The sequence below is a fragment of the Citrobacter sedlakii genome, from assembly GCF_018128425.1.
Lineage (GTDB): Bacteria > Pseudomonadota > Gammaproteobacteria > Enterobacterales > Enterobacteriaceae > Citrobacter_A > Citrobacter_A sedlakii.
Map to the genome: position 1 here is coordinate 3,791,384 of NZ_CP071070.1, position 57,671 is coordinate 3,849,054.

Annotated in this window: 51 protein-coding genes, 1 pseudogene and 1 other annotated feature (2 of these 53 running past the window's edge); of the genes and pseudogenes, 17 read left to right on the top strand and 35 right to left on the bottom strand. The window is 54.8% G+C overall.

The annotated features are described in order from the left end of the window. Positions 1 to 422 carry the end of a bis(5'-nucleosyl)-tetraphosphatase (symmetrical) ApaH gene (apaH, locus tag JY391_RS18080; protein ID WP_042290143.1) on the top strand. Its footprint begins 427 nt before the window's first position, so the window shows 422 of its 849 coding nt (coding positions 428-849); its start codon lies beyond the left edge, outside the window; the stop codon is at positions 420 to 422. Positions 423 to 503: 81 nt separating this feature from the next. On the opposite strand, the gene folA is transcribed toward apaH, so the two are convergent. The 3 genes from folA to kefF all read right to left on the bottom strand — a co-directional run bounded on the left by folA (position 504) and on the right by kefF (position 3,565). Beyond that, positions 504 to 983, bottom strand: coding sequence for a type 3 dihydrofolate reductase (gene folA, locus JY391_RS18085; protein ID WP_181821993.1), 480 nt, complete (start codon positions 981 to 983; stop codon positions 504 to 506). Positions 984 to 1,167: 184 nt separating this feature from the next. Continuing rightward, the gene (kefC, locus tag JY391_RS18090) at positions 1,168 to 3,042 is read right to left on the bottom strand and encodes a glutathione-regulated potassium-efflux system protein KefC (protein WP_042290148.1); all 1,875 of its coding nucleotides are present in this window, start codon (positions 3,040 to 3,042) and stop codon (positions 1,168 to 1,170) included. Then, a complete protein-coding gene (gene kefF, locus JY391_RS18095) occupies positions 3,035 to 3,565 on the bottom strand; it encodes a glutathione-regulated potassium-efflux system oxidoreductase KefF (RefSeq protein ID WP_060570749.1) in 531 nt (176 codons plus the stop codon). The genes kefC and kefF overlap by 8 nt, the downstream gene beginning before the upstream one ends. Before the next feature lie 389 nt (positions 3,566 to 3,954). Here kefF and JY391_RS18100 point away from each other — a divergent pair, with 389 nt between their 5' ends. Then, entirely contained in the window at positions 3,955 to 6,897 is a 2,943-nt protein-coding gene (locus tag JY391_RS18100) for an autotransporter family protein (RefSeq protein ID WP_211934776.1), read from the top strand. Positions 6,898 to 6,949: 52 nt separating this feature from the next. Here the strand turns inward: JY391_RS18100 and JY391_RS18105 are convergent, their stop codons facing one another. From JY391_RS18105 to JY391_RS18130, 6 genes are all read right to left on the bottom strand, one after another. Next, the gene (locus tag JY391_RS18105; RefSeq protein ID WP_042290152.1) at positions 6,950 to 7,183 is read right to left on the bottom strand and encodes a YgdI/YgdR family lipoprotein; all 234 of its coding nucleotides are present in this window, start codon (positions 7,181 to 7,183) and stop codon (positions 6,950 to 6,952) included. A gap of 102 nt (positions 7,184 to 7,285) precedes the next feature. Beyond that, positions 7,286 to 8,617, bottom strand: coding sequence for an MFS transporter (locus JY391_RS18110; RefSeq protein WP_181821996.1), 1,332 nt, complete (start codon positions 8,615 to 8,617; stop codon positions 7,286 to 7,288). A 61-nt stretch (positions 8,618 to 8,678) separates the two neighbouring features. Further along, complete coding sequence (gene fixX / locus JY391_RS18115; RefSeq protein WP_042290155.1) at positions 8,679 to 8,966, bottom strand: ferredoxin-like protein FixX; 288 nt, start codon at positions 8,964 to 8,966, stop codon at positions 8,679 to 8,681. Then, the gene (gene fixC / locus JY391_RS18120; protein WP_042290158.1) at positions 8,963 to 10,249 is read right to left on the bottom strand and encodes an FAD-dependent oxidoreductase FixC; all 1,287 of its coding nucleotides are present in this window, start codon (positions 10,247 to 10,249) and stop codon (positions 8,963 to 8,965) included. Before fixC ends, fixX begins: the two co-directional genes overlap by 4 nt. 22 nt (positions 10,250 to 10,271) lie before the next feature. Then, positions 10,272 to 11,213, bottom strand: a complete 942-nt coding sequence (locus tag JY391_RS18125) for an electron transfer flavoprotein subunit alpha/FixB family protein (RefSeq protein ID WP_211934777.1) — start codon at positions 11,211 to 11,213, stop codon at positions 10,272 to 10,274. A gap of 11 nt (positions 11,214 to 11,224) precedes the next feature. After that, on the bottom strand, positions 11,225 to 11,998 hold the full coding sequence (locus tag JY391_RS18130; RefSeq protein ID WP_211934778.1) for an electron transfer flavoprotein FixA: 774 nt from the start codon (positions 11,996 to 11,998) through the stop codon (positions 11,225 to 11,227). A 455-nt stretch (positions 11,999 to 12,453) separates the two neighbouring features. Here JY391_RS18130 and caiT point away from each other — a divergent pair, with 455 nt between their 5' ends. The 5 genes from caiT (at position 12,454) to caiD (ending at position 18,897) form a co-directional block, all read left to right on the top strand. After that, on the top strand, positions 12,454 to 13,998 hold the full coding sequence (caiT, locus tag JY391_RS18135; protein ID WP_042290166.1) for an L-carnitine/gamma-butyrobetaine antiporter: 1,545 nt from the start codon (positions 12,454 to 12,456) through the stop codon (positions 13,996 to 13,998). Positions 13,999 to 14,001: 3 nt separating this feature from the next. Further along, positions 14,002 to 15,144 carry a crotonobetainyl-CoA dehydrogenase gene (gene caiA, locus JY391_RS18140; RefSeq protein WP_042290168.1) on the top strand — a complete coding sequence of 381 codons (1,143 nt, stop codon included), beginning with the start codon at positions 14,002 to 14,004 and terminating at the stop codon, positions 15,142 to 15,144. Positions 15,145 to 15,231: 87 nt separating this feature from the next. Beyond that, positions 15,232 to 16,449, top strand: a complete 1,218-nt coding sequence (caiB, locus tag JY391_RS18145) for an L-carnitine CoA-transferase (protein ID WP_042290171.1) — start codon at positions 15,232 to 15,234, stop codon at positions 16,447 to 16,449. Between the two features lie 57 nt (positions 16,450 to 16,506). Next, positions 16,507 to 18,060, top strand: a complete 1,554-nt coding sequence (gene caiC, locus JY391_RS18150) for a crotonobetaine/carnitine-CoA ligase (RefSeq protein WP_211934779.1) — start codon at positions 16,507 to 16,509, stop codon at positions 18,058 to 18,060. Between the two features lie 51 nt (positions 18,061 to 18,111). Next, on the top strand, positions 18,112 to 18,897 hold the full coding sequence (gene caiD, locus JY391_RS18155; protein ID WP_211934780.1) for a crotonobetainyl-CoA hydratase: 786 nt from the start codon (positions 18,112 to 18,114) through the stop codon (positions 18,895 to 18,897). Between the two features lie 96 nt (positions 18,898 to 18,993). Here caiD and caiF read toward each other — a convergent pair whose 3' ends face one another. The 5 genes from caiF to JY391_RS18180 all read right to left on the bottom strand — a co-directional run bounded on the left by caiF (position 18,994) and on the right by JY391_RS18180 (position 26,440). After that, positions 18,994 to 19,383 carry a carnitine metabolism transcriptional regulator CaiF gene (caiF, locus tag JY391_RS18160; protein ID WP_042290179.1) on the bottom strand — a complete coding sequence of 130 codons (390 nt, stop codon included), beginning with the start codon at positions 19,381 to 19,383 and terminating at the stop codon, positions 18,994 to 18,996. Between the two features lie 247 nt (positions 19,384 to 19,630). Then, a complete protein-coding gene (gene carB, locus JY391_RS18165) occupies positions 19,631 to 22,855 on the bottom strand; it encodes a carbamoyl-phosphate synthase large subunit (protein WP_042290184.1) in 3,225 nt (1,074 codons plus the stop codon). A gap of 18 nt (positions 22,856 to 22,873) precedes the next feature. After that, positions 22,874 to 24,022 (bottom strand): glutamine-hydrolyzing carbamoyl-phosphate synthase small subunit, encoded by a 1,149-nt coding sequence (gene carA / locus JY391_RS18170; protein ID WP_060570759.1) that lies wholly within the window; start codon positions 24,020 to 24,022, stop codon positions 22,874 to 22,876. Between the two features lie 455 nt (positions 24,023 to 24,477). Further along, positions 24,478 to 25,299, bottom strand: a complete 822-nt coding sequence (gene dapB, locus JY391_RS18175) for a 4-hydroxy-tetrahydrodipicolinate reductase (protein WP_211934781.1) — start codon at positions 25,297 to 25,299, stop codon at positions 24,478 to 24,480. Positions 25,300 to 25,432: 133 nt separating this feature from the next. Beyond that, positions 25,433 to 26,440, bottom strand: a complete 1,008-nt coding sequence (locus tag JY391_RS18180) for a LacI family DNA-binding transcriptional regulator (RefSeq protein WP_042290191.1) — start codon at positions 26,438 to 26,440, stop codon at positions 25,433 to 25,435. 187 nt (positions 26,441 to 26,627) lie between these two features. Here JY391_RS18180 and JY391_RS18185 point away from each other — a divergent pair, with 187 nt between their 5' ends. Genes JY391_RS18185 through JY391_RS18205 form a run of 5 tightly spaced genes read left to right on the top strand, consistent with a single transcriptional unit; the run spans position 26,628 to position 30,941 of the window. Beyond that, a complete protein-coding gene (locus tag JY391_RS18185) occupies positions 26,628 to 28,373 on the top strand; it encodes a class I mannose-6-phosphate isomerase (protein WP_211934782.1) in 1,746 nt (581 codons plus the stop codon). A gap of 4 nt (positions 28,374 to 28,377) precedes the next feature. Next, on the top strand, positions 28,378 to 28,806 hold the full coding sequence (locus JY391_RS18190) for a PTS sugar transporter subunit IIA (protein WP_199956946.1): 429 nt from the start codon (positions 28,378 to 28,380) through the stop codon (positions 28,804 to 28,806). A gap of 11 nt (positions 28,807 to 28,817) precedes the next feature. Further along, positions 28,818 to 29,312, top strand: a complete 495-nt coding sequence (locus JY391_RS18195; RefSeq protein WP_042290197.1) for a PTS sugar transporter subunit IIB — start codon at positions 28,818 to 28,820, stop codon at positions 29,310 to 29,312. Positions 29,313 to 29,322: 10 nt separating this feature from the next. Further along, positions 29,323 to 30,123: a PTS mannose/fructose/sorbose/N-acetylgalactosamine transporter subunit IIC gene (locus tag JY391_RS18200; RefSeq protein WP_042290199.1), complete on the top strand. Its 801-nt coding sequence runs from the start codon at positions 29,323 to 29,325 to the stop codon at positions 30,121 to 30,123. Beyond that, complete coding sequence (locus tag JY391_RS18205; RefSeq protein WP_211934783.1) at positions 30,123 to 30,941, top strand: PTS system mannose/fructose/sorbose family transporter subunit IID; 819 nt, start codon at positions 30,123 to 30,125, stop codon at positions 30,939 to 30,941. The genes JY391_RS18200 and JY391_RS18205 overlap by 1 nt, the downstream gene beginning before the upstream one ends. A gap of 63 nt (positions 30,942 to 31,004) precedes the next feature. On the opposite strand, the gene JY391_RS18210 is transcribed toward JY391_RS18205, so the two are convergent. The 8 genes and pseudogenes from JY391_RS18210 to JY391_RS23830 all read right to left on the bottom strand — a co-directional run. Then, positions 31,005 to 31,787, bottom strand: coding sequence for a glucose-6-phosphate isomerase family protein (locus JY391_RS18210; protein WP_042290204.1), 783 nt, complete (start codon positions 31,785 to 31,787; stop codon positions 31,005 to 31,007). Further along, on the bottom strand, positions 31,780 to 32,343 hold the full coding sequence (locus JY391_RS18215; RefSeq protein ID WP_042290206.1) for a glucose-6-phosphate isomerase family protein: 564 nt from the start codon (positions 32,341 to 32,343) through the stop codon (positions 31,780 to 31,782). The genes JY391_RS18210 and JY391_RS18215 overlap by 8 nt, the downstream gene beginning before the upstream one ends. A gap of 127 nt (positions 32,344 to 32,470) precedes the next feature. Beyond that, the gene (ispH, locus tag JY391_RS18220) at positions 32,471 to 33,421 is read right to left on the bottom strand and encodes a 4-hydroxy-3-methylbut-2-enyl diphosphate reductase (protein ID WP_042290209.1); all 951 of its coding nucleotides are present in this window, start codon (positions 33,419 to 33,421) and stop codon (positions 32,471 to 32,473) included. Position 33,422: 1 nt separating this feature from the next. Beyond that, positions 33,423 to 33,872 carry an FKBP-type peptidyl-prolyl cis-trans isomerase gene (fkpB, locus tag JY391_RS18225; RefSeq protein WP_042290212.1) on the bottom strand — a complete coding sequence of 150 codons (450 nt, stop codon included), beginning with the start codon at positions 33,870 to 33,872 and terminating at the stop codon, positions 33,423 to 33,425. A 96-nt stretch (positions 33,873 to 33,968) separates the two neighbouring features. Continuing rightward, positions 33,969 to 34,466, bottom strand: a complete 498-nt coding sequence (gene lspA / locus JY391_RS18230) for a signal peptidase II (RefSeq protein WP_042290214.1) — start codon at positions 34,464 to 34,466, stop codon at positions 33,969 to 33,971. Continuing rightward, on the bottom strand, positions 34,466 to 37,282 hold the full coding sequence (gene ileS / locus JY391_RS18235; protein WP_042290217.1) for an isoleucine--tRNA ligase: 2,817 nt from the start codon (positions 37,280 to 37,282) through the stop codon (positions 34,466 to 34,468). The genes lspA and ileS overlap by 1 nt, the downstream gene beginning before the upstream one ends. 34 nt (positions 37,283 to 37,316) lie before the next feature. Then, the gene (gene ribF / locus JY391_RS18240) at positions 37,317 to 38,252 is read right to left on the bottom strand and encodes a bifunctional riboflavin kinase/FAD synthetase (RefSeq protein WP_042290220.1); all 936 of its coding nucleotides are present in this window, start codon (positions 38,250 to 38,252) and stop codon (positions 37,317 to 37,319) included. A gap of 7 nt (positions 38,253 to 38,259) precedes the next feature. After that, a pseudogene (locus JY391_RS23830) lies at positions 38,260 to 38,472 on the bottom strand (DUF2575 domain-containing protein); the annotation flags it as partial. Positions 38,473 to 38,580: 108 nt separating this feature from the next. Here JY391_RS23830 and rpsT point away from each other — a divergent pair. Then, a complete protein-coding gene (rpsT, locus tag JY391_RS18245; protein ID WP_002887965.1) occupies positions 38,581 to 38,844 on the top strand; it encodes a 30S ribosomal protein S20 in 264 nt (87 codons plus the stop codon). Positions 38,845 to 38,958: 114 nt separating this feature from the next. Here the strand turns inward: rpsT and nhaR are convergent, their stop codons facing one another. The 4 genes from nhaR to dnaK all read right to left on the bottom strand — a co-directional run bounded on the left by nhaR (position 38,959) and on the right by dnaK (position 44,399). Further along, the gene (gene nhaR, locus JY391_RS18250) at positions 38,959 to 39,858 is read right to left on the bottom strand and encodes a transcriptional activator NhaR (RefSeq protein ID WP_042290226.1); all 900 of its coding nucleotides are present in this window, start codon (positions 39,856 to 39,858) and stop codon (positions 38,959 to 38,961) included. Positions 39,859 to 39,922: 64 nt separating this feature from the next. Further along, entirely contained in the window at positions 39,923 to 41,089 is a 1,167-nt protein-coding gene (gene nhaA / locus JY391_RS18255) for a Na+/H+ antiporter NhaA (RefSeq protein ID WP_211934784.1), read from the bottom strand. Between the two features lie 174 nt (positions 41,090 to 41,263). Next, positions 41,264 to 42,397, bottom strand: a complete 1,134-nt coding sequence (dnaJ, locus tag JY391_RS18260; protein WP_211934785.1) for a molecular chaperone DnaJ — start codon at positions 42,395 to 42,397, stop codon at positions 41,264 to 41,266. A gap of 85 nt (positions 42,398 to 42,482) precedes the next feature. Next, positions 42,483 to 44,399, bottom strand: a complete 1,917-nt coding sequence (gene dnaK, locus JY391_RS18265; protein WP_042290234.1) for a molecular chaperone DnaK — start codon at positions 44,397 to 44,399, stop codon at positions 42,483 to 42,485. Between the two features lie 356 nt (positions 44,400 to 44,755). Here dnaK and satP point away from each other — a divergent pair, with 356 nt between their 5' ends. Next, entirely contained in the window at positions 44,756 to 45,322 is a 567-nt protein-coding gene (gene satP, locus JY391_RS18270) for an acetate uptake transporter (RefSeq protein ID WP_060570764.1), read from the top strand. A gap of 30 nt (positions 45,323 to 45,352) precedes the next feature. On the opposite strand, the gene JY391_RS18275 is transcribed toward satP, so the two are convergent. The 3 genes from JY391_RS18275 to tal all read right to left on the bottom strand — a co-directional run bounded on the left by JY391_RS18275 (position 45,353) and on the right by tal (position 48,432). Beyond that, a complete protein-coding gene (locus JY391_RS18275; protein WP_181822008.1) occupies positions 45,353 to 46,660 on the bottom strand; it encodes an MFS transporter in 1,308 nt (435 codons plus the stop codon). Between the two features lie 123 nt (positions 46,661 to 46,783). Further along, positions 46,784 to 47,371 (bottom strand): molybdopterin adenylyltransferase, encoded by a 588-nt coding sequence (gene mog, locus JY391_RS18280; protein WP_211934786.1) that lies wholly within the window; start codon positions 47,369 to 47,371, stop codon positions 46,784 to 46,786. Between the two features lie 107 nt (positions 47,372 to 47,478). Continuing rightward, a complete protein-coding gene (tal, locus tag JY391_RS18285) occupies positions 47,479 to 48,432 on the bottom strand; it encodes a transaldolase (protein ID WP_042290242.1) in 954 nt (317 codons plus the stop codon). Between the two features lie 283 nt (positions 48,433 to 48,715). Here tal and JY391_RS18290 point away from each other — a divergent pair, with 283 nt between their 5' ends. Both JY391_RS18290 and yaaA read left to right on the top strand, forming a co-directional pair. After that, the gene (locus tag JY391_RS18290; protein ID WP_060570767.1) at positions 48,716 to 50,146 is read left to right on the top strand and encodes an alanine/glycine:cation symporter family protein; all 1,431 of its coding nucleotides are present in this window, start codon (positions 48,716 to 48,718) and stop codon (positions 50,144 to 50,146) included. Between the two features lie 69 nt (positions 50,147 to 50,215). Further along, positions 50,216 to 50,989 carry a peroxide stress protein YaaA gene (yaaA, locus tag JY391_RS18295; protein WP_060570768.1) on the top strand — a complete coding sequence of 258 codons (774 nt, stop codon included), beginning with the start codon at positions 50,216 to 50,218 and terminating at the stop codon, positions 50,987 to 50,989. Between the two features lie 56 nt (positions 50,990 to 51,045). On the opposite strand, the gene thrC is transcribed toward yaaA, so the two are convergent. The 6 genes from thrC to yjjY all read right to left on the bottom strand — a co-directional run bounded on the left by thrC (position 51,046) and on the right by yjjY (position 57,433). After that, a complete protein-coding gene (gene thrC, locus JY391_RS18300; RefSeq protein ID WP_211934787.1) occupies positions 51,046 to 52,332 on the bottom strand; it encodes a threonine synthase in 1,287 nt (428 codons plus the stop codon). A 3-nt stretch (positions 52,333 to 52,335) separates the two neighbouring features. Then, on the bottom strand, positions 52,336 to 53,265 hold the full coding sequence (gene thrB, locus JY391_RS18305) for a homoserine kinase (RefSeq protein ID WP_211934788.1): 930 nt from the start codon (positions 53,263 to 53,265) through the stop codon (positions 52,336 to 52,338). Between the two features lies 1 nt (position 53,266). Beyond that, positions 53,267 to 55,729 (bottom strand): bifunctional aspartate kinase/homoserine dehydrogenase I, encoded by a 2,463-nt coding sequence (gene thrA, locus JY391_RS18310; protein ID WP_042290336.1) that lies wholly within the window; start codon positions 55,727 to 55,729, stop codon positions 53,267 to 53,269. Between the two features lie 25 nt (positions 55,730 to 55,754). Continuing rightward, positions 55,755 to 55,875, bottom strand: a sequence feature (Thr leader region). Beyond that, positions 55,811 to 55,876, bottom strand: a complete 66-nt coding sequence (gene thrL / locus JY391_RS18315) for a thr operon leader peptide (RefSeq protein ID WP_001386572.1) — start codon at positions 55,874 to 55,876, stop codon at positions 55,811 to 55,813. (Overlaps the previous feature by 65 nt.) 331 nt (positions 55,877 to 56,207) lie before the next feature. Further along, complete coding sequence (locus JY391_RS18320; RefSeq protein ID WP_042290255.1) at positions 56,208 to 56,894, bottom strand: tRNA/rRNA methyltransferase; 687 nt, start codon at positions 56,892 to 56,894, stop codon at positions 56,208 to 56,210. 398 nt (positions 56,895 to 57,292) lie between these two features. After that, positions 57,293 to 57,433 carry a YjjY family protein gene (gene yjjY / locus JY391_RS18325; protein ID WP_001541509.1) on the bottom strand — a complete coding sequence of 47 codons (141 nt, stop codon included), beginning with the start codon at positions 57,431 to 57,433 and terminating at the stop codon, positions 57,293 to 57,295. A gap of 95 nt (positions 57,434 to 57,528) precedes the next feature. Here yjjY and arcA point away from each other — a divergent pair, with 95 nt between their 5' ends. After that, positions 57,529 to 57,671, top strand: partial view of a two-component system response regulator ArcA gene (gene arcA / locus JY391_RS18330; RefSeq protein ID WP_001194359.1) — the 5' portion only. It continues 574 nt past the right edge of the window; the window shows 143 of its 717 coding nt (coding positions 1-143); the start codon lies at positions 57,529 to 57,531; the stop codon falls past the right edge of the window.

Consider the following 57,671-nt stretch of genomic DNA (forward strand, 5'->3'; position numbering starts at 1 on the left):
TGTCGAGCGACTCTTATCCTTTCTTCCTTGATGCGATGTACGGCGACATGCCGAATAACTGGTCGCCAGCGCTAACAGGACTGGCGCGTCTGCGTTTTATCACTAACGCCTTTACCCGTATGCGGTATTGCTTCCCGAACGGTCAACTGGACATGTACAGCAAAGAGTCACCCGAAGACGCGCCCGCGCCGCTAAAGCCGTGGTTCGCCATTCCCGGTCCGGTAAGTGAGGAATACAGCATCGCCTTTGGGCATTGGGCCTCGCTGGAAGGCAAAGGTACGCCGGAAGGGATTTATGCGCTGGATACCGGCTGCTGCTGGGGCGGAGAGTTGACCTGTCTGCGCTGGGAAGACAAGCGTTATTTTGTCCAGCCGTCGAATCGTCAGATGGATATGGGCGAAGGCGAAGCGGTCAACGCCTGACGATGCGTGCCGGATGGCGTTGCGCTTATCCGGCCCACACGAGATTGACCGGTCGCAGACAACCCTCCGGCATAAAGCGGATTAACGACGCTCCAGGATCTCGAAGCAATAGCTGTGAGAGTTCTGTGCATCGGCATCGTGAAATTCGCTGAACACCGATTCCCAGTCGTCCGGATCGTAATCCGGGAAGTGCGTGTCCCCTTCCACCTCCGCGTCGATATGCGTCAGGTACAGCTTGTCCGCTTTCGGCAGGAACTGCTCATACACGCGTCCACCGCCAATCACCATAATCTCTGGCGCATCGCCGCAGGCAACCAGCGCGTCATCAACGGATTTTACCCACTGAACGCGGTCGTCTGTTCCCGGCTGGCTGCTGATGACTATATTTTTACGTCCCGGCAGCGGACGTCCGATGGATTCCCAGGTATGGCGTCCCATCACAACAGGCTTATTTAAGGTATTGCGTTTAAACCAGGCGAGATCGGCAGGCAGATTCCACGGCATGGCGTTCTCCATGCCAATAACGCGATCTACCGCTAACGCAGCAATCAGACTGATCATTTATTCATTCCCGGATACAAAAAAATTGTCGCCACTATACGTAAAGAGCAATCTTTCGTCGACTGACGAAAAGAGGAAGAACACGAAAATTTTCCGTTCTGCTGGCGAGTCCACGTCTTGCGGGTGGACTCGCTGCATTACAGTAATTTAAAAACAGCGACTTAGTAGTAAAGTTTGCGATACATCACACTTTTACCCCGGTTGGCGGTTTAACGTCCGGCTCATCGGCGATGTCGCCGGTGTGCTTGCCTTCCTCCGTTCCCTGCCAGCCGTGACGCTGTACCAGCGACAAATGTTCACGGTCCTCGGTGATGATTTCGCTGAGCATCGCGCTGGTACGTTTATACACTGCCGCACGAGAAGTGGTATCGTTTTCGCCCTTCGCCATCTCCTCAACCATTCGAGTGTTATAGCGGCGGAACAGATCGGCGCGCTCGCGTGCCTCGTAGCGTCCCAGCCCGAGATTTTCCAGCGCCAGCCGTCCGGTTTTCAACGCACCTTCAAAGGTTTCACGCTCAGGTTGCTCCACCCCGGCCTGACGCAGACGAATGTAGTGATCGACATCACGCGCGCGGGCGATAATCTGCAAATTCGGGAAATGCGCTTTGACCATTTCCGTCAGCGCCAGGCTGGTTTGCGGATCGTCAATGGCGTTGATTAGCACTTCCGCTTTCGCCGCCCCGGCGGATTCCAGCAGATCCATTCGCGTTGCGTCGCCGTAAAACACCTTCATGCCGAATTTGCGCAGCGTTTCAATATGATCTGGGTCATGGTCGAGGACCACCATTTTTACCCCGCTGGAGAGCAGCAAACGGCCGGTAATCTGCCCGAAGCGCCCAAAGCCGGCAATAATCACCCGCGGCTGTTCCTCATCGATTTCATCCGCTTCGCGTTCTTCCCCGGCGGCATTTTTCTCCAGACGGGTAAGGATGACGAGGAAGATCGGCGTCGCGGCCATTGAGAGCGCCACCGCCAGCGTCAGCGCTTTCGCCCATTCCGGATCCAACACGCCCGCCATCTGCGCCGCGCCAAACACCACAAACGCGAACTCGCTGCCCTGTCCCAGCAGCACCGCGAACCAGCGACGCTGTTTATTCGGCACCTTCAGCGGGCGGGCAATCAGCCATAACATGCCGGTCTTAATAACCAGAAAGCCCACCAGCAGAATGATAATGCGCAAAGGATTATCAATAAGCGTGCCGAAGTCTATCGACATGCCGACGCCGATAAAGAACAGCCCAAGCAGCAGGCCTTTAAACGGTTCAATATCGCTTTCCAGAGCGTGACGATACTCCGAGCTTGCCAGCAGTACACCTGCCAGAAACGCGCCCATCGCCATTGACAGCCCCACTTCTTCCAGCAACAGACCGAAGCCGAACACCAGAAACAACGCCACGGCGCTGAACACTTCGCGCAAACCAGAACGCGCGACAAAGCGCAACGCCGGACGCGTGACATAGCGCCCGAGCAAAATCACCAGCGCCAGCGCGCCGACCACCTTCAGCGCTGACAGCGCAAATGCGCCCAGCGTTGTTGACGCGCCGCTGGCTGCCAGCAGGGGGATCATCGCCACCAGCGGTATAGCCGCAATATCCTGAAACAACAGCACCGCAAAGGCGCTGCGCCCCATCTGCGAGACGGTAAGATTTCGCTCATTCATTGCCTGCATCGCTATCGCCGTGGAGGAGAGCGCCAGGGTCAGGCCGATCAGCTCCGCCACCTGCCAACGCAGGCCGAGGAACATACAGAACAGGCCGATCAGCCCGCCGCACACGACCATCTGTAGCGCGCCGCCGCCAAACACCGAGGCCCGGAGCTTCCAGAGACGCTGGGGATCCAGCTCAAGGCCAATGACAAACAGCATCAGCACCACGCCGATTTCCGCAAAGTGCAGTATCGACTCTGCGTCAGTGACCAACCGAAGCCCCCAGGGACCAATGATGCACCCGGCAATCAGATAGCCGAGCACCGACCCCAGACCGAGCCGCACAGCAATCGGGACAATCAGTGCCGCGGAACCGAGATAAATCAGCGCCTGTATCAGCGTATGGCTATCCATTGTGCGCCTCCTGCCACTCCAGCAAACGTTGTTTATAACGCCGTGCCTGCGCTTGCAGGGTTTCATCATCGCAGATAAACGTGCAGTGCATCGCAAACGGCGGGAGCCAGTTGAGACCACAATAAAGCGCCGTTGCCTGGAGAGGTTGTGAAAGCACCGCAAATCCCGGATGCGAGCCGATCTCGAAATGATTCTCGCCCCCGCCGGTCGTAACCGCCCACATTAACTGTTTCCCCTGCAACGCCGTGCCGCCGTGACCGTAGGCCCAGCCGTGAGAGAGCACCTTATCCATCCAAAGTTTGAGTAAAGGCGGCACGCTGTACCACTGCATCGGATGCTGCCAGATAATCAGATCGGCACGGGAAAGCGCCTCCTGTTCAGCGGCGATGTCGATATTGAAGTCGGGATAAAGTTGATACAGCGAACGTACTTCAACCCCTTCCAGGGTCCTTGCCTGTTCAAGCATCCGTCTATTCGCATGCGAATGCTGCGGATAAGGATGCGCGTAAATAATGAGGATCATGTTTAGCCTGTTATCGTTTCTGTTTACATCTCGTTACCAAGAGTGTAGACATTTAACGAGCCGACTAAAAGCATTCAAACATTCATTCACAAAAAAGTGTTTCCCCCTCAAATGGGTTCGCCTTTTTCTAAAGCTAAACATGCTATTTTTAAAATATGCATCCAACACATGAATGCATGATCATCAATCAATAAAAATTCATTACCTATTAAAATTATTTAATTACGCCCCCAAGAAAACTAAAAACACCCAACCCAATGAAAAGACAGGTAATTTATTCCCAAAAAGAAACTTGGCGTAATTACACATTAAAAACTAACTTTTATTAAAACACCTGCGCCGCTAATATATCTTTTTTTGCCGAATGCCAAATCTAAATGAGTGCAATCATGATTAACAATTATTTTTCATTAAATAACGTCACCAGAACGCTTAAGCAACTTTTTCCTGCGATAATATTATTCACACCAATTATATCTTCTGCTCAGATAACAATTGATAAATCCACATCCTCCCCACAAATTTTCTCTAACGACAGTGAATACATTATTAATCAGGATGTCACTATTTCCTCACCGGGAGATGAAGCTGCGGCAACCTTAAGTGGCACCATTGTTAATACGCTGACAAACAACGGAAATATCTCCGGCAAAAGTGATGGATTGTATGTGAATACGGGAGCACAAAAAGTCCAAATCATCAATGGAGATAAGTCTGCAATATCATCCACAACGGCAAATGCTATTAACATTGAGTCAATGCTGGGAGATATCATTAATAATGGTGTGATTACCGCGGCTAAAGTGGGCATTTATATTGCTCCGGATTTAGCGGCGCTTACTATATCCAACACTGAAACTGGGACTATTACAGGCAGAACAGGAGTCTACACCTGGTCAGGCCTAGGACTGGAAAATAAAGGCATCATAACCGGTCTTGATGGCGACGGTGTTCTTGCTAATGATGGCACCGCAAAAATCACCAACGCAAATACCATAGAGGGAACGCGCTACGGTATTTTTGCCGACAATACAGCCAAAGTAGACATTATCAATTCAGGCGTCATATCTGGAAAGGAAGCGGCTATTTATTTTGCCAGCGGGAAAAAGAACACCCTCGTCCTCAATACCGGTTCTGAACTTATTGGCGACGTTATATCCAGCAATTCTAAAAATAATACCGTCACGTTAATGGGGTCAGGCACGGAAGACAGTCATTTTATCGGACTGAATGAAGGGGATGGTTTTGCTACACTCACCATGAACGGGGAAGACTGGACCCTTTCCGGTGATATCGACCTGACAGGCACCAGCGATTCGCTGCTGGTCAACACCGGTAAACTGACTCTCGCCGGAAACGTGGCAAACAGTGGTTCCACACTCATCGCGCAGAAGGCGGTACTGCAACTTGGCGACGGTGCAAAAACCGCCACGTTAACCGGAACAGTAACTAATGACGGGATCCTTATTTTTAATCAGGGTGGCAATACGACGTTTGCCAGCGATATTACCGGAAGCGGCAACCTCGTAAAAAATGACGCCAGCGTGCTGACCCTTACAGGGAATAATACCTATACCGGAAATACCCAGTTGAATGCCGGCACTACGCTGGTGGCGGAAGGCGCAACGCTAGGAGTAGAGGGCAGCAATGCCACGATGACCGTCGACAATGGCGCCACATTTGCCAGCGCAGGGCGCGTGTATAACAACCTTGATATCCTGGCAGGCGGTACGTTGGCAGCCTGGAATGCCGTTTCCGGTAATTCGATATCCACCTCCGCAACCGTGGATACCCTTAACGGTAATGTCACCAACAGCGGAACCTTATTAATTAGCGGTCAGAACAACGCGATCGGCAATGATTTCATCATCAACGGGGATTACACCGGCGCGGCGGGAAGCCAGATCGTGATGAACAGCGAGCCTGGCGACGACACCGCGCCCACAGACCATCTGAGCATTACCGGCAGCAGTTATGGTACGTCCGATGTCGCTGTCCGCAATGTCGGCGGACTGGGCGACCAAACCGTTAACGGAATGAAGGTGATTAGCGTGGGAGGAAACTCCAACGCTGAATTCACGCTTTCCCGTCCTGTTGTTGCCGGCGCGTGGGAATATAACCTCTTCCAACACGATGACGGTAACTGGTATCTGGAGTCTAAAGCAACCTCTTCCGAGGATGATGGAGACAGCGATGGTAACGGCGGCGACAACGGTAACGGCGGCGACAACGGTAACAGCGACGACAATGGTAATGGCGGCGACAATAGTAACGGCGGCGACAATAGTAACGGCGGCGACAATAGTAACGGCGGCGACAACGGTAACAGCGGCGACAATGGCAATGACGGCGACAGCGGCAATGGCGGCGATAATGGTAATGGCGGCGATAATGTCCCGGAAATCATGGCGCCTGAAGTTGGCGCTTATCTTGGCAACTATCAGGCGGCACAGGGTATGTTCCTGCACAAACGTGACGATCGCGATCAGTTGACGTTGCGCAATGAAGATGATCTTAACACCTGGATGTATGTTAAAGGTCGTTATCATGAAAACGACGTTGCCGGCGATAAGCTGAACTATGACACCACCACCACCGTGCTTCAAATCGGTACCGACTTCCTGAGTAAACCACTCGATAAGGGTGTCCTGCATGCCGGTGGCATGGTCGGCGCAGGCCATGCCAAAACCGATTCAGACAGTAAAAACAATGCCCGCAACGCACAGGGTAAAGTTGACGGTTTTAACGTGGGTATTTATGCCACCTGGCAGGAAGATCAAAAATACCGCCTCGGCAGCTATGTCGACTCATGGGCAATGTACAGCTGGTATGACAACAACGTAAGCAGCAACCGCAATGATGAAGATTACAGCAGCAAAGGTTTCGCCGCCTCTTTTGAAGTCGGCCATGCCTGGGTTGTCGATTCAGAAAATCAACGCACCTGGAAAATTGAACCCCAGGCTCAGGTGATCTATAGCTATCTGGATCAGGATAATCATACGGACCGCGACGGGGTCAGGGTGACGCAACTGGACGACGACAGCGTATTTGGCCGTCTCGGGGTGAAGAGCAGCTATTTTGATCGTAACGACGTACAGGCATGCCAGCCCTACGTTTCGATCAACTGGTTAAAAGGCGCCGGCCAAAACGACCTGGCCTTTAACGGTGAACGCATCAGCAACGATATGCCAGAGGATCGCGGACAGCTTGAACTGGGTGTCACGGGCAATCTGAATGAAACCACTACCCTTTCACTTCGGGTAAGCGGCGAATGGGGAGAAAACAGCTATAACGCTTACGGTGGCCATATCCTCCTCAACCACCGTTGGTAATCGCTGATTACTTCATGTTTCGCGCAGCGGCCCATACCGCTGCGCCTCTTTATTAGTTATCCAGCTCGCTCATGTTTTTCACCTGGTCACGGTTAATCTGTTCCGTCTGACCGGTTTCGGCGTTTTTGTAAGATACCAGCCCGGTGTCGTCATCCACCTGTGGTTTGCCGTCGGTGACAATGGTTCTGCCGTCGGTGGTGCGTACCGCCTGGTTTGAGGAACAGCCCACGACGGTGAAGACGGTTGCTGCGGCCAAAATAGACGCGATCAGTCGATGCTTTTGCATGGTGTTCTCCCTGCTTTTCAGTCATTTTCTGTTACTTACCCGTTAACTGTAGCCTAAGGGGTTGACGCTGAACGCAAATGCAGAACACTCTGAATGGCGTCGTTAGCGCAGCGGCGACCTGCGGAGGGTCATGGTGCTGGTTTCAGCCAACGTCAGGCCACGGGTTTCAGGGGCGAAGGCAATGGAGATTAACAGCCCAACCAGCGAAATTCCGGCGCCCATCAACATGACGTGACTGATGCCGTATTTTGTAATGAAGATCGGCAGCGCCCAGGTCGAAAGGATAGTGCCAATACGGCTCAACGACATGATGACGCCGACCGCCGAGGCGCGAATATCGGTAGGAAACAGCTCATTCGGATATAACCACTGAAGGTTTCCCGGCCCGCCGGAAAAAAAGGCGTAAACCGCAAACGCCGTGACCACCAGCCCAATCCCCATTTCCGGTATCAGCCCCAACACCGCTAACGCCAGCGTCATCATTACAAAACTGCCGATCAGCAGGGGTCGTCGACCCGCGCTGTTGAGCCAGAACATGGGAGGAATGCAGCCCAGCATAAAGAACAGACTGATGACCACGTTGCCCAGCGCGGCGCTTTTCCCGGCCCCCAGTCCCAACAACCCCACAATCTGCGGACCAAAGGTGTAAATGGCAAACATCGGGATCACCTGACAGGTCCAGATAGCCGCGACAAACAGCACAAACGGGAAGTGACGACGATTAAAAAGCTGTAAAAAGCGCGTTTCCTGCGGCGGTTCTTCTTCAAACGCTACCGGCTCGCCAAACAGCTTAATCATCATCGCTTCACACTCTTTCACCCGCCCCTTGCGCAGCAACCAGCGCGGCGACTCAGGCAGATCGAAGCGTCCGACCAGGATCAAAATACAGGGTATGGCCGCGCTACCCAGCATCCAGCGCCAGCCGCCCTCCACGTCATACAGCCAGTAACCAACCAGATCGGCACAGGTCGCGCCGACATACCACATGGCGGCAATAAAACTGATGGAGAACGCCCGCTGACGGGTGTTGGAAAACTCGGTAATCATGGAGGTGGCAATCGGATAATCCGCGCCGATCACCACACCGATCAACACCCGCATCACCAGCAGTTCCGCTGGGGTGGAAACAAACATGGTCGCCAGCGATATCACCCCAATCGCGATGATATCGATAAGGAACATTTTTCGGCGCCCGACCTTGTCAGAGATATAGCCAAACAGCGAGGTTCCGACGAACAGCCCGGCCAGGGTGCCAGCGCCGAGCAGCCCCAGCCACCCGGCGTCAAGTTTGAGCGCTGGCGTAAGTTGCTCAAGCGCAACGCCAATTATCACCAGCACATACCCGTCGAGGAAGGGACCTCCGCTTCCCCACAGCATGATCCTGCGGTGAATGGATGAAAATTTTATGTCCTCAAAATTCCGTGGCTGTTGCATGAGCATATCCTGTGTAAACATCCTGCCTGATGACCCTTCGCATCGCCATCCGGCGCCCGGTTTAGCCGTAGCGAAATTCCACACCAAAGGTGCCGCGCGGGTATTCCCATTTCTCCAGCGCCGTCCCCAGCCCGAGGATGCGGCAGGTACCGCATTCCAGGCATCCCGCATAGTCAAAACGCACGCTGCCGTCATCCTGTTTTTTGTACAGCCCGGCAGGGCACGCCTTGACCAGTACATCCAGCACCTGCTGATTCGCATCGCTTTTCACGATGATGTGCGGATGCTCCTCATCGACATTGAATTTATTGACGCCCAGTTTGACGTCCACATTGACGGGAGAAGTCATAATGCGGTCACTCCTTTCAGACCATCTTTCATCAGATTGATGAAGCCCACGTTTTTCGCGTGACGCAGGATTTTCTTACGCAGCGGCACCGGCGCGCTGCCGTCGACGGTGAACAGGTCGCGGGCGATCCCCACCGCCATTTCCGGGTAGCGGGTAAACATCCGGGGATTATCCAGCAGCGCGGGCAAACGCTGATACATCCGCATATCCCGTAGCGGGCCGTCTTCAAGGTACTGGCGATACGTTGCCAGCCCCTGACGGCTAAAATCATTGCGCAGCCTCGCCGAGAGCACCGCTTTTGCCGCCGCTTCGCCAGCGGCAACGGCTAAATCCATACCGCGAATGGTGAATCCCAGGTTCAGGCACATTCCTGCGGCATCGCCGGCAATCAGCACACCGTCGCCTACCAGTTCAGGCTGCATGTTCATCCCGGCTTCCGGTACGACATGCGCCGCATATTCAACCAGCTTGCCCCCGGCTATCAGCGGCGCGACGGCCGGATGCTGTTTAAAATCTTCCAGCATTTGCGGAACCGATTTTTTCGCCTCCTGTAAATGATGAAGGCCACATACCAGCCCCAGCGAAAGCGTACTTTCATTGGTATAGAGGAAGCCGCCGCCCATCAGGCCATCGGTAGGCGAACCGGCGAACAGGCAGGCCGCGCCTTCGTTGCCCTGGAGCTGAAAACGATCCTCAATAACCGCTTTCGGCAGTTCGATCAGCTCTTTCACCCCCACCGCGACGTGCGCAGCGTCGACCCGTTTCGCCATACCCAGCTTTTCCGCGAGCAGGGAGTTCACCCCGTCGGCGAGGATCACCACATTTCCTTCAATGATCTCGCCGTCGGCTTCAACGCCCACCACTTTGCCATCGCGCTGTACCACGTTATCCACGCGGATCCCGGCAATCAGCTGTGCGCCCGCCGCTTCGGCCTGATCCATCAGCCAGCCGTCAAACCGGCTGCGCAGCACCGAATAAGAAACCTCTGCTGGCGAAGCGCTTTCCGCGTTGAGATAGTCCACCGTCATCGCACCGCGTTCGGTCATAAAGGACAGTTTTTCGTGAGTGATGACGCGCTCAACGGGAGCCTGCTGCGCAAACCCCGGGATAATGCGCTCGAGACTGTGCGCGTAAATGCGCCCGCCGGTGACATTCTTCGCGCCCGCCGAATTCCCACGTTCGATAACCAGCACTTGCGCCCCTTCCCGGGCAAGCACCAATGCCGCAACGGACCCGGCGAGCCCTGCCCCTACGATAATGGCGTCAAAGATATCTTCAGACATACATCCTCCCTGCTGGTGTGGATTAGCGCGCCAGAGCGGCGGTCAGCGCAGGAAGGATCTTCAGCGCATCGCCGACAATGCCGTAGTCCGCGTACTGAAAGATCGGCGCATTTTTGTCTTTGTTAATGGCAAAGATGGTCTGCGCGCCGTTCGCCCCAACCATGTGCTGGATCTGCCCGGAGATCCCCACCGCCAGATACAGCTCGGGTTTCAGCATCAGATTAGAGATCCCGACATAGCGCTCATGCGCCATCCACTTCTCGTTTTCCGCAACCGGACGAGAGCAGGCCAGTTCGGCGCCGATGGCCTGACATAGCGCTTGTGCCAGCGCGATATTCTCCTGGCTGCCGATGCCGCGCCCCACGCTGACCACCAGCCGCGCTTTGTCGAGGTCGACGCGCTGGCTCTGACGCGCCTCGATGGCGGTACGGGTTACGCTTGTCTCCGGCGCCTGCCATGCCACAACATGCGTCTCGCCGCTGCGTGACGCGTCCGGCTGCGGCGCGTCAAACGTCCCGCTATTGAGCGTGATCACCGCGAAAGGCGATGTCACGGTCTCGTTCCCTATCGCCAGGCCGCCATACACCATATGTTTGACCTGTGCATGACCGTCCTGGCAGAGTACGTCGCTGGCGTCGTTTGAGACCGCCGCGGCGAGACGATGGCCCAGCTTAGCCGCCAGTAGCTTGCCGCGACGGGTATTGGGCAGCAAAACCAGTCCGGCGTCGCCCTGCTGACGGATGGTCTGCGCAATGACGTCCGCATAATCCTCCACCATGCGGTCGTCCGGTTTCCCCTGCAACAGCCACACGCGCTCCGCACCGCACTGCAACGCCGTTGTCTCCTCGTCGGCGTGCTGCACAAACGCATTCACTTGTTCACCTAAAATCCGCGCGCCGCCGATCAGTTCCGGCAGGCGTGAAGCCATATCGCTGAAAACCCAGACGCTGGAAAACTTGCTCATAACATCCCCTTTTAATTAATCATTTTGCGCAAACTGTCGGCAAATGCGGCGATCTGCTCTTCACCATCGCCTTCAATCACTTCGCGCAGGCGTTCTCGCTGCTTCGGCGCGGCTACTGTTTGTGAGGAACGCGCTTCCCCTGCGTTAAACCCAATATCCGCCGCAGACCAGACCTGAACCGGTTTTTTCGCCGCGCCCAGAATGGCCTTCATAGACGGGATTTGCGGAGAGTTAATGTCAGTGGATACCGCCACCACGGCAGGAAGCGGGATGCAGAGGGTTTCGATTTCGTCTTCCAGCTCACGCTCAACGTTCAGCGTGCTGTCGCTCAGCGAGAGGATCTTGCTGACGCCGTTAACCGCCGGAATGTTGAGGATTTCGCCGACCAACAGACCAACCTGCTGCGCGTACAGATCGGACGATCCGTCGCCGCAAATCAGCAGATCGAACCCCCGCTTTTGCGCTGCGGACGCCAGAGCGCTGGCCGTCTGCTGCGGGAGCGCCTGTTCAAACGGGTCGTCAATGACCACTACCAGCTCATCCGGACCGCGCGACAGCACGTCTTTGCGTCCCTTCGCATTGGTTAGCGCTTTGCCGCCCACGCTCAGGGCGATAACCTGCGCGTCGCTGACCTGCTGTTTAAGCTGGCAGGCGGCTTCAATCGCATTCAAATCGTACTGGCTGATTTTGCTTTCGGCTTTGCTGATATCCAGGGAACCGTCAGCATTATTAATCGAAATATCCTGTTCATCAGGTACGCTTTTATAGCAAGTCAATATCTTCATTGCATCTCCAGAAGTCATGAATATCGGCGGTGTTAATTACTGATAGCACGCACGTTAATTCCGAAATAAAACCTTAATCACCATTATTGAAAATGTCACACACTGATGATTTCAACTTTCAATATTGTTAACCGCTTCACCAATATTGAACACAAGCGAATACAACAGCTAATTTTCAATATTGTTTTACGGATCACCAATATTGAACGCCGACGGGTATAAAAAGCGCCAAACACACCATTAACTTATTGATTAAAAATAAAAATATCAATATCAACACCCCAGGACAGCCCGTCTGAAAAGTGTGATGAGGGTAACAGAACACAGCCACACGAATACCCATTATGAGTTATTCGCTCACGCGCCCCGAGGTTAAATGACCATCAACAACTATGTAATAAAAATAGAACAATTGGGAACGAATAATACATTCATTTTTAAACTGGAATTAGCGCATGAAAAATGAAAAGAGAAAGTCCGGCATTGAGCCAAAGGTTTTCTTTCCACCATTAATCATTGTCGGAATACTTTGCTGGCTAACGGTTCGCGATTTAGACGCAGCGAATATTGTTATTAATGCCGTCTTCAGTTATGTCACCAATATCTGGGGATGGGCCTTCGAATGGTATATGGTCGTCATGCTTATCGGCTGGTTCTGGCTGGTATTTGGCCCCTACGCCAAAAAGAAACTTGGCGATGAGAAACCGGAGTTCAGCACTGCCAGCTGGATCTTTATGATGTTCGCCTCCTGTACCTCTGCCGCTGTGCTGTTCTGGGGCTCGATTGAGATTTACTACTATATCTCGACCCCGCCGTTTGGCTTTGCCGCTCACTCAACCAGCGCGAAAGAACTGGGCCTCGCATACAGCCTGTTCCACTGGGGACCGCTGCCGTGGGCGACCTACAGCTTCCTTTCTGTCGCCTTCGCCTACTTCTTTTTTGTCCGCAAAATGGATGTGATCCGTCCCAGCTCCACGCTGGCGCCGCTGGTGGGGGAAAAACATGCCAAAGGGCTGCTCGGCACCATCATTGATAACTTCTATCTCGTCGCGCTGATTTTCGCGATGGGCACCAGCCTGGGCCTTGCGACGCCGCTGGTCACGGAATGTATGCAATACCTGTTCGGGATCCCGCATACCCTGGAGCTGGACGCCATTATTATCACCTGCTGGATCATCCTCAACGCGATTTGCGTGGCCTGCGGCCTGCAAAAAGGGGTGCGTATCGCCAGCGACGTGCGCAGCTATCTGAGCTTCCTGATGCTCGGCTGGGTGTTTATCGTCAGCGGCGCCAGCTTCATCATGAACTACTTCACCGATTCGGTGGGCACGCTGCTGATGTATCTGCCGCGCATGTTGTTCTATACCGATCCTATCGCCAAAGGTGGCTTCCCTCAGGGCTGGACCGTTTTTTACTGGGCGTGGTGGGTGATTTACGCCATTCAGATGAGCATCTTCCTGGCGCGCATTTCCCGTGGACGCACCGTGCGCGAACTGTGTTTTGGGATGGTGTTAGGGCTGACCGCCTCCACCTGGATCCTGTGGACCGTGCTGGGCAGCAACACCCTGTTATTGATGGATAAAAACATCATCAACATTCCGCAGTTGATAGAGCAGCACGGCGTGGCGCGCGCCATTATCGAAACCTGGGCCGCGCTGCCGTTCAGTACCGCCACCATGTGGGGATTCTTCATCCTCTGCTTTATTGCCACCGTGACGCTGATTAACGCCTGTTCGTATACCCTGGCGATGTCGACCTGTCGCGAAGTGCGCGACGGCGACGAGCCGCCGCTGCTGGTGCGGATCGGCTGGTCGGTGCTGGTGGGCGTCATCGGTATTGTGTTGCTGGCGCTTGGCGGCCTGAAGCCGATTCAAACCGCCATCATTGCCGGCGGCTGCCCGCTGTTCTTCGTCAACATTATGGTGACCCTCTCCTTTATTAAAGACGCCAAAGCGCACTGGAAAGACAACTCAATTACCCCTAACAGATCAAGAGGTTGAAAGATGGATTTTAACTTGAATGACGAGCAGGAACTGTTTGTCGCCGGTATTCGCGAACTGATGGCCAGTGAGAACTGGGAAGCCTATTTTGCCGAGTGCGACCGTGACAGCGTGTATCCGGAGCGCTTTGTTAAAGCGCTGGCGGAGATGGGTATCGACAGCCTGTTGATCCCGGAAGAACATGGCGGGCTGGAAGCGGGGTTCGTCACCGTTGCCGCTGTCTGGATGGAACTGGGACGTCTCGGCGCGCCAACCTATGTGCTGTACCAGTTGCCGGGCGGTTTTAACACTTTCCTGCGCGAAGGCACGCAAGAGCAGATCGATAAGATCATGGCCTTCCGGGGGACAGGCAAACAGATGTGGAACTCGGCAATCACCGAACCGGGAGCGGGATCGGATGTGGGCAGCCTCAAAACCACCTATACCCGTAAAAATGGTAAGGTTTATCTCAACGGCAGTAAGTGTTTTATCACCAGCAGCGCCTACACGCCCTATATCGTGGTGATGGCCCGGGACGCCGCGTCGCCTGACAAACCCGTTTATACCGAATGGTTTGTCGATATGACGAAACCCGGCATCCAGGTGAATAAACTCGATAAGCTCGGCCTGCGGATGGACAGTTGCTGCGAAATTAACTTCGATGACGTCGAACTGGATGAAAAAGACAGGTTCGGGCGGGAAGGCAACGGTTTTAACCGCGTGAAAGAAGAGTTCGATCATGAACGGTTCCTGGTGGCGCTCACCAACTACGGTACGGCGATGTGCGCCTTTGAAGATGCAGCGCGCTACGCTAACCAGCGCGTACAGTTTGGCGAAACCATCGGTCGCTTCCAACTGATTCAGGAAAAATTTGCTCACATGGCCATCAAACTCAATTCGATGAAAAACATGCTGCTGGAAGCCGCGTGGAAGGCCGATAACGGCACGATTACTTCGGGAGATGCGGCGATGTGCAAATACTTCTGCGCCAACGCGGCGTTCGAGGTGGTGGACAGCGCAATGCAGGTACTGGGCGGCGTTGGAATTGCCGGTAATCACCGTATCAGCCGCTTCTGGCGGGATCTGCGCGTGGACCGCGTTTCCGGTGGGTCTGACGAAATGCAGATCCTGACCCTCGGTCGCGCGGTGCTGAAGCAATACCGTTAATCATTATCGGGTGTTTTTCCTGGCCGGAGAAGGCGTTCACGCTGTTATCCGGCCTACGGGACATCTACAACTGCCAGGAGCATAGGTATGAATCGTCTCCCCATGCCCACCTTTGGCCCGCTTGCCGGGCTGCGGGTGGTTTTTTCCGGCATCGAAATCGCCGGACCGTTCGCCGGACAATTGTTTGCTGAATGGGGCGCGGAGGTTATCTGGATTGAAAACGTGGCCTGGGCCGATACCATTCGCGTCCAGCCCCACTATCCGCAGCTTTCGCGCCGTAATCTCCACGCGCTGTCGCTGAATATTTTCAAAGATGAGGGGCGGGAAGCGTTTCTCAAATTAATGGAAACCACCGATATCTTTATTGAAGCCAGCAAAGGCCCGGCATTTGCCCGCCGCGGTATTACCGATGACGTCCTGTGGCGGCATAACCCGAAGCTGGTTATCGCCCATTTATCCGGTTTTGGTCAGTACGGCAGCGAAGAGTACACCCACCTGCCAGCCTATAACACCATTGCCCAGGCGTTCAGCGGCTACCTGATCCAGAACGGCGACGTCGACCAGCCGATGCCCGCCTTCCCGTACACCGCCGACTATTTCTCCGGCATGACCGCCACCACCGCGGCGCTGGCGGCGTTGCATAAAGCGCGTGAAACCGGTAAAGGCGAAAGTATTGATGTCGCAATGTACGAAGTCATGCTGCGTATGGGTCAATATTTCATGATGGATTATTTCAACGGCGGCGAGATATGCCCGCGAATGACCAAAGGTAAAGATCCCTACTACGCTGGCTGCGGACTGTATAAGTGCGCCGACGGCTACATCGTGATGGAGCTGGTCGGTATTACGCAAATCGCCGAATGCTTTAAGGATATTGGTCTGGCGCACATTCTGGGCACACCGGAGGTTCCGGAAGGCACACAGTTGATTCACCGGATCGAATGCCCTTACGGACCGCTGGTAGAGGAAAAACTCGATGCCTGGCTGGCGACACGCACCCTCGCCGAGGCTCAGGCACGCTTCGCCGAGCTGAATATCGCCTGCGCCAAAGTGCTGACGATTCCGGAACTGGAAGGTAACCCACAGTACATTGCCCGGGAATCCATTACCCAATGGCAAACGCTGGATGGCCGCAGTTGCAAAGGGCCAAACGTGATGCCGAAATTCAAAAATAACCCTGGAAAAATCTGGCGCGGCATGCCGTCACACGGCATGGATACCGCCGCCATTCTGCATAACATCGGCTACAGCGACGCTGAAATTCAGTCACTGGTCAGTAAAGGTCTGGCCAAAGTAGAGGATTAACCCGAACGCGCTAACCGGCATTTCCGGTTAGCGCCTGAATAAATGGACAGAGGTGCTATGGATATCGTTGGCGGACAACACTTACGCCAGATGTGGGACGATTTGGCCGAACGGCATGGCAGTAAAACGGCGCTGATTTGTGAATCCAGCGACGGGGAGATACGACAGTACAGCTACGCGTCGCTCAATGAGGAGATCAATCGCACAGCGAATCTGTTCCACGCCTCAGGCATTCGCAAAGGGGATAAGGTTGCCCTGCATCTGGATAACTGCCCGGAATTTATCTTTTGCTGGTTTGGACTGGCAAAAATCGGCGCTATCATGGTGCCGATCAACGCCCGCCTGCTGCGTGACGAAAGCGCGTGGATCCTGCAAAACAGCCAGGCCAGGCAGATCGTCACCAGCCCCGCGTTTTTGCCGATGTACCGCGAGATCCAGCGTGAAGGCGAAACGCAGTTAACCCTTATCTGGGTGGTTGGCGAAAACGTCGGGACTGAACCCGGCGTGAGTCACTTTTCTCTGCAAAAAGATCGCCAGCCGGGCGCCTTGCAGGAAACGGTACCGCTGTCTACCGACGACACCGCAGAGATCTTATTTACCTCCGGCACCACGTCACGACCAAAGGGGGTGGTGATCACCCATTACAACCTGCGCTTTGCCGGATACTACTCCTCCTGGCAGTGCGCCCTGCGTGAAGACGATATTTACCTGACGGTGATGCCTGCGTTTCATATCGACTGTCAATGCACCGCCGCCATGGCAGCATTCTCGGCAGGCGCGACGTTTGTGCTGATTGAAAAATACAGCGTCCGCGCCTTCTGGCAGCAGATCCGAAAATACCGCGCGACCGTCACAGAATGCATCCCAATGATGATCCGCACGCTCATGGCGCAACCCGTCACACCGCAGGACAACCAACATTGTCTGCGGGAAGTCATGTTCTACCTTAACCTTTCGGAACAGGAGAAAGACGCCTTTGTCACCCGTTTCGGCGTGCGCCTGCTGACCTCCTATGGCATGACGGAAACCATCGTCGGCATCATTGGCGACCGCCCCGGCGATAAGCGACGCTGGCCGTCGATAGGCCGTCCGGGATTTTGCTACGAAGCGGAAATTCGCGACGAGCAGAACCGTGCGCTGCCCGCTGGCGAGATTGGCGAAATCTGCATCAAGGGGGTGCCGGGCAAAACACTCTTTAAAGCCTATTACGCCAGGCCCGACGCCACGGCGAAAGCGTTCGACTCCACCGGCTGGTTACACACCGGCGATTCCGGATATTGCGACGAAGACGGCTTTTTCTATTTTGTCGACCGGCGCTGCAACATGATTAAACGCGGCGGTGAAAACGTCTCCTGCGTTGAGCTGGAAAATATCATTTCCGCACATCCTAAAATTCAGGACATCGTGGTGATTGGTATTCAGGATGCGATTCGCGACGAAGCCATTAAAGCCTTCGTCGTACTTAATGAAGGCGAAACGCTGACGGAAGAAGAATTCTTCCATTTCTGCGAACAAAATATGGCGAAATTCAAAGTGCCCTCTTTTATGGAAATAAGAACTGACCTGCCCCGTAACTGTTCAGGAAAAATAATCAAAAAGAATCTGAAATAACCCTGCTGGCGGGAAATGCCCGCCAGTTACTTTATTTTCTGGAGATGAACCATGAGTGAATCTTTACGTTTGACCCGTAACGGACCTGTTCTGGAAATCATTCTGGATCGACCTAAAGCCAATGCGATCGATGCCAAAACCAGCTTTCAGATGGGGGAGGCTTTTCTGCAATTTCGTGACGATCCCGAACTGCGCGTCGCGATCGTCACCGGCGCGGGGGAGAAATTCTTTTCCGCAGGCTGGGACTTAAAAGCCGCCGCAGAAGGTGAAGCGCCGGACGCCGACTTTGGCCCCGGAGGTTTTGCCGGACTAACGGAATGCTTTGATCTCGATAAACCGGTGATTGCCGCTGTGAACGGCTATGCCTTTGGCGGCGGTTTCGAACTGGCGCTGGCGGCGGATTTTATCGTCTGCGCCGAAAACGCCAGCTTTGCGCTGCCGGAAGCGAAACTGGGCATTGTGCCAGACAGCGGCGGCGTGTTGCGTCTGCCAAAACGGTTACCCCCGGCCATCGTGAATGAAATGGTAATGACCGGCAGACGAATGGATGCCGCGGAAGCGCTGCGCTGGGGGATCGTCAACCGCGTGATCAGCCAGCAGGAACTGATGGACAGCGCGCGCGAACTGGCGCAAGAACTGGTCAACAGCGCGCCGCTGGCCATTGCCGCGCTGAAGGAGATCTCTCGTACCACCAGTGAAATGCCGGTCGAGGAAGGGTATCGTTTTATCCGCAGCGGCGTGCTGAAGCACTATCCGTCGGTCCTGCATTCAGAGGATGCCCTTGAAGGGCCGCAGGCATTTGCGGAAAAACGCGCCCCGGTATGGAAAGGCCGTTAACGCCTGATGGCACAGCATTTATCCGGCCTGCGATGTTCGCCATCCCCAGGCCGGATACGTCGTTTATACCGCCATTCAATACGGCGGATCTCCGCCTTACCGCCGCAAACTCTTTGACAGCATCATCTGCCATTTCTGCTCACGGTTCAGTTCTGACGGTGGAACCGCCGGGATCCGGGGCGCTCTGCTGGCCACCTTTTCCTGCGCGCGCTGTCCCAAACGCGCGTAAAGCTGCGGCGCGATATGGGTTACCCGCACCAGACGCTGGCACTGACAGCCCCGTCCTTCCAGTTGGTTAGGGATGGTCTTAGTCTCACAATGAATTTCCCCCACTTCCGCGAGAATATAAGAGACGGTATTAATTGCTTTGCAATGATCCATATTAAACTGCTTTGCAATCTCTTTTGCGCTGACCCAACGCTTTTCCGCCATGACCCAGTCGGCAATCATCAAATAAAGTGGTTTTTCAACATACTCTTCACACATAAGCACACCATTTCACAAATTAAAAATCGTGTTGCGTCCTGTCCATCATATTCCCGACAAGACCCTATTAAAATTGTGGATATAAGGGATAGTATGCAACTTGCCGGGTCATGAGTGTGATCCAAATCTTGCTTGTTACATTCACATTTCTGCTATTGCAGTATATTTCGCCAGGAAACGACTGATTGCATAAAAAAACGGCTCCGTTTCCGGAACCGTTTTTAAGACCGTGGAACATCAGGGTCGGTTATTTTTTAATTTGCGCGTGCATTTCCTGTACGGAGATCACTTTCTCCGTGGCGTCAGCATTAAGCGCCATCGCGGTGGCGAAACCGCCGTTCAGGGTGGTGTCGTAATGCACCTTGTACTGCAACGCGCTGCGGCGAATAACGCGGGAATCTTCAATCGCGCGACGCCCGGCGGTGGTGTTAATGATGTAGGTGTACTCGCCATTCTTGATACGGTCCTGAATGTGAGGACGGCCTTCATGCACTTTGTTTACCAGACGCGGGTTAATACCGGCTTCACCCAGTACGATCGCCGTACCGTGAGTCGCATCCAGCTCAAAGCCCTGCTTCAGCAGCTTCGCGGCAAGGTCTACCACGCGTTCTTTATCGCCTTCGCGAACGGAGAGCAGCGCACGGCCTTGTTTTTTCATCGTGGAGTTACTGCCCAATTGCGCTTTGGCGAACGCTTCCGCAAAGGTGCGTCCCACCCCCATCACTTCTCCGGTAGAGCGCATTTCCGGCCCTAACAGCGGGTCAACGCCAGGGAATTTGTTGAACGGCAGCACCACCTCTTTCACCGAGTAGTAAGGCGGAATAATCTCTTCTGTCACCCCCTGCTCGGCCAGCGATTTGCCCACCATTACGCGCGCCGCCACTTTCGCCAGCGGTACGCCGGTGGCTTTGGAGACGAACGGTACGGTACGCGCGGCACGCGGGTTCACTTCAATCAGGTAGACTTCGTTGTCTTTCACCGCAAACTGGACGTTCATCAGACCGCGAACCTGCAACTCGAAGGCCAGCTTCTGCACCTGCTGGCGCATCACGTCCTGTATTTCCTGGCTCAGGGTGTAGGCTGGCAGCGAACAGGCGGAATCGCCGGAGTGAACGCCTGCCTGCTCGATGTGCTCCATGATGCCGCCAATCAGCACCCTTTCACCATCGCAAATCGCATCCACATCCACTTCAACCGCATCGTCGAGGAAGCGGTCAAGCAGCACCGGCGCGTCGTTGGAGACGCTGACCGCGGTCTGGAAGTAACGACGCAGATCCGCTTCGTCATAGACGATTTCCATCGCCCGTCCGCCAAGTACGTAAGAAGGACGCACCACCAGCGGATAGCCGATCTCTTTCGCTTTTTCTACCGCTTGTTCAATGGCGGTGACAGTCGCGTTCGCCGGCTGTTTCAGCTTCAGACGGTCAACCGCATGCTGGAAGCGTTCACGGTCTTCCGCCCGGTCAATGGCGTCCGGGCTGGTGCCGATAACCGGTACGCCCGCAGCTTCCAGCGCGCGCGCCAGCTTCAGCGGAGTCTGGCCGCCGTACTGGACGATAACCCCTTTCGGTTTTTCGATACGCACGATTTCCAGCACGTCTTCCAGGGTAACCGGCTCAAAGTACAGGCGGTCGGAGGTGTCGTAGTCGGTGGAGACCGTTTCCGGGTTACAGTTGACCATGATGGTCTCGTAACCGTCTTCGCGCAGCGCCAGCGAGGCGTGTACGCAGCAGTAGTCGAACTCAATGCCCTGGCCGATACGGTTTGGACCGCCGCCCAGCACCATAATCTTGTCGCGGTCGACGGACGGGTTCGCTTCACATTCGTCTTCATAGGTGGAGTACATGTAGGCGGTGTCGGTGGCAAATTCCGCCGCGCAGGTATCCACGCGCTTGTAGACCGGGTGCAGGTCGTACTGGTCGCGCAGCTTGCGGATTTCCGCTTCGCGTACGCCCGCCAGTTTCGCCAGACGCGCATCAGCGAAGCCTTTGCGCTTAAGCTGGCGCAGGAAGTCGGCGGTCAGGCCATTGATGCCCAGCTCCGCGACTTTTTCTTCCAGACGGACCAGCTCTTCAATTTGCACCAGGAACCAGCGGTCGATGTTGGTCAGGTTGAAGACGCCGTCTACGGAAAGTCCCGCACGGAACGCGTCAGCGATATACCAGATACGATCCGCGCCAGCGTCTTTCAGCTCGCGGCGAATTTTGGTCAGCGCTTCCGGATCGTCGAGACTGACTTTCGGGTCGAAGCCGGTCGCGCCCACTTCCAGCCCGCGCAGCGCTTTCTGCATCGATTCCTGCTGGGTGCGGCCAATCGCCATCACTTCGCCCACCGACTTCATCTGGGTGGTCAGGCGGTCATTGCTGCCAGCAAATTTTTCAAAGTTAAAGCGTGGGATTTTAGTCACCACGTAGTCGATAGACGGCTCGAACGAGGCCGGGGTACGCCCACCGGTGATGTCGTTCATCAGTTCGTCAAGGGTGTAGCCCACCGCCAGTTTCGCCGCCACTTTCGCAATCGGGAAGCCGGTGGCTTTAGAGGCCAGCGCCGACGAACGCGACACGCGCGGGTTCATCTCAATGACAATCAGGCGACCATTCTTCGGGTTCACCGCAAACTGAACGTTAGAACCGCCGGTTTCAACGCCGATTTCACGCAGCACTGCCATCGAGGCGTTACGCATGATTTGGTATTCTTTGTCGGTCAGCGTCTGGGCAGGCGCAACGGTGATCGAGTCGCCGGTGTGGATACCCATTGCGTCGAAGTTTTCGATGGAGCAGACGATGATGCAGTTGTCGTTTTTATCACGCACCACTTCCATCTCATACTCTTTCCAGCCGATCAGCGATTCATCAATCAGCAGCTCGTTGGTAGGGGAAAGATCCAGACCGCGCGTACAGATTTCTTCAAACTCTTCGCGGTTGTAGGCGATACCGCCGCCGGTGCCGCCCATCGTAAAGGACGGACGGATGATGCACGGATAACCGACGTCGGCGGCCACCGCCAGCGCTTCTTCCATGTTATGGGCGATACCGGAACGCGCGGTGTCGAGACCGATTTTTTTCATCGCGATGTCGAAACGGCGACGGTCTTCGGCTTTATCGATCGCGTCGGCGGTTGCGCCAATCATGGTCACGCCGAACTCTTCCAGCACGCCCTGACGCTCCAGCTCCAGCGCGCAGTTCAGCGCCGTCTGGCCGCCCATCGTCGGCAGCACCGCGTCCGGACGCTCTTTTTCGATGATTTTACGCACGACTTCCCAGTGAATCGGCTCGATGTAAGTCGCATCGGCCATTTCCGGGTCGGTCATGATGGTCGCCGGGTTAGAGTTGACCAGGATAACGCGGTAACCCTCTTCACGCAGGGCTTTACACGCCTGCGCGCCGGAGTAGTCAAACTCGCACGCCTGACCGATAACAATCGGACCCGCGCCCAGAATCAGGATACTTTTTATGTCTGTACGTTTTGGCATGGCTCTCTTAACTCCTGATTATTTCGCGGACTGACGGTACTGCTCAATTAACTCGATAAAGTGGTCGAACAACGGCGCGGCGTCGTGCGGACCTGGGCTGGCTTCCGGGTGCCCCTGGAAACTAAACGCTGGCTTATCGGTGCGATGAATACCTTGCAGGGTATGGTCGAAAAGGGACTTATGGGTCACGCGCAGGTTCGCCGGCAGCGTGGCTTCATCGACGGCAAAGCCGTGATTCTGCGCCGTAATCATTACGGTATTGTTGTCGATATCTTTTACCGGGTGGTTGCCGCCGTGGTGACCGAATTTCATCTTCACGGTCTTCGCGCCGCTCGCCAGCGCCAGTAGCTGATGACCGAGGCAGATACCGAATACCGGCACATCGGTTTCGAGGAATGTCTGGATTGCGTCGATAGCATAGTCACACGGCGCCGGGTCGCCAGGGCCATTTGAAAGGAAGATGCCGTCCGGGTTCATTTTCAGAACATCTTCCGCTGAGGTTTTCGCGGGCACCACCGTCAGGCGGCAGCCTCTGTCCACCAGCATGCGCAGGATATTGCGCTTGGCGCCAAAGTCATAGGCGACTACGTGGAACGGCAGTTCGTCTTGTTGTTTTGCTTCCGGCAGGTCATTGGCCAGCGTCCAGCTTCCCTGGGTCCAGCTATACGCTTCCGCCGTGGTCACTTCTTTCGCCAAATCCATCCCGTTCAGGCCCGGGAAGGCTTTCGCTTTTTCCAGCGCCAGTTGCGCATCCGGATTATCGCCCGCGATGATGCAGCCGTTTTGCGCGCCCTTTTCACGTAACAGACGCGTCAGCTTACGGGTATCGATATCAGCAATCGCCACGATGTTATGGCGTTTCAGGTAAGACGAGAGGTCTTCGGTGTTGCGGAAGTTGCTGGCGATCAGCGGCAGGTCACGAATGACGAGGCCTTGCGCATGAACCTGAGAAGATTCTTCATCAGCAGCATTGGTGCCGACATTGCCGATATGGGGATAAGTAAGAGTAACGATTTGGCGGGAATAGGAAGGATCAGTGAGGATTTCTTGATAACCGGTCATTGAAGTATTGAAAACGACTTCCCCAACCGCCGAACCTGTTGCCCCTATGGCCCGACCGTGAAACTGGGTTCCGTCTTCCAGAACCAATAGCGCTGACTTAATCAAAACACCCTCCAGAGAATATTCACTCACTTTATTTGCATACTAATTCATTTATACGCGATGAATCAATGCAAATTTGCTTACCTTGAATTTCTGGCAAACGGCGGCATTCTGGAGATAAGGCAGCTAAAAGTCAACTTAAAGGCAGTATTTTTTATATTCTTTTGCAACCTGGAGGTAAAAAGGACGGATTAACGGGCAAAAAGAGCAACTAACCTGGTTGAGAAAACGCTTGCGCAGCAAGAAGAATATAAAAAATGGCGGTAGCGCTGAAAAAAGTGGACCATCTGGTCAAAATTTACATTTCAGCCACAATATTTGATAATAAAAAGTAGAATTTCAGGCATTACAAGAAAAATTTAACGGCAAGGCGCTAAAATAAAAGGGCAATAAAATATTGCCCTATGTAATCAACACATTAAGATTACAATAACCACATCACGAAGGGTAATAACACATCATAAACTGTGTAAATTCAGGACATCTCGCATATCAAAAAGGCCGTTTTGCTTTGTACTGACCCAGATCGCCGATCTTACCGCGCCGTTGGCGAAGGTCATACGGCTGGAGGCCTTATGGGTAATTTCGATACGCTCGCCAATATCGGCAAACATCGCAGTGTGTTCACCAACAATGTCGCCCGCACGCACGGTAGCAAAGCCAATGGTACCCGGCACACGCTCGCCGGTGTAACCTTCACGGCTGTACACGGCGCACGCTTTCAGATCTTTATCCAGCGCATGCGCTATTGCCTCGCCCATCGCCAGCGCGGTGCCGGACGGCGCGTCAACCTTATGGCGATGGTGCGCTTCAATAATTTCGATATCGGTATAATCGCCCATGACTTTTGCCGCCTTCTCCAGCAGCTTCAGCATAACGTTTACCCCAACGCTGAAATTTGCCGCGAAGACAATGCCGATGTCAGCTGCCGCCTCACGAATCGCCTGTTTGCCTGCGTCATCAAAACCGGTGGTGCCAATGACCATGCCTTTGCCGTGTTGACGACAAAATGCCAGATGATTCAACGTGCCTTCCGGGCGCGTAAAGTCGATGAAAACATCAAAATCGTCGGTTACCGCCTCGAGGCTGCATTGTACAGTCACTCCCGTTTTGCCGACGCCCGCCAGCTCACCGGCATCGGCTCCCAGCAATGACGATCCTTCGCGCTCCAGCGCCGCACCAAGCGCAACGCCTTCCATTTCAAGGGCTGCCTGAATCAGCTGGCGGCCCATACGGCCCCCCGCGCCCGCTATCGCGACGCGGACCTGTGCATCATGCATAGTTATTCTCTTACGTTAAAATGATGTAAATCGTTTTCAGATTAACCAGCCCGAGACAAAGCCGCCATCTGAAATCGCCGATAATTAGAATTTTATGATAAACAGGAGGGAGTATCAGTAAAAGGCATGATACTCAGCGAAAACCGCATGACTCTCTGATCACCAGCGCGGGCGGCAGAATGATTCGTTTCGGCGGTTCATCGTTCCCCTGGATGCGGCTGTACAACAGCTCACCCGCTTTGCGACCAATCTCTTTTGCCGCAACCGAAACGGTTGTCAACGCGGGCTGCACCAGCGCCGCTTCGGTGATATCGTCAAATCCCACCAGCGCAAAATCGTTCCCCGGTTCCCGTCCCATTTTACGCAGCGCCTGCATAACCCCTAGCGCAACGATATCCTGATAACAGACAGCGGCGGTGATCTGCGGATAGCGGGTAAGTAATGATTCCGCCACTCTGGCGCCGTCGATCTGACTGGCTTCGGCGGCGACGATCCAGTCTGGATTCGGTGAGATCCCCCACTCCATCAACGTACTGGTGAATCCCCCCATTCGCTGCGCCCGACTGCCAGAGCTTGGGCTACCGCCGATAAAAGCGATATTCTTATGCCCCAACCTGAGTAAATGCGTCGTCGCCATCTGAGTACCGAGGAAGTTATCGGTGCCCACAAAGTCAAAATCAGGATCGCTGAGCGGGCGGACCACCATTATGGCGGGGATATTGCGTCTTTTCAGCGCGGCAAAAAACGAGACTGGCGTTTCCCGCGCTGCGCAAAGCACCATGCCGCAGGCGTTGTTTCGCATCAGGGAATCCACAAATTTTTGCTGCCGCTCGCCGGATTCTTCACTGTTCGCCAGAAACAGCAGCAAGTCATGCCGTTCCATCTCATGACTCAGCCCGGCGGTCATCTCGCCGTAGAACGGGTTGGTGATGTCATGCAGCAACAACCCTACCTGGTTACTACTCCGGTTGCGTAGATTCGCGGCCGTTTGATTGTAAACATAGCCAGACTCGTCCAGCGCTTTCAGCACTCGCTCACGCGTGGCCTGTGATATACGCCCCCGGTTGCGCAGTACCATCGAAACGGTCGCCGTCGACACCCCTGCGCGCTTCGCGACCTGCGCTAACGTGACTGTTGTCATGATTTCTCCTTGTGAAACGCCAGTTAATCGAATAACCCCAATCTGGCGCCTCTGGCCTGTGATACTCATCACACGGACGGCGCATGATCCCGGTTTGTTTCTGATTATGGCGGGTTAATCGCGTTAACCACGCTTTGAATTTAAGGTTAATCGATTAATCTTAATCCAGCGATTACGGAGACTCAACATGCAGACTACCTATAATAAATTCCCTGAGGTTGTCGTTCAGGGTTATGACACCCAGGCCTGGCAAGGCTGGGATTCTATTGCTTCTGTGCTCAACACCAGGGTTTCAGGTTTGACAAAACGCGTGCTGGTCGTGGATTGCTATCCGGGCGTGCGCTCAGATGAGCTGGAACAACGGCTTCTGGCCACCTTAAATGCCGCGTTGGTGGTGAATATCGAATCTGCCCGCCTCGGAAAAGAGGCATTACACGATCTTCTGGCCCGCAACCTGACCGATGACCGGGTGTTCGGCGTTCTTTCCTGCCATCAACTTGTTGAGTTTTTTGATCCTGACAAACTCAATCAGATTCGCCAGCGCATCGCCTCGGTAGCAGAGGGCCTAGTCGTCGTATATGGTCCCGGCGCAGCGCTGGCGCATCCCGGCGATATCCTCGTCTATGCCGATCTCCCTCGCTGGGAAATCCAGCAGCGTATGCGCCATCACGGGCTGAGCAACTGGGGGGCGGACAATCCGGACGAAGATATTCTCCGTCGCTACAAACGCGCTTTTTTCATTGAATGGCGTGTCTTTGACAGACACAAAACGCCACTGCTCAAGCGCGCCGACTTTTTGCTTGATTCCACCGTTGAAAACGCGCCTGCCATGGTCAGCGGCGATGCGCTACGCGCTGGCCTGCAGCAGACCACCACCCAGCCGTTTCGCGTTGTTCCTTTCTTTGACCCCGGCGTCTGGGGCGGTCAGTGGATGAAGCAGCAGTTTGATCTCGATCCTGCGGCACCCAATTACGCGTGGTGTTTTGATTGCGTGCCCGAGGAAAACAGCCTGTTACTGCGTTTTGGCGCCGTACGGATCGAGATCCCCTCTCAGGATTTAGTTTTGCTTTACCCGCGTCCCCTTCTCGGTGAGAAGGTCCATGCCCGCTTCGGCGCGGAATTTCCGATTCGTTTTGATTTTCTCGACACCATCGACGGGCAGAATCTCAGCTTTCAGGTTCACCCGCTGACGGAATATATCCAGCAGCAGTTCGGGATGCACTATACCCAGGATGAAAGTTATTACATTCTCGCCGCACAGCCCGGCGCGGTGGTGTATCTGGGCACCCAAACGGGCATTGAGCCGCAGGCGATGCTGGACGACCTGCGCGCCGCGGAACGTGGAGAAAAAACGTTCGACGATGCGCGTTTCGTAAATCAGATCCCAGCCCGCCAGCACGATCACTTTCTCATCCCGGCAGGCACCGTTCACTGTTCCGGCGCGGGCGCCATGGTGCTGGAAATCAGTGCGACGCCGTATATCTTCACCTTCAAACTGTGGGACTGGGGACGCTTAGGTTTAGACGGTTTGCCCCGGCCTGTGCATCTTGAACACGGCGAGCGCGTTATTGACTGGCAGCGGGATACGCAGTGGGTCTACGACAATCTGGTTAACCGCATTGAACCCATTGCGCAAGGGGAAGGCTGGAGAGAAGAACGCACCGGCATGCATGAGCGAGAGTTTATCGAAACGCGTCGCCACTGGTTTACCGCGCCGGTAATCCATCACACCCAGGGTGGCGTTAACGTTCTGAATCTGGTGGAAGGGGCAGAGGCGATTGTCGACAGCCCCAGCGGTGCGTTCGCCCCATTTACCGTTCGCTACGCTGAGACATTTATCATTCCGGCGGCCGTAGGCGAATACCGGATTACGCCGTCTGGCAACAGTGTCGACCGGCCATTCGCCACCATCAAAGCCTGGGTAAGAGGATAACCGTATGATCAACATTCTTGTCGCCACTCACGGACCGCTGGCAGAAGCGCTCCTCGCCAGTGGCCGTATGGTTTACGGCGAATTACCGCACGTCCACACCGTTACGCTGACCGACCAGGCCGGGATTGAAGGATTTAAAGAGAGCTTTGCGAAAGCCCTGGCCGATGCCGGGCAAAACGCGGATGGCGTGCTGGTACTGTGCGATATGCAAAGCGGCACGCCCTGGAATGTCGCCTGCCAGCATGCATTCTCTGCCCGGACCTTACCACCTGTCGCCGTTGTCGCAGGCGTTAATTTTCCCATGCTGCTGCAAAGCGAAGAGATCTGCCACTTAACGGACGTGCATGCCGCCGCAGCCGAGCTGCTGGCGTTAACCGTACCGACGTTGATTAAAGCCGCCCCGGTTTTAACCGTTCAGTCAGATGATTTTTAAAGGAAACCACCATGAGTATTTCTTTTGTACGTATTGATGACCGCGTTATCCATGGGCAGCTCGTGACACGTTGGGCCAGAGAGCTGCCCTGTGACGGCATTGTCGCGATCGACGACGCCGTTGCGGCCGATCCTCTGCTCTCATCAGTCATGAAAGGCGCGGTTCAGGACACTAAAGTCTGGTTATTTGATACGGCGACCGCGATTGAGAAGTTGCCAAAGGTTATCGCCAGCGAGAAGCGTTATTTCGTGATTGGCAAATCGCCCGTCACGTTAAAGCGCCTCGAAGAGGCAGGCATCAGCCTGCAGAACAGCAATGGCAAAATCAACGTCGGCCCGATGAGCGCCCGCGCCGGCACCACCACCATCGGCCCTAACCAGTCGGTCAATCCAGACGAAATCGCCGCGTTTGACTGGCTGACGCAGCGCGGACATCAGGTGGAGTTCCGCCTGGTGCCGGATGCCGGTTTCTACAGCTGGCAGGACGCACGCCAGAAGCTGAAATAAGGAGGGGACGATGATTTTCGAAGCGACGTTAATCGGTATTCTGTGCTATCTCGGCGCCCTCAGTAGCCCCTGGCTTCTTGGGCTGACGGGCGGCTGGTATCTGATCACCCGCCCGCTGATTTCCGGTATGCTGGTGGGGATCATCCTCGGCGATATGAAAACCGGCATCATCATTGGCGTTGCGGTTCAGGCCGTGTACATCGCCATGGTGACGCCCGGCGGCTCCATGCCCGCCGATCTTAACTTTGTGGCTTACCCGGCGATTGCCCTTGGGATCCTGTCCGGAAAAGGCCCTGAAGTGGCGGTCGCGCTGGCGGCAACGATCGGTATCGCCGGAACCATCCTGTTTAATGCGATGATGGTGCTTAACTCTTTCTGGAACCATCGGGCCGACGTGGCGCTGGAGCGCGGCGACGAGCGCGGCATCTACCTGAACAGCGCCATTTGGCCACAGGTGACAAATTTTATTTTACGTTTCGTTCCGACCTTTATTGCCGTTTACTTCGGCGCACAGTACATCAGCGGCTTTATGGACAGCTTACCTGGCGTCGTGCTGTCAACGATGAATGTACTGGGCGGCATTCTGCCCGCCGTGGGGATCGCCATCCTCCTCAAGCAGATCATTAAAAACTACACCATGTTGATCTATTTCCTCGTGGGTTTTGTCTGCATCGTTTTCTTAAAACTGAACATGGTCGCGCTGGTGATCGTCGGTTCGCTGCTGGCGTTGATTCACTATAACTACAAGCCGGAAGCGCCGCAGGCGGCTAATGCGGCGTCCGCCGCGACAGATGATGAGGATGAATTCTGATGGAAGAACGTTCCCTGACCCGTAAAGATCTCCGGCGCTGCTGGCGAGCATGGATGATGCACAACCTCTCCTCAATGAGCTTTGAACGTCTGGAGTCGTTTGGCTTTTGTCTGAGCATGCTGCCGGTCGCGAAAAAGCTCTATCCGGATGCCGCGCAGCGTACCGAAATGCTGCGACGCCACGCCTCGTTCTACAACACCGAACCGCAGATTGGCGCTATCGTAAACGGCATGGCGCTGGGGCTGGAAGAGAAAAAAGCTAACGGCGAACCCATTGACGGCGAGACCATTAACACCCTAAAAGTCGGCCTGATGGGCCCAATTGCCGGTATTGGCGATTCCATGATCCCAGGGATATTGATCCCCATTCTGTTGAGTATCGGCATGGCGCTCGCCGCAGGGGGAAATATACTGGGGCCGCTTTTTTATACCGTCGCCTGGCTGGCGATCATCATTCCCGGCTCCTGGTTCCTGTTTTTGAAAGGTTACAAAATGGGTTCTGGTTCGGTTGAGATGCTGGTGAGCAGTAAATCTACCCGCCTGCGCGAAGCGTTGTCGTTACTGGGCGTGTTTGTCATGGGCGGCGTTGCGGCAAGCTACGTGAAGTTAGGCACCGGGCTGGAATTTATCACGCAGGATGGCGTAAATATTCACGTTCAACAGATGCTGGATGGCATCTTCCCTCAGCTCCTGCCGCTGGTCGTGGTGCTTGGCACCTGGTATTTGATGGCGAAGCGCGGCGTCTCACCGGTAAAAGCGATGATACTGCTTCTGGTGCTGGCGGCGCTGGGAGTCGCAACAGGCCTGTTTGCGGGTTAAATCCGCGTGATGGCATAAAGAGCGTCAACGCAAAACGAATGGCCGGGGCGATGCCCCGGTTTTTTATGGATGAAACTGCGTCCAAAGCTCGGCGACTTTATCCGGACGGGAAATAAACTGGAAGCGCGCCGGTTCGTCAATAAACTGCTGATAGATTGGCGCGGAGCTAAGCCCAAACTCCGTATAGTGCCGGGGCGTCACGACCTGTAACCGGCCAGCGATATAGCGCGGATTATGCTGCCAGACGACGTTTTTTCCCTGTAGCAGCGGGTACCATGCCAACCCTTTATGTGCCCTGACTGCCTCATATTCAAAGCCATATTCACGGTCACACCAGGCGCCAAAAGTGAGTGGCGTATCAGGATCGGCGGAGATCGTGGCATGACCCCAGCCTGGCGGCACCAGTACTTTCTCGCCCGGTCCGGCGATCACCGCGAAGCAGCGGCCTGGATCGTCATCGACATACTCTTGCATATAAACGATCGCTTTTCCCTGCCAGATCTCATAGAGCTCCGGCGGCGACCAGCCGCTGTGCTGGCTGATCCGATGAACATGCCCCTGACTTCGAATCGGCTCCTCACCCAATCGTCCTGCCGCGTAGGTCACCACGCCAAACAGCAGCATCCGTTTTTTCAGCTCGTCACGATCCTGCATCCGCGCGACATCCATTGCGATAGCGTAAACATCCTCCGGCCCGCAACAGTGCGGGTCGCGCAGAGAGGCTCGAATATGTTCGAGCCGACGAATTTCCGGCATGGGTCCGGTTACTTCCTCGCCATAGCTAAACCCCAGCGGGTGATGATGCACCGCCATATCCAGCCCAAAACGTGATGAAGGTTCAGCCATTCTGCACCGTCCTCGCCAGCGGTTGCTGGTTCTCTTCAAACACCCGGACATTGAAGCCTTTTGCCAGCGCCTGATAATCATGCCCTGCCAGCGTCGGCCATACGGCCAGCGCTGAGAGTACCTCGTCTCCGGTGTTGATCAACCGGTGAGCGGTATAACCTGCGATGATATGGACCGAGCCGGTAAAGACCTTTTCCAGACGTACTTCGCCCTGTTCATTTTGCAGCAGCAACAACCCGACGCCGCGTAGCCCAAAATAGACCTCACCTTGTTCGCGATGGGCATGAAAATGACCGCGGGTCATAAAATATTCGTGACCGACACGACCGGGATAAAGGTGGGTTATCCCGGTATAAAGCTCGCCGTCGGCGGGAGACGTGTTCAGCATCTCAACCTCATACACAATGCGTTCCCCGGCCAGTGACTGGCGGGCACGCTCATCGCTGAATATCCCAGTGAGATCCTGAATGCACGTTGACTTACGCAATAGCGGACCACCGGATAAATCGCCGGTAGTCCATTCCAGCCGCGGCGGCTGGCTAAAAGAAAGGTTCATATGTGTCTCCGGCCCGAGGAGAACAACATCGTCAGAGTAGCAGATTAATCGATTAACTTGCCAGTATGCGGCGAAAAAATGCCGGGTAACAAACCCGGCATTATCACGTCTGTCAGCACGAGAGAGGTTATTTGATTTCCTGCGCGTCGATGCGCAACTCTTTCGGCACCTCGAAGACAATATTCTCTTCGCGGCCTTCAAGCGGGACTGCCTCCCCGCCGCCAAGCTCCTGCAGGCGGGCGATGACGTTTTGCACCAGTATATCCGGCGCCGATGCGCCAGCAGTGACACCCACGCATTCCGCGTCTTTCACCCAGGCTTCCTGGATGTCGGCGGCATCGTCGATCAAAAACGCCATTTTTCCCATCCGCTGCGCCAGTTCAGCCAGTCGGTTGGAGTTAGAGGAGTTTTTCGACCCGACCACCAGCACCACATCCGCCTGCTCCGCCAGGGCGCGCACCGCTTCCTGACGGTTGGTGGTGGCGTAACAAATGTCGTCCTTGCGAGGACCGACGATTTTCGGGAAACGCTGGCGCAGCGCGTCTATCACGTCCGAGGTATCGTCGACGGACAGCGTGGTCTGGGTCATGAAGGAGAGTTTGCCTTCGTTTTTAACGTCAAGCGTCCAGACATCATCCGGCGACTCGACCAGGTACATGCCCCCTTCCGGGTTGCTGTACTGCCCCATCGTCCCTTCTACTTCCGGGTGCCCCGCGTGACCAATCAGGATCGACTCTTCACCGCGGCGGCTGGCGCGCGCCACTTCCATATGAACCTTAGTGACCAGCGGACAGGTGGCGTCAAAAACGGTCAGATCGCGGCTTTTGGCTTCGTTGCGTACCGCCTGAGATACCCCGTGGGCAGAAAAAATCAGAATCGCGCCGTCCGGCACTTCGCTGATCTGTTCAATAAAGATCGCCCCACGTTCACGCAGGCTGTCGACCACGTAGCGGTTATGCACCACTTCGTGACGAACATAAATGGGCGCGCCGTAGATTGCCAGCGCGTTTTCAACAATGCTGATAGCGCGGTCTACACCTGCGCAAAAACCGCGCGGGTTGGCCAACAGGATCTGCATTTTACGCCTCCAGTGCCGGTTCGACTTCCAGCACTTCAATATCAAAATGAACGGTATGCCCGGCCAGCGGATGGTTGAAATCCACGGTGATCGAGTCGCCGTTGATCTCGCGGATCACGCCAGGCATTTCACTGCCGTCCATTGCGGTAAAGAGCATGATGGCCCCAATCTCAGGTTCGCCCGCGTCCATAAATTCACGACGAGAGAAATACTGGATCAGGTCAGGGGTCGGTACGCCAAACGCGGCATCCGGCTCCAGAGAAAAGGTGGTTTTATCGCCCGCCTTCAGGCCAAGAAGATGCTGCTCCAGTCCTTCAGACAGAGAGCCGTCACCCAGGCGAAAAAGCGCTGGCTTTCCGTTGTTACGGGTTGACTCAGCGGTGGAGCCATCGTCGAGCTTCAAAGTGAAGTGCACCAGCACCGCACTGTTACTCTGTACTGATTTAGACATGCAGGTTGCTCACTTATTGTCTTTCGCCAGGCCCGGTATGCGAAGCGTCACCGGGCCTGCTTAAACAGGCCTCTACCCAAAGGCCGGATACGGCGTTTATGCCGCCGTTTTTTGTCTGGAAGGTATAAATCCTTCCAGCACGATCAGCGCCGCACCGATACAAATCGCGCTGTCGGCGAGGTTAAACGTGGCGAAATGCCAGTCCCCGACGTAGAAATCGATCATATCGACGACGAAGCCGTGCCACAGGCGATCAAACAAATTACCCAGCGCGCCGCCAATGATTAACGCATAGGCTATGTTATTTAGTTTCTGCGTCGCTTTTGAACGGTACATCATCACCGTCAGAATAAGGCAGATACCTATCGCAATACCGGCAAAGAACCAGCGCTGCCAGCCACCGCTGTCAGCGAGGAAACTGAACGCCGCGCCATAGTTACGCGCATAATGCAGATTAAGCGACGGGAACAGCGCCACCGTATCCCCCAGAGCAAAGTTCTGGAGGATCAGGTATTTGCTGCCCAGATCGATAATCAGCACGACCACCACCAGCCACAGCCAGCGTAGCCCTGTTGAAAAGATCGGTTTACTCATCAGGCGAACTTACGTTTTTCGCCATCACCGGCGACGTTGCTGACACAGCGGCCGCAGATATCTGCATGTTCCGCCACCTTGCCGACATCTGTAGTGTAATGCCAGCAACGCGGGCATTTATCACCTTCGGCTTTACTCAACGCGACTTTCAGTCCTTTAAGCAATTCGCTCTGCTGTGCGTCGGCAGAAGCCTCCGCATAGTCCGCGACTTTCGCGCCCGAGGTCAACAGGACAAATCGTAATTCGTCGCCCAGCGCGGTCAGCATGGCAGCCAGTTCCGGTTCCGCGTACAGGGTCACTGCCGCTTCCAGAGAACCGCCCACTTTCTTGTCCGCGCGCGCCTGCTCGATCACCTTGTTCACTTCGCCACGCACTTTCAGCAGTTCGTCCCAGAAGGCATCGTTCATTGGCTCGGTTTCACCTAAGCCAAACAGACCGTCGTACCACTCGCCGGTAAAGACGTATTTCTCACGCTCGCCCGGCAGGTAGCCCCAGATTTCGTCTGCGGTGAAGGACATGATCGGCGCCATCCAGCGCACCAGCGCTTCTGCGATATGGTACAGCGCGCTCTGGCAGCTGCGACGCGCGACGCTGTCTGCCTTCGCGGTGTACTGGCGGTCTTTGATGATGTCGAGATAGAACGAGCCCATTTCAACGGAGCAGAAACGCATCAGACGCTGCACCACTTCATGGAAGTCATAGTCCTCGTAGGCTTTCAGGATGTCGTCCTGCGCGGTTTTCGCACAGCCGACCGCCCAGCGATCCAACACCACCATCTCTTCCGGTTTCACCATGTCTTTCACCGGATCGAACCCGTTCAGGTTCGCCAGCAGGAAGCGCGCGGTATTACGGATACGACGATAGCTGTCGGCGGCACGTTTCAGGATCTCGTCCGACACCGCCATTTCGCCGGTGTAGTCGGTAGATGCCACCCACAGACGCAGAATGTCTGCGCCCAGTTTGTTCATCACGTCCTGCGGCGACACGGTGTTGCCGATGGACTTGGACATCTTGCGTCCCTGACCGTCAACGGTGAAGCCGTGGGTCAGAACCTGGCGGTAAGGCGCTTTGCCCTTCATGGCGGTGGAGATCATCAGGGATGACATAAACCAGCCGCGGTGTTGGTCAGACCCTTCCAGATACATGTCGGCAGCGTGACCGGCAAACTCAGGGCGCACGTCAACCACAGAGGCGTGAGTAGACCCGGAGTCAAACCACACGTCCAGGGTATCCGGGACCTTCACGTACTGGTCGGCTTCGTCGCCCAGGATCTCTTTCGGGTCGAGATCCCACCACGCCTGGATGCCGTCAACTTCAACGCGTTTGGCCACCTCTTCCATCAGTTCAACGGCGCGAGGATGCAGCTCTTCGGTATCTTTGTGAACGAACAGCGACATGGGTACGCCCCAGGTACGCTGACGTGAGATACACCAGTCTGGACGGTTAGCCACCATGGATTCGATACGCGCCTGGCCCCAGTCCGGGATCCACTGCACGCCTTTGATCTCTTTCAGCGACTGGGCGCGCAGACCTTTCTGATCCATGCTGACGAACCACTGCGGAGTGGCGCGGAAGATGATCGGCGATTTATGACGCCAGCAGCACGGATAGCTGTGCTGCATTTTCGCCACGTGCAGCAGCGCGCCTTTCTCACGCAGTAGCTCAACGATCGTGTCGTTAGCTTTGAAAACGTTAACGCCATCCAGCCCAGGATAAGTCCCAGCCAGATACGCGCCGTCCGGCCCTACCGGGTTGGCGATTTCCAGACCGTATTTCAGGCTGATGGTATAGTCGTCAGGACCGTGACCACCAGCGGTATGTACGGCGCCGGTACCTGCATCCAGCGTTACGTGATCGCCGAGGATAGCCGGGACGTCAAATCCCATAAACGGGTGAGTGAAACGCAGCAGTTCCAGCTCCGCGCCTTTTACCGTGCCGAGGATGCGGTAGTCCGCCACGCCAATGCGCTGCATTACGCTTTCCACCAGATCTTTCGCCAGGATCAGCGCCTGACCGTCGATCTGCACCAACGCATAGTCGAAATCCGGCGCCAGAGAGATCGCGCGGTTGGCTGGCAGCGTCCACGGCGTCGTGGTCCAGATAACCAACGAGATCGGCCCGCTGACGCCCGGCAGGCCAAACTTCGCCTGCACTGCATCCTGATCAACCGCACGAAACGCCACATCGATCGAAGGGGACGTTTTGTCGTAATACTCGACTTCCGCTTCCGCCAGCGCGGAACGGCAATCTACGCACCAGTGCACCGGCTTGGCGCCTTTATGCAGGTGGCCGTTGCCGATGATTTTACCCAGCGCGCGAATGATGTTGGCTTCGGTTTTGAAGTCCATCGTCAGATACGGATGCGACCAGTCACCCAGCACGCCCAGGCGAATGAAGTCTTTTCGCTGACCGTCAACCTGCGTAGCGGCATATTCACGGCATTTGGCGCGGAATTCGGCGGCGGTGAATTTCTCACCCGGCTTACCGTATTCTTGCTCCACTTTCAGTTCGATCGGCAGACCGTGGCAGTCCCAGCCCGGAACATAAGGCGAGTCGAATCCCGCGAGTCCTTTGGACTTCACGATAATGTCTTTCAGAATCTTGTTAACCGAGTGACCAATATGAATGCTGCCATTCGCATAGGGAGGGCCATCATGCAGAATGAAGGTTTTTTTGCCTTTTTTGGCCGCACGAATGATGCCGTACAGATCATCATCAGTCCAACGCGCCAGCATTCCCGGTTCGCGCTTGGCGAGATCGCCGCGCATCGGGAACCCTGTTTCCGGCAAATTCAGGGTTGATTTATAGTCACTCATCAGATTCTCGGTTCCGTATTTAATACATAGGCATTTAAGCCGGGTATCGCCCAAAAAACTCGCGGGCCGTTAATTCATCTCGCGCAATCTGCGCTTTCAGTTCATCCAGCGAAGCAAACCGCTGCTCGTTGCGTATTTTTTTACGCAGCACTACATCTATATGGCGACCGTAGAGGTCCATTGCAATATCCAGCAAATGCACTTCTAACTGTTGGCGCACGCCCGACACCGTTGGCCGGGTTCCGATATTCGCCACGCCGGGCAATGGCTTTTCGCCAAGCCCCCTCACTTCTACCGCATACACCCCTTTCACCGGGGAGACCTGACGGCGCAGCGGGATATTCGCCGTCGGAAAACCAATGGTGCGTCCCAGTTCATCACCGTGGACAACGCGTCCGGAGAGAGTAAACGGGTGCCCCAGTAAACTTTCCGCCAGCGCCAGATTGTCTTCCGCCAGCGCCTGACGCACGGCGGTGCTGCTGATACGCACGCCGCCTTCACAGAAGGTTTGGGTGCTGGTGACATCAAAGCCATACTCCAGGCCAGCCTTCTGTAATAACAAGAAATCGCCCGCCCGGCCAGCGCCAAAGCGGAAATCATCACCCACAGCCAGAAATTGCACCCCGAGGCGTTTGACCAGCAGATCGCTGATAAACGTCTGCGCGGTAAGCGCGGCGAAACGTCGGTCAAAACGCACGCACAGCACGTAATCGACGCCACATTCCGCCAGGTAACGCAGTTTCTCCCGCAGGCGAGTCAGCCGTGCGGGCGCTTTATCCGTCGCGAATAGCTCAAGCGGCTGCGGCTCAAAGATCATCACCATCACCGGTAAGCCACGTTTGCGCCCTTCTTCCTGCAAACCTTGCAGCAGCGCGCGGTGACCACGGTGCACGCCGTCGAAATTACCAATAGTCAACACACACCCGTGCGGGGCCTGACTAAGATTATGTATGCCGCGTATCAGCTTCATGTCTGGCTCAAAACAGTGAAAATCGCCAAAGTATACCTTGTACCGCGGTCAAGGTTAACCGGCGATTGATGCGCCAAAACGAAAAGCAGATGGATTTCATCACTATGAGGCAAACTCAGCGCCTAAACTGACAAAGCAATTCAATTTTTATCGTCGAAAAGCTGTATTCACGCCCCGCAAGCTGGTAGAATCCTGCGCCATCACTACGTAACGAGTGCCGCTAGATTAACGGCGCTTATTTGCACAAATCCATTGACAAAAGAAGGCTAAAAGGGCATATTCCTCGGCCTTTGAATTGTCCATATAGAACACATTTGGGAGTTGGACCTTGGCTAATATCAAATCAGCTAAGAAGCGCGCCGTTCAGTCTGAAAAGGCTCGTAAGCACAACGCAAGCCGTCGCTCTATGATGCGTACTTTCATCAAGAAAGTATACGCAGCTATCGAAGCTGGCGACAAAGCTGCTGCACAGAAAGCATTTAACGAAATGCAACCAATCGTGGACCGTCAGGCTGCTAAAGGTCTGATCCACAAAAACAAAGCTGCACGTCATAAAGCTAACCTGACTGCACAGATCAACAAACTGGCTTAATCGTCCGTTCGTTGTCGCTTTGTGAAAAAACCCGCTAACGCGGGTTTTTTTATGTCTGCGATCGGGCGTTTGACTGTGCCGGATGGCGGCGGCGCGTTATCCGGCCAACGAGGTTTATTTTGCCACAGGCATAAACAACGCCGAATAGTTGCTGTTACAGATGCGCTGCACTGCCGGGTGTTGAATCATGCGCTCGGCAAATATCGCGTGATACTCCTCCATCACGTTCTCCACGCGTCCTATCTCAACGATTGAATCATCTGCATAAAAATCATTTGCATAGAGCGTAGGCGCGACGAAAATCGCGTTGTGCGTGGCACCAAAGGCTTTCATTAACGCCGCGTCGTCGAACTCACCTAAAATCTCGACGTTGAGCCCCTGAGAGTTAAACCAGTTCAGCAATTTGCGTCCCAGCATAGAACGCCGACCAGGCACTAACAGGCGGCGCTCCTCCAGGCAGGCCGGAAATGGCTTTTCCGGCAGCGGATTCGTGCACCAGAAGCTGACGCTGCATTCGCCAATTTTTACCGAAAACAGCCCCTCCTGCTGTGTCGAATCGATCGGGCAGTCGGAAATGATCATGTCCAGCTTATGCTGGCTTAATTGTTCCAGCAGCATTTCATGAGTGGACTCAAAGCAGCGCAGATGAATTTGTTCATCTTCCACCACCGCCGCGTCCAGTACGCTGCTGACCAGACGTTTTGACAGCGCATCCGCAACGCCCACATCAAACAGCAGGTTCGACTCTTTGCGGTAGTTAACGATATCCAGCATCTCCTGGCTGAGCGTGAACATTTTATCGGCATAGCGAAATACCAGTTCGCCAAGCTCGCTGGGTTCAAGGCCGCGCCCTTTACGCTTGAACAATTTGCCCTGCAAACGCTCCTCGAGCGCTTTGATCTGTCCGGTAATGGTTTGCGGCGTCAGATACAGCGCTTCCGCCGCGCCAACCACGGATCCCTCTTTATAAACGTGCCAGAAATAATAGAGATGGTTGTAATTGATATGGGACATACTCTCTCCCTGAAAAATGTCACAAAAAGGGGAGCTGACTGCGCTCCCCTGCGAATGCTTACGCTCAGACCGCCGCGCTTAAACGCGCGCGTAGCCAGCTATAGCCAATTACTGCCGACAGCAGCGAACCAATCAGGATCCCCAGCTTCGCCCAGTTAATCAGTTCCGGATCAACGCTGCCAAACGCCAGGCTGGCGATAAAGATCGACATAGTAAAGCCAATGCCGCACAGAATGCCGACCGCCATGATCTGCGGGAAGGTCGTACCCTGCGGTAATTGCGCCATTTTCAGACGCAGCGCCAGCCAGCAGAACAGACTAATGCCCAGCGGTTTACCTATCAGCAGGCCGGCAATAATGCCCAACGGCAGGATGGAGGTGAGCCCATCGATCGTCACGCCCTGCAGGGAAACCCCCGCGTTGGCGAAAGCAAACAGCGGCAGGATCATGTATGCCACCCACGGGTGCAAAACATGCTCCAGACGCTTCGCCGGAGAACGCCCGTGTTTCTCCTTGAGTGGAATAAAGAACCCGACAATCACCCCCGCTAACGTTGCGTGTACGCCAGACTTGAGCACCGCTGTCCAGAGCACGACGCCCACCAGAATATAAACCCCCGTTCGTCTTACCCCACACAGATTCAGCAGCGCCAGTACCGCAATGGCGCATGCCGCCACGCCCAGAGATACCATCGACAGATCGCTGGTATAGAACAGCGCGATAATCACAATCGCGCCCAGGTCATCAATAATCGCCAGCGCCATGAGGAAAATTTTCAACGCCAGCGGTACACGGCTGCCCAGTAACGCCAGTACGCCCAGCGCAAAAGCAATATCCGTCGCCGCCGGGATCGCCCACCCCTCACGCGTTACCGGGTCGGCATAGTTAAACGCCAGATAGAGCACAGCCGGAACAATCATCCCGCCAATAGCGGCAATAACGGGAAACGCCGCCTGACGCAAGCTGGCAAGGGAGCCTTGCATCAGTTCCCGCTTGACCTCCAGACCAATCAACAGAAAAAACACCGCCATCAGGGCATCGTTAATCCATAACAACATGTTTTTGTTGATTTCAAGCGCGCCAACGCGCAGTTGTACAGGAGTGTCAAGAAAAGCGTGGTACCACCCACTGGTGGCGCCGCTATTCGCCATTATCATGGCCAGCGCAGCGGCGATGATCAGTATGATGCCTCCGGAGGAGTCGCTGCTAAAGAATCGATGCAGATGTTTCACTTTTTATTCTCGCTTTCAGGTGAATACTTCGTAATGACCATCTTACTCCGCATGAATCATCGTTAAAATTAGATTATTTATGATGAATGAATCGGTTTTTACGAGTATAGACCAAAATAAAAAAGCCCGAGATCTCTCAATCTCAGGCTTGTTAAGCGAAATAACCGATGTGTCTTAGCGTGTCAGATCGTCGAAGAACTTTTTCACGCCGTCGAAGAAACTCTTGGAACGTGGGCTGTTATTTTCCCCTGTCGGTCCGCCAAAGCTTTCCTGCAGATCTTTCAGCAGTTGCTTTTGCTTGTCGTTCAGGCCTACCGGCGTTTCCACCACCACGCGACATAACAGATCGCCCTGCGCGCCGCCGCGAACGGACTTCACGCCTTTTCCGCGCATACGGAACAGTTTGCCGGTCTGCGTTTCGCCAGGGATTTTCAGCTTCACACGTCCGTCAAGCGTCGGAACTTCAATCTCGCCGCCGAGCGCCGCCATTGCAAAGTTGATCGGTACTTCACAGTACAGGTTATTCCCTTCACGTTCGAAGATCGGGTGCTGTTTCACCTGGACCTGAACATACAGATCGCCTGCCGGAGCGCCGTGCTCCCCTGCTTCGCCCTCGCCGGAAAGACGAATGCGATCGCCGGTATCCACACCTGCCGGGATTTTAACCGACAGCGTTTTGCTTTTCTCAACGCGACCATGACCGTGACATTTGTTGCACGGGTCTTTGATCAACGTACCCCGTCCCTGACAGTGCGGACAGGTTTGCTGAACGGCAAAAAAGCCCTGACGCATCTGCACCTGGCCGGAGCCGTGACAGGTTGGACATGTCTGCGGCTGAGTGCCCGCTTTTGCCCCGCTACCGTGGCAAACATCACACTCTTCCAGCGTCGGAATACGGATCTCTTTGGTCACGCCACGTACGGCTTCTTCGAGGGTGAGATCCATGTTGTAACGTAAATCGGCCCCACGCGCGGCACGTTGACGGCCCCGGCCACCGCCGAAGATATCGCCAAAAACGTCACCAAAAATATCGCTGAAGTCAGCGCCGCCGCCAAAGCCGCCGCCACCGCCCATTCCACCCTGCTCAAACGCAGCATGCCCGTACTGATCGTAAGCGGCGCGTTTTTGCGCATCGGTCAGCACTTCGTAGGCTTCTTTGATCTCTTTGAACTTGGCTTCGGCCTCTTTATCACCCTGGTTACGGTCCGGGTGATATTTCATGGCCAGGCGCTTGTAGGCCTTTTTGATTTCACGCTCTTCCGCAGATTTGGAAACGCCCAAAATCTCGTAATAGTCTTGCTTAGCCATCTCTTTTTATCTGCCCTTAACATGCGTGCACGGGCGGAGAGGAAACCTCTTCGCCCGTGCCAGTAATTACCCGTTCAAAGGGCGATTATTTTTTGTCTTTCACTTCTTCAAACTCAGCGTCGACAACATCGTCATCTTTCGCATTGTTTGCGGAAGCGTCAGCGGAGCCTGCCTGCTGCTGTGCGTGCTGCTGCTGGGCGATCTCCATCAGTTTCTGGGAAACCTGCGCCAGTTCCTGCATCTTCGCTTCGATAGCCGCTTTGTCTTCACCTTTCAGCGCCGTTTCCAGGCCGCTCAGCGCAGACTCAATGGCCGTCTTATCGTCAGCCGGCAGCTGATCGCCTGCTTCTTCTACCTGCTTACGCGTGCTGTGCAGCAGATGGTCGCCCTGGTTGCGGGTCTGAACCAGCTCTTCGAACTTACGGTCAGATTCTGCGTTCGCTTCTGCTTCGCGAACCATTTTCTGAATCTCTTCCTCGTTCAGGCCAGAAGATGCCTTGATGGTGATCTTCTGCTCTTTACCGCTGTTTTTGTCTTTCGCGGAAACGTGCAGGATACCGTCAGCATCGATATCGAAGGTGACTTCGATCTGCGGCATGCCGCGCGGCGCTGGGTTGATGCCATCCAGGTTGAACTGACCCAGAGATTTGTTATCAGACGCGCGTTTACGCTCACCCTGCAGCACATGGATGGTTACCGCAGACTGGTTGTCTTCTGCAGTAGAGAACACCTGGCTGTGCTTGGTCGGGATGGTGGTGTTTTTGCTGATCAGCGCAGTCATGACGCCGCCCATCGTTTCGATACCCAGCGACAGCGGGGTAACGTCGAGCAACAGAACGTCTTTCACATCCCCGGTCAATACACCGCCCTGAACGGCAGCACCGATAGCCACGGCTTCGTCCGGGTTAACGTCTTTACGCGGTTCTTTACCAAAGAACTCAGCCACTTTCTTCTGCACCATTGGCATACGGGTCTGACCACCAACGAGAATAACGTCGTTGATATCAGATACGGACAGGCCAGCGTCCTGCAGTGCAACTTTCAGCGGCTCGATAGAACGGTTCACCAGATCTTCGACCAGGCTTTCCAGTTTCGCGCGCGTCACTTTGATGTTCATGTGTTTCGGACCGGTGGCATCTGCGGTGATATACGGCAGGTTCACATCGGTCTGCTGTGCGGAAGAAAGTTCGATTTTCGCTTTTTCCGCCGCTTCTTTCAGGCGCTGCATGGCCAGCGGGTCATTACGCAGGTCAATGCCCTGATCTTTCTTAAATTCTTCAACCAGATAGTTGATCATACGGCTGTCGAAGTCTTCACCACCCAAGTGGGTATCACCGTTGGTTGCCAGAACTTCAAAGGTTTTTTCGCCGTCAACTTCGTCGATTTCGATAATAGAGATATCGAAGGTACCGCCACCGAGGTCGTAGACCGCGATAGTACGGTTGCCAACTTCTTTATCCAGACCGTAAGCCAGTGCCGCTGCGGTCGGTTCGTTGATGATACGTTTGACTTCCAGACCTGCGATACGGCCAGCATCTTTGGTTGCCTGACGCTGAGCATCGTTAAAGTATGCAGGTACGGTAATAACCGCTTCCGTTACCGGCTCACCCAGGTAATCTTCCGCCGTTTTCTTCATTTTTTTCAGCACTTCGGCAGAGATCTGCGGCGGCGCCATTTTCTGGCCTTTCACATCAAGCCATGCGTCGCCGTTATCGGCGCCGATGATTTTGTACGGCATGATAGAAACATCGCGCTGGACTTCTTCGTCCTGGAAGCGGCGGCCAATCAGGCGTTTGATCGCAAACAGGGTGTTTTGCGGGTTTGTCACTGCCTGACGTTTAGCCGGCTGACCAACCAGAGTTTCACCATCCTGGGTATATGCAATGATAGAAGGCGTGGTGCGATCGCCCTCAGCATTCTCCAGCACGCGTGCCTGAGTGCCGTCCATAATCGCTACACAAGAGTTGGTAGTACCCAGGTCGATACCAATAATTTTACCCATCTAAACGTCTCCACTAAAAATTCGGTCAACATGTGGTTGTGAGTCTGTAATAAGGGCGAAACGTGCGGTTTCAACTACCCCTGAATCGTTTTTTTTCAGACTCGCCATTGCGGTTGACTACTAAGTGGGGTCGTAACCCACTTCATCAAGGGGGGAATGAAAAAAATTTTTGCTTTTGATGAGAAAAAAGCCTCCGACGGCGTTGTGATGTCAATCACGTCAAAAATAACGCCGTTTCCCCTGATGAGATCATAGACAGCCACCTCGCCCCTGATTATTATGCCGCGCCCCGAACGCGGAACCGTTTTTCGGGGAAACTATTTCACCATTCAATCAATGATGATTTTTGAGGATTTATGGGCAACACTAAGTTGGCTAACCCGGCACCGCTGGGCCTGATGGGCTTCGGCATGACCACCATTCTGCTTAACCTGCATAACGCGGGTTTCTTCGCCCTTGACGGTATTATTCTCGCGATGGGAATTTTCTACGGCGGCATCGCGCAAATCTTTGCCGGTCTGCTGGAATACAAAAAAGGCAACACTTTCGGCTTAACCGCCTTCACCTCTTACGGCGCCTTCTGGCTGACGCTGGTCGCCATTCTGCTGATGCCGAAAATGGGTCTGACCGACGCGCCGAATGCGCAGTTCCTCGGGGTATTCCTCGGTCTGTGGGGCGTCTTCACGCTGTTTATGTTCTTCGGTACGCTGAAAGGCGCACGCGCGCTGCAGTTCGTCTTCCTGAGCCTGACCGTTCTGTTCGCCCTGCTGGCTGTCGGCAACATCGGCGGCAGCGAAGCGGTGATCCACATCGCAGGTTGGGTCGGTCTGGTATGCGGCGCCAGCGCGATTTACCTGGCGATGGGTGAAGTGCTGAACGAGCAGTTTGGCCGCACCATTTTGCCAATCGGCGACGCGCATTAATCATTTATCCCCCCGCCTGGGGGGATACTCTCACTGCCGTTGTAGCTCAGCCTGTATGTCCGTGTTGTGATAACACCTATCCTGCCGCAACCAAATTCCCAGTCCTAGCCCTACCAGCGACAGCGCCAGCACATACCATGCCGGGGCCATTGGCGATACGTTCATTAACAACGTCACCGCAATGGGCGTCAGGCCGCCGAAAATGGCGTAGGAAACATTGTACGAAAACGAAATGCCGGTAAAGCGAACCTCCGCAGGGAACGCGCGTACCATTACGTATGGCACAGCGCCGACCACGCCCACGCACAATCCCACCAGCCCGTATAAAAGAAATAATCGCGCCGGGTGTTCACCCGCCAGGTGATAGAAGAGCCCACTGGAACAGGCCAGCAGAACACTGCCGACAATAAAGGTTTTGCTGGCGCCGACGCGATCGACAAGGTAGCCGGAGAGCAGGCAGCCGACGCAGAGCATGATGGTCGCCACGCTGTTGGCCTGGAGCGTCAGGGCAGGAGCCAGTCCATACTGTTTTTGCAGCCAGACCGGCGACATCAGTATGACCACCACAATACCCGCAGAGAGCAGCCAGGTCAGCAGCATTGAGATGATGACGGCTTTCTGATGCCTGACCACCACCGACTTCACCGGTAACTCCTGCGCCAACGCTTTACGCTGTTGCATTTCCAGAAAGACAGGCGTTTCCTGTAACCAGCGGCGCAGGTACATCGCCACCAGGCCAAACACACCGCCGAGCAGGAAAGGAATGCGCCAGCCATAGTCGTGGACCGCCTGGGAAGAAAAATGGGTATTGACCTGTGTTGCCACCACTGAGCCGAGCAGGATACCCACCGTCAGCCCCGCCGTTAGCGTGCCGCAGGCTATGCCGATACGATGTTCCGGCACATGTTCGGCGACAAACACCCACGCGCCCGGCACTTCCCCGCCAATCGCCGCCCCTTGCAGGATGCGCATCAGCAACAATAACAGCGGCGCGGCAATGCCTATCGCGGCATAAGTCGGTAACAGACCTATCGCCAGCGTGGGCACCGCCATCAGCAGGATGCTCAGAGTGAACATTTTCTTGCGCCCGACCAGATCGCCGAAATGCGCCATAATGATGCCGCCTAACGGACGCGCCAGATAGCCTGCGGCAAAAATACCAAAGGTCTGCACCTGACGAAGCCATTCCGGAATGTCTGCCGGGAAAAACAGCTCACCAACAACGGCGGCAAAAAAGACGAAGATAATGAAGTCGTAAAACTCCAGCGCGCCGCCCAGAGCGGCCAGCGTCAGCGTTTTATAGTCCTGACGATTCAAAGATCGGGCATGTTGTGACATAGCAAACCAGCATTAAGGCGTGATTGGGCGATCGCGCATCGCCCTTGTAAAGTAAACCTTACTTTAACGTAAATAAATCAACACGCCAGATTTGCCGATGCTTATGTCACAAAAACATATAATTTAGCTATTTGTTTCGCGCCGCGCGCTTTTCGGACGAAATGCTGCTACAACTTCCGCTGCTGTTTCAACGTAAGGCCCGTCAAGCAACTGTATACAATACGGTACACTGGCAAAAATACCCGCGACCACCACGCTGCCATCCGCTGCTTTGACCCCTTCCAGCGTCTCTTGAATCGATTTCGGCTGGCCCGGCAAATTGAGGATCAGCGCCTGTTTGCGGATCACCCCAACCTGGCGCGAGAGAATCGCTGTCGGTACAAAGTGGAGGCTAATCTGCCGCATCTGTTCACCGAAACCGGGCATCTCGCGGTCGGCAATGGCCAGCGTCGCGTCCGGCGTGACGTCGCGACGCGCCGGACCGGTACCGCCGGTAGTCAGCACCAGGTGGCAACTCATTTCGTCGACCAGTTCGCACAGCGTCTGCTCAATAATGGCCTGCTCATCGGGAATTAAACGCGTCTGCACGTCAAACGGCGTTGTCAGCGCTTTGCCCAGCCATTCTTCCAGAGCCGGGATGCCTTTATCCTGATAAACACCGCTGGACGCGCGGTCAGAAATCGACACTAAGCCGATGCGTAAGGTATTCATATTCATTCCATTCAACTGATGCATTTAGGGAATGATACACGCAGAGGGGATTTTCAGACAGAGGACGAGAGAGGTCGCGTGACCGGGGATCCGGTCACGCGGAATGATTACAGCAGATCGCCGATCATTTTTTCCAGTTTTTCCTGGTCAACGGCAAACTTACGGATACCGTCCGCCAGTTTGTCCACCGCCATTGGATCCTGGTTGTGCTGCCACAGGAACTCAGACTCGGTAATACGTTCCGGGCGCGCTTTCACTTCGCCAGAGAAGGACAGTTTACGTTCGACAGCGCCTTCGCTTTCAGCCAGTTCTTTCAGCAGCGCCGGAGCGATCGTCAGGCGGTCGCAACCTGCCAGCTCAAGGATTTCGCCGATATTGCGGAAGCTTGCGCCCATTACTACCGTCTCGTAGCCGTGCTGTTTGTAGTATTCGTAGATTTCCGTTACGGAAACCACGCCCGGATCTTCTGCCGGAGCATACTCTTTCTTATCGGTATTGGCTTTGTACCAGTCCAGAATACGACCAACAAACGGGGAGATCAGGTAAACACCCGCTTCAGCACAGGCGCGCGCCTGAGCGAAGGAGAACAGCAGCGTCAGGTTACAGTTGATGCCCTCTTTTTCCAACTGCTCAGCGGCACGGATGCCCTGCCAGGTGGAAGCCAGCTTAATCAGAATGCGATCGTTGCTGATGCCCGCATCGTTATAGAGCTTAATGATGCGTTTTGCCTTAGCGATAGACGCTTCGGTGTCGTAGGACAGACGCGCATCCACTTCCGTGGAGATACGGCCCGGAACCAGTTTGAGGATTTCCAGACCGATGTTGACCGCCAGCTTATCGGTAGCGTCAACAATCTGCTGCGCGCGGTCGCTGCTCTGCTGCTTAGCCCAGGCAACAGCGTCATCAATCAACTTGCGGTATTCCGGGATCTGCGCTGCGTTAAGAATGAGAGAAGGGTTGGTTGTGGCATCCTGCGGCTGATACAGCTTCATTGCCGCGATGTCTCCGGTGTCGGCCACCACGGTGGTGAACTGACGAAGGGAGGTCAATTTGTCCGTCATGATAGTGTTTCTCTTTAAACAGCTTGTTAGGGGGATGTAACCGGTCTGCCCTGATGATAACACGACGCAGTGTCAGCGCAACCGCAGACAATGCGGTTATCCCCGTCGCGCCGCCAGGGTCAATTTTCAGCGCTTGTCTTGATGTCACGCGCGATTCGTGCGCTCAACCTCATGTATGATTGACGCCCGCTACCCGTTGTCCAGCAGCGTATATACTATTCGACAATTGGTAACGCTTACACGGGATTGTTAAAGCGTACCGGCAGCAACAAGAGGGATGTTAATGCCTGACTTCTTTTCATTTATCAACGACGTGCTCTGGGGATCGGTCATGATCTACCTGCTCTTTGGGGCAGGCTGCTGGTTTACCTGGCGCACGGGATTCGTTCAATTTCGCTATATCCGCCAGTTTGGCAGAAGTCTGAAAAACAGCGTGAACCCGCAACCGGGCGGGCTAACCTCGTTTCAGGCGTTATGCACCAGTCTTGCCGCGCGGATAGGGAGCGGCAACCTGTCCGGCGTCGCGCTGGCGATCACCGCCGGCGGGCCGGGCGCGGTTTTCTGGATGTGGGTCGCTGCCGTTATCGGCATGGCCACCTCCTTCGCCGAAAGCGCCCTGGCCCAACTGTATAAAGAGCGCGATCGCCACGGCCAGTTTCGCGGCGGTCCGGCGTGGTATATGGCGCGCGGTTTAGGCATGCGGTGGATGGGCGTGCTGTTCGCCCTCTTTTTGCTGATAGCGTATGGGATGATTTTCAATGGCGTGCAGGCAAACGCCGTTTCGCGCGCGCTCCATTTTTCGTTTGATTTCCCGCCCCTGGTCAGCGGCGTGGTCCTCGCCGGCGCCGCGTTGCTGGTTATCGTCAGGGGCATCCGGGGCGTGGCGCGAATGATGCAGTGGTTTGTTCCGATGATGGCGCTGCTATGGGTGGTGACCAGCCTGGTGGTCTGTGCAATCAATATCGACTTGATCCCTGACGTGGTACTGTCCATCGTGCAGAGCGCGTTTGGCTGGCAGGAAGCCGCAGGCGGCGCGGCAGGGTACACGCTGAGCCAGGCCCTTACCAGCGGCTTTCAGCGCAGCATGTTTTCTAATGAAGCCGGAATGGGGTCAACGCCGAATGCCGCCGCCGCGGCAGCCTCCTGGCCGCCGCACCCCGCAGCCCAGGGCATCGTACAGATGATCGGCATTTTTATCGACACGCTGGTGGTCTGCAGCGCCACCGCCATGCTGGTTTTGCTGGCTGGCAACGGCACGACCTATGCGCCGATGGAAGGCATACAGTTGATCCAGAAAGCGATGAGCGCGCTGGTTGGCGAGTGGGGTGGCGATTTTGTCGCCATTGTGGTGACGCTGTTTGCCTTTAGTTCGATCGTGGTGAACACCATTTATGCCGAGAACAATCTGTTCTTTCTGCGAATGGATAACCGGCGGGCCATCTGGACATTGCGGTTTGCGGCCTGTTCTACGGTGATCGCCGGGACGCTGATGAGTTTCCCCGTTTTGTGGCAACTTGCCGACATCATCATGGCCTGCATGGCGATAACCAATTTGACCGCGATTCTGCTGCTGTCGCCGGTGGTGCATACCCTCGCCAGCGATTATTTACGCCAGCGTAAACTGGGCGTGCGTCCCGTCTTCGATCCGCTGCGGTACCCGGATATTGAACCGCAGCTGGCGCCGGATGCCTGGGACGATATCCCACGGAACTAATCGCAACTATCGATCAACTCTGTCGCGTTTTTTGCTAAAGTCGCAGAAAATTTCCTGCAAGGACTGGATATGCTGATTCTGATTTCACCTGCAAAAACCCTCGACTATCAAAGCCCGCTGGCGACAACGCGCTTTACGCAACCCGAGCTGCTGGATCACGCCCAGCAGCTTATTCATGAGGCGCGCAAGCTGTCGGCGCCGCAAATCGGCAAGCTGATGGGCATCAGCGATAAACTTGCCGATCTGAATGCCACCCGCTTTCATGACTGGCAGCCCGACTTTACGCCGGAAAACGCCCGCCAGGCTATTCTCGCGTTTAAGGGCGATGTGTATACCGGTTTGCAGGCGGAAACCTTCAGCGACGCGGATTTCGAGTTCGCCCAGCAGCATTTACGTATGCTGTCAGGGTTATACGGCGTCCTGCGCCCATTGGATCTGATGCAGCCGTACCGTCTGGAAATGGGGATTCGTCTGCAAAACGCCAGAGGGAAAGACCTGTATCAGTTTTGGGGCGATGTGATTACCAACAAGCTAAACGACGCGCTGGCGGCACAGGGAGACCGGGTGATTATCAATCTGGCGTCGGACGAATACTTTAAATCGGTGAAACCGCAGAAATTGAATGCAGAATTAATCAAGCCGGTGTTTCTTGATGAGAAGAACGGCAAGTTTAAGGTGATCAGCTTCTACGCCAAAAAAGCGCGCGGCCTGATGAGCCGGTACATTATTGAAAATCGTCTGACGAAACCGGAACAATTGACCGGTTTTAATCGTGAAGGCTATTTCTTTGATGAAACCGCATCGGGGGATGGCGAATTGGTGTTTAAGCGCTACGAGCAGTAATGGGCGATGGTCTGATGGCGGCACGCCGCCATCAGACATTGCAGATACAGCCGCGATTATCCCCGGCTCATCATCAGCTTACGCAGAGCGGCGAAATCCGCTGGAAGCGAATGGGAAAGCAGCGGCAGATCGGCCCTTTCCGCCAGCGCTTTCGGCAGATCCAACGTTTCGCCCAGGATCGCTTCCACGCTCTCTTTAAATTTCGCCGGATGCGCCGTACCGAGAAACAGACCGTACTCGCCCGGATTCAGGCGATCGCGCAGGGCGCGGTACGCTACCGCCGCGTGCGGCTCCGAGGTATATCCCTTCGCTTTGAGCTCACGCAGGGTCTCTTTGGTGGTTTCATCATCCACTGCGGCATAGCCCAGCTCATTCAGACGCCAGATCTTACGACGGAACAGCTCCTCAACGCGCGGCCAGTTGTTCGGCTGGCTGACATCCATGGCGTTCGACAAAGTCGCCTGCGTCGCTTTCGGCGCCCATTTGCCCTCCTGCAGGAATCTCGGTACGGTATCATTGACGTTGGTCGCCGCGATAAAGCGCTTCACCGGCAGGCCAAGCGACTTCGCCAACAGGCCCGCCGTCAGATCGCCAAAGTTTCCGCTCGGTACAGAGATGACCAACTGATTGCGCGCGTCTTGCGGCAACTGCGCGACGGCTTCAAAGTAATAACAAATCTGCGCCAGCAGACGGCTGATATTGATCGAGTTCGCCGAGTTCAGCCCCAGCGCGACTTTCAGTTCCTCATCATCGAACGCCTGCTTCACCAGCGCCTGACAAGCATCGAAATCGCCATCAATCGCCACGGTTTCAATGTTGCCGCCGAGGGTGCAGAACAGTTTTTCCTGTAGCGGGCTGATCTTGCCGCGCGGATACAGAATAACGACGCGCACGTTCGGCAGACCGTAAAACGCATGGGCCACGGCAGCGCCAGTATCACCTGATGTCGCCGTCAGAATGGTCACCGGCTTGTCGCCGCTGATTTGGGTCAACATCTGCGCCATAAACCGGCCGCCGAAATCCTTAAACGCCAACGTTGGGCCGTGGAACAGCTCCAGACAGCCGACGTCGCCTTCAACCTGTGTGACCGGCGCCGGGAAGGTAAACGCGGCGCGCACGCGCTCTTCAAGGATCGCCTGCGGGATCTCATCGCCAATAAAAGCGGAAAGAATCTTCGCGCTCCGGCTGACGAAATCCTGGTTCAGCATGTCATCGACTTCTGTCAGGCTAAATTCCGGCAGGTCGTGCGGAAAAAACAGCCCCTGATTTTTGCCCAGCCCCTGCGTGACGGCCTGCGCGAAGTTAACCTGTTCGTTATGATCTTTAAGATTGTAGAGTTTCATTAATTATCCCAATACCCGTGCGCCTGCCGTGTCCAGCCGGCAAATATGAACAAAGCCTTCCTGATTTTGCAGATAGTTTTTCTCAAGCCAGCCAGCCACCCGCTGTGCGGTATCCGGCTTATCGCACAGCGCGAACAGCGTCGGCCCTGATCCGGAAATCCCGCTCGCCAGCGCGCCGATTTCCGCCACCGCCTGACGCGCCAGGCTGAAGCCCGGCAGTAAACGCTCGCGGTACGGTTCGGCAATCACGTCCTTCATCAGTTTTGCCGCCAGCCCTGGCTGACGGGAATAACAGGCATGAATAAATCCGGCCAGATGACGCCCGTGGGCGATGCAGTCCTGACGACGATATTGCGCAGGCAAAATCGCGCGCGCTTCCGCCGTAGAGACCTTAATGCCCGGATAAGCCAGCACCCACAGCCATTCATCAAAGCCTGGCACCTGCTGGCTGATAATGCCGTTTTCTTCAATCATCAGCTGCATGCCGCCGAGGAAACACGGCGCCACATTATCGTAATGAATACTGCCTGAGATACGGCCTTCCAGCTCGCCCATGATCGCCAGCAGCCGGGTATCGTTCAGCGGCTTTCCGCAGTGCGCGTTCATCGCCACCAGCGCCGCCACCACAGAACAGGCGCTGGACCCTAAACCGGAGCCAATCGGCATATTCTTTTCCAGGGTCATCGCCACCGGGATCGGTTTACCCAACTCCTGGCAGAAACGCTCCCAGCATTGATACACAATGTTTTCGCGTGGCTCGGTCGGCAGTTTGTCGGCGAAATGGCCGCGATTTTGCAGACTGAAGCTTTCCGCCGCGTCAACCGTTACCACATCGCCTAATAGTGAACCATCAACCGGCGTTACGGCCGCCCCGAGCACATCGAAGCCAACGCTCATATTGGCGCTGGAAGCCGGGGCATACACTTTAACCATCTTAGACTCCTAACTTCCATGAGAGGGTACGCAGCAGGTCGGCAAATACCCCTGCCGCCGTCACGTCGTTACCGGCGCCGTAACCACGCAGCACCAGCGGCAGCGGCTGGTAATAGTGGCTGTAGAAGGCCAGCGCGTTTTCGCCGTTTTTCACTTTATATAACGGATCGTTGCCATCCACTTCAGCAATTTTCACCCGGCACACGCCGTCTTCTTCGATGTTGCCAACATAGCGTAAGACGTTGCCCGCATCACGCGCTTTTGCCACTCGTGCGGCAAAGGCGTCATCCAGTTGCGGCAGGTTCGCCATAAACGCCGCGACATCGCCGGAATCGTCAAATGTTTCCGGAAGGACTGGCTCAATTACGATGTCAGACAGCTCCAGCTCACGCCCGGTTTCACGGGCGAGGATCAGCAGCTTGCGCGCAACGTCCATCCCGGACAGATCGTCACGCGGATCCGGCTCGGTATAGCCCATTTCGCGCGCCATTTTGGTGGCGTCCGAAAGGCTCATCCCTTCGTCCAGCTTACCGAAAATAAACGACAGCGAACCAGACAGGATGCCGGAAAATTTTTGCAGTTCGTCACCCGCGTTGAGCAGGTTTTGCAGGTTCTCGATTACCGGCAAACCCGCGCCGACGTTAGTGTCGTAAAGGAATTTACGCCGTGACTTCGCCGCCGCGAAACGCAACTGGTGGTAGTAATCCATCGACGAGGTATTCGCCTTTTTGTTCGGCGTAACGACGTGGAAACCTTCACGCAGGAAGTCTGCATACTGATCCGCCACCGCCTGGCTGGAGGTGCAGTCGACAATCACCGGGTTCAGCAGATGGTAGTCTTTCACCAGCCGAATTAAGCGTCCCAGGTTAAACGGCTCTTTCGCTTCCGCCAGCGCCGCCTGCCAGTTTTCCAGGTTCAGGCCGTGTACGTTAGTCAACATTGCCCTGGAGTTCGCTACGCCGCAGACGCGCAGATCGATATGCTTGTTCTTAAGCCAGGTTTGCTGTCGCTTAAGCTGCTCCAGCAGTGCGCCGCCGACGCCGCCGACGCCGATGACAAATACTTCAATCACCTGGTCGGTATTGAACAGCATCTGATGGGTCACACGGACGCCCGTAGTGACATCGTCATTGTTCACAACAACCGAAATGGAACGTTCGGAAGACCCTTGAGCGATTGCGACAATATTGATATTGGCGCGAGCCAGCGCGGCGAAGAATTTAGCGGAGATCCCGCGCAGCGTGCGCATGCCATCCCCCACGACCGAAATGATCGCCAGACGTTCTGTGACAGCCAGCGGTTCCAGCAGCCCTTCTTTCAGCTCAAGATAGAACTCGTCCTGCAACGCGCGCTGGGCGCGGGCGCAGTCTGCCTGCGGCACACAGAAGCTGATGCTGTATTCCGATGATGACTGGGTGATCAGCACCACCGAGATCCCGGCGCGTGACATTACCGCGAAAACGCGCGCCGCCATCCCCACCATGCCTTTCATTCCAGGGCCGGAGACGTTGAACATCGCCATATTGTTGAGGTTAGAAATGCCTTTCACCGGCAGGTCGTCTTCGTCACGGCTTGCGCCAATGAGCGTGCCCGGCGCCTGCGGGTTACCGGTATTTTTAATCAGGCAAGGGATCTGGAACTGGGCGATTGGGGTGATGGTACGGGGGTGAAGGACTTTCGCGCCAAAGTAGGAGAGCTCCATCGCTTCCTGATACGACATCGACTTCAGCAGCCTGGCATCCGGTACCTGGCGCGGATCGCAGGTATACACGCCGTCAACGTCAGTCCAGATCTCGCAGCAGTCGGCGCGTAAGCAGGCGGCCAGTACCGCGGCAGAGTAATCGGAACCATTGCGGCCCAGCACCACCAGCTCCCCTTTCTCGTTCCCGGCGGTGAAACCGGCCATCAGAATCATGTGATCGGCCGGGATGCGTCCGGCGGCGATACGACGCGTCGATTCGGCAATATCAACGGTAGATTCGAGGTAGTGACCGACAGCCAGCAATTTCTCGACAGGATCGATAACGGTCACGTTGTGGCCGCGAGCTTCCAGCAGGCCCGCCATGATGGCAATTGACATTTTTTCGCCACGGCAGATAAGCGCAGCGTTGATGCTGTCCGGGCACTGGCCGAGCAGGCTGATCCCATGCAGTACATGTTTAATCTGGGCAAACTCTTGCTCAACGAACGCTTTCAACTTCGCCACCGGGAAGCCCGGTTGCGCCTCAGCGAGCCCAGTCAGAAGTTCGGCAAAAATACGTTCGGCATCGCTGATATTGGGCAAAGCGTCCTGGCCGCCGATAGTCTTTTCAATCATGGCCACCAGATGGTTCGTTATTTTCGCCGGGGCAGAAAGTACGGTCGCTACCTGCCCCTGCCTGGCATTGCTCTCCAGAATATCGGCAACCCGCAGAAAACGTTCTGCATTTGCCACTGATGTACCGCCGAACTTCAACACTCGCATGGTTGTTACCTCGTTACCTTTGGTCGAAAAAAAAGCCCGCACTGTTCAGGTGCGGGCTTTTTTCTGTGTTTCCTGTACGCGTCAGCCCGCACCGTTACCTGTGGTAATGGTGATGGTGGTGGTAATGGTGGTGCTGATGCGTTTCATAGATGTTGTGTGCTCTGTCATTTTTATCTGTCTGTGCTTGTCTATACCCTGAATACGTCGAGTTGCACGAAGGCGGCAAATGAACATTGTCCGATGAGCCTGGCTAAGCGATTTCGCTGGGCGACCGCTGAGAGCACACCTGCAACGTGAAGTATGACGGGTATATATTGGTTAAAGTATCTGATGACCTAAGTCAATAAATAATTGATTTACTCACCTTACGAAACTTGTTCATGTGCTGCTGCCGTCAGGTTTACTTTTAACCGATAAACCAGGTTATCCCCTCTTGTTTTCAGCAAAAATAACCACAAGCCAGACAATTAACAAACAATTATTCTGTGATATTTTTTTCGATATCATGCACCAGTCGATGCAGCATGGCGGTGTCTCGCTGACCTAAAAGTCCCAAACGCTGTTGTAACCAGTCGACCAGCTTTTGGTCATCTGCGACATCTAAGGTCATCAGCAATTGCATGAGGCGGGAACGTAACGCCTGTAACTGAAATTCATCAGATACGTCGATATTTTTATCCGGTTGTTGCATTAAACCTGCTAATTGATAGCAATAAACCATGACGGCCTGCCCAAGATTCAGGGAAGGATAATCCGCCACCATTGGCACGCCGGTCAGCACATCCGCCAGCGCCAGTTCCTCATTGGTTAAGCCGGAATCTTCACGGCCAAACACCAGCGCAGCATGATTCATCCAGCCTGCTTTTTCGTCCAGCAACGGCACCAGTTCTGCTGGCGTGGCGTAGTAATGGAATTTCGCCCGGCTGCGGGCGGTCGTGGCGATGGTAAAATCGACATCCTGAATCGCGTCAGCAAGCGTGGGAAAAACAGCAATATTATCAATAATATCGCCGGAACCATGCGCGACCCAGCGCGTTGCTGGCTCCAGATGCGCCTGGCTGTCCACAATACGCAACTGGCTGAATCCCATTGTTTTCATCGCGCGTGCCGCCGCGCCGATATTTTCCGCTCTCGCCGGGGCAACAAGGATAATTGTGATACGCATTTAGCTACTCTTTAGATATGCCCGCGCAGAATAACGTGACCAATGTCAACTTATTACGCAGAGCGAATTTACAAAATTTTAACGAAAAAAGCTGAAAAACCGTTTCACCTTCAATAAAAGACGCTAAACTATTTCCTGACTTTACTAACATTTTTTATGTTAACAGAAACAGTATATCCTGCTGTTTATCTAAGACAATTTGATTTAAAATGAAACGCATTCATCGGATTCATTGCGTTAATTAGTTTTCCTGTGCAACTAGTTGGATTATTGCAAATTTGTGATGAACGCTAGCATTTGGATACGATGATTTCATCAAACTGTTAACGTGCTACAATTGAACTTGATATATGTCAACGAAGCGTAGTTTTATTGGGTGTCCGGTACGTCTTAGCCTGTTATGTTGCTGTTAAAATGGTTAGGATGACAGCCGTTTTTGACACTGTCGGGTCCAGAGGGAAAGTACCCACGACCAAGCTAATGATGTTGTTGACGTTGATGGAAAGTGCATCAAGAACGCAATTACGTACTTTAGTCATGTTACGCCGATCATGTTAATTTGCGACATGCATCAGGCAGGTCAGGGACTTTTGTACTTCCTGTTTCGATTTAGTTGGCAATTTAGGTATCAAACATGCAGACCCCGCACATTCTTATCGTTGAAGACGAGTTGGTAACACGCAACACGTTGAAAAGTATTTTCGAAGCGGAAGGCTATGATGTATTCGAAGCGACAGATGGCGCGGAAATGCATCAGATCCTCTCTGAATATGACAT

What these genes read in the sequence shown, in the direction of transcription:
- folA (WP_181821993.1), bottom strand. Translation starts at nt 983, where the DNA reads ATGATCAGTCTGATTGCTGCGTTAGCGGTAGATCGCGTTATTGGCATG.
- kefC (WP_042290148.1), bottom strand. Translation starts at nt 3,042, where the DNA reads ATGGATAGCCATACGCTGATACAGGCGCTGATTTATCTCGGTTCCGCG.
- kefF (WP_060570749.1), bottom strand. Translation starts at nt 3,565, where the DNA reads ATGATCCTCATTATTTACGCGCATCCTTATCCGCAGCATTCGCATGCG.
- JY391_RS18100 (WP_211934776.1), top strand. Translation starts at nt 3,955, where the DNA reads ATGATTAACAATTATTTTTCATTAAATAACGTCACCAGAACGCTTAAG.
- JY391_RS18105 (WP_042290152.1), bottom strand. Translation starts at nt 7,183, where the DNA reads ATGCAAAAGCATCGACTGATCGCGTCTATTTTGGCCGCAGCAACCGTC.
- JY391_RS18110 (WP_181821996.1), bottom strand. Translation starts at nt 8,617, where the DNA reads ATGCAACAGCCACGGAATTTTGAGGACATAAAATTTTCATCCATTCAC.
- fixX (WP_042290155.1), bottom strand. Translation starts at nt 8,966, where the DNA reads ATGACTTCTCCCGTCAATGTGGACGTCAAACTGGGCGTCAATAAATTC.
- fixC (WP_042290158.1), bottom strand. Translation starts at nt 10,249, where the DNA reads ATGTCTGAAGATATCTTTGACGCCATTATCGTAGGGGCAGGGCTCGCC.
- JY391_RS18125 (WP_211934777.1), bottom strand. Translation starts at nt 11,213, where the DNA reads ATGAGCAAGTTTTCCAGCGTCTGGGTTTTCAGCGATATGGCTTCACGC.
- JY391_RS18130 (WP_211934778.1), bottom strand. Translation starts at nt 11,998, where the DNA reads ATGAAGATATTGACTTGCTATAAAAGCGTACCTGATGAACAGGATATT.
- caiT (WP_042290166.1), top strand. Translation starts at nt 12,454, where the DNA reads ATGAAAAATGAAAAGAGAAAGTCCGGCATTGAGCCAAAGGTTTTCTTT.
- caiA (WP_042290168.1), top strand. Translation starts at nt 14,002, where the DNA reads ATGGATTTTAACTTGAATGACGAGCAGGAACTGTTTGTCGCCGGTATT.
- caiB (WP_042290171.1), top strand. Translation starts at nt 15,232, where the DNA reads ATGAATCGTCTCCCCATGCCCACCTTTGGCCCGCTTGCCGGGCTGCGG.
- caiC (WP_211934779.1), top strand. Translation starts at nt 16,507, where the DNA reads ATGGATATCGTTGGCGGACAACACTTACGCCAGATGTGGGACGATTTG.
- caiD (WP_211934780.1), top strand. Translation starts at nt 18,112, where the DNA reads ATGAGTGAATCTTTACGTTTGACCCGTAACGGACCTGTTCTGGAAATC.
- caiF (WP_042290179.1), bottom strand. Translation starts at nt 19,383, where the DNA reads ATGTGTGAAGAGTATGTTGAAAAACCACTTTATTTGATGATTGCCGAC.
- carB (WP_042290184.1), bottom strand. Translation starts at nt 22,855, where the DNA reads ATGCCAAAACGTACAGACATAAAAAGTATCCTGATTCTGGGCGCGGGT.
- dapB (WP_211934781.1), bottom strand. Translation starts at nt 25,299, where the DNA reads ATGCATGATGCACAGGTCCGCGTCGCGATAGCGGGCGCGGGGGGCCGT.
- JY391_RS18180 (WP_042290191.1), bottom strand. Translation starts at nt 26,440, where the DNA reads ATGACAACAGTCACGTTAGCGCAGGTCGCGAAGCGCGCAGGGGTGTCG.
- JY391_RS18185 (WP_211934782.1), top strand. Translation starts at nt 26,628, where the DNA reads ATGCAGACTACCTATAATAAATTCCCTGAGGTTGTCGTTCAGGGTTAT.
- JY391_RS18190 (WP_199956946.1), top strand. Translation starts at nt 28,378, where the DNA reads ATGATCAACATTCTTGTCGCCACTCACGGACCGCTGGCAGAAGCGCTC.
- JY391_RS18195 (WP_042290197.1), top strand. Translation starts at nt 28,818, where the DNA reads ATGAGTATTTCTTTTGTACGTATTGATGACCGCGTTATCCATGGGCAG.
- JY391_RS18200 (WP_042290199.1), top strand. Translation starts at nt 29,323, where the DNA reads ATGATTTTCGAAGCGACGTTAATCGGTATTCTGTGCTATCTCGGCGCC.
- JY391_RS18205 (WP_211934783.1), top strand. Translation starts at nt 30,123, where the DNA reads ATGGAAGAACGTTCCCTGACCCGTAAAGATCTCCGGCGCTGCTGGCGA.
- JY391_RS18210 (WP_042290204.1), bottom strand. Translation starts at nt 31,787, where the DNA reads ATGGCTGAACCTTCATCACGTTTTGGGCTGGATATGGCGGTGCATCAT.
- JY391_RS18215 (WP_042290206.1), bottom strand. Translation starts at nt 32,343, where the DNA reads ATGAACCTTTCTTTTAGCCAGCCGCCGCGGCTGGAATGGACTACCGGC.
- ispH (WP_042290209.1), bottom strand. Translation starts at nt 33,421, where the DNA reads ATGCAGATCCTGTTGGCCAACCCGCGCGGTTTTTGCGCAGGTGTAGAC.
- fkpB (WP_042290212.1), bottom strand. Translation starts at nt 33,872, where the DNA reads ATGTCTAAATCAGTACAGAGTAACAGTGCGGTGCTGGTGCACTTCACT.
- lspA (WP_042290214.1), bottom strand. Translation starts at nt 34,466, where the DNA reads ATGAGTAAACCGATCTTTTCAACAGGGCTACGCTGGCTGTGGCTGGTG.
- ileS (WP_042290217.1), bottom strand. Translation starts at nt 37,282, where the DNA reads ATGAGTGACTATAAATCAACCCTGAATTTGCCGGAAACAGGGTTCCCG.
- ribF (WP_042290220.1), bottom strand. Translation starts at nt 38,252, where the DNA reads ATGAAGCTGATACGCGGCATACATAATCTTAGTCAGGCCCCGCACGGG.
- nhaR (WP_042290226.1), bottom strand. Translation starts at nt 39,858, where the DNA reads ATGTCCCATATCAATTACAACCATCTCTATTATTTCTGGCACGTTTAT.
- dnaJ (WP_211934785.1), bottom strand. Translation starts at nt 42,397, where the DNA reads ATGGCTAAGCAAGACTATTACGAGATTTTGGGCGTTTCCAAATCTGCG.
- dnaK (WP_042290234.1), bottom strand. Translation starts at nt 44,399, where the DNA reads ATGGGTAAAATTATTGGTATCGACCTGGGTACTACCAACTCTTGTGTA.
- satP (WP_060570764.1), top strand. Translation starts at nt 44,756, where the DNA reads ATGGGCAACACTAAGTTGGCTAACCCGGCACCGCTGGGCCTGATGGGC.
- JY391_RS18275 (WP_181822008.1), bottom strand. Translation starts at nt 46,660, where the DNA reads ATGTCACAACATGCCCGATCTTTGAATCGTCAGGACTATAAAACGCTG.
- mog (WP_211934786.1), bottom strand. Translation starts at nt 47,371, where the DNA reads ATGAATACCTTACGCATCGGCTTAGTGTCGATTTCTGACCGCGCGTCC.
- tal (WP_042290242.1), bottom strand. Translation starts at nt 48,432, where the DNA reads ATGACGGACAAATTGACCTCCCTTCGTCAGTTCACCACCGTGGTGGCC.
- JY391_RS18290 (WP_060570767.1), top strand. Translation starts at nt 48,716, where the DNA reads ATGCCTGACTTCTTTTCATTTATCAACGACGTGCTCTGGGGATCGGTC.
- yaaA (WP_060570768.1), top strand. Translation starts at nt 50,216, where the DNA reads ATGCTGATTCTGATTTCACCTGCAAAAACCCTCGACTATCAAAGCCCG.
- thrC (WP_211934787.1), bottom strand. Translation starts at nt 52,332, where the DNA reads ATGAAACTCTACAATCTTAAAGATCATAACGAACAGGTTAACTTCGCG.
- thrB (WP_211934788.1), bottom strand. Translation starts at nt 53,265, where the DNA reads ATGGTTAAAGTGTATGCCCCGGCTTCCAGCGCCAATATGAGCGTTGGC.
- thrA (WP_042290336.1), bottom strand. Translation starts at nt 55,729, where the DNA reads ATGCGAGTGTTGAAGTTCGGCGGTACATCAGTGGCAAATGCAGAACGT.
- JY391_RS18320 (WP_042290255.1), bottom strand. Translation starts at nt 56,894, where the DNA reads ATGCGTATCACAATTATCCTTGTTGCCCCGGCGAGAGCGGAAAATATC.
- yjjY (WP_001541509.1), bottom strand. Translation starts at nt 57,433, where the DNA reads ATGACTAAAGTACGTAATTGCGTTCTTGATGCACTTTCCATCAACGTC.